Source organism: Embleya sp. NPDC005575 (assembly GCF_040605455.1).
Lineage (GTDB): Bacteria > Actinomycetota > Actinomycetes > Streptomycetales > Streptomycetaceae > Embleya.
Window position 1 is genome coordinate 57,672 of the sequence record NZ_JBEXCV010000008.1, and the last position, 55,713, is coordinate 113,384.

General features: G+C 69.6%; 55 protein-coding genes (1 of these 55 cut by a window edge). 38 read left to right on the plus strand and 17 right to left on the minus strand.

Features of this window, described 5'->3' with window-relative positions:
* Positions 1-366, minus strand: partial view of a tryptophan 2,3-dioxygenase family protein gene (locus tag ABZS54_RS04555; RefSeq protein ID WP_355530983.1) — the beginning only. Its footprint begins 510 nt before the window's first position; the window shows 366 of its 876 coding nt (coding positions 1-366); the start codon lies at positions 364-366; its stop codon lies off the left edge, out of view.
* Between the two features lie 180 nt (positions 367-546).
* Between ABZS54_RS04555 and ABZS54_RS04560 the strand changes: the two genes are divergently transcribed.
* From ABZS54_RS04560 to ABZS54_RS04580, 5 genes are all read left to right on the plus strand, one after another.
* Entirely contained in the window at positions 547-999 is a 453-nt protein-coding gene (locus tag ABZS54_RS04560) for an Lrp/AsnC family transcriptional regulator (RefSeq protein ID WP_020554915.1), read from the plus strand.
* A gap of 11 nt (positions 1,000-1,010) precedes the next feature.
* Positions 1,011-1,178, plus strand: coding sequence for a hypothetical protein (locus ABZS54_RS04565; RefSeq protein ID WP_355530985.1), 168 nt, complete (start codon positions 1,011-1,013; stop codon positions 1,176-1,178).
* The gene (locus tag ABZS54_RS04570; protein ID WP_020554917.1) at positions 1,175-1,642 is read left to right on the plus strand and encodes a RidA family protein; all 468 of its coding nucleotides are present in this window, start codon (positions 1,175-1,177) and stop codon (positions 1,640-1,642) included. The genes ABZS54_RS04565 and ABZS54_RS04570 overlap by 4 nt, the downstream gene beginning before the upstream one ends.
* Positions 1,643-1,765: 123 nt before the next feature.
* Positions 1,766-2,632: an NUDIX hydrolase gene (locus ABZS54_RS04575; RefSeq protein WP_355531084.1), complete on the plus strand. Its 867-nt coding sequence runs from the start codon at positions 1,766-1,768 to the stop codon at positions 2,630-2,632.
* Positions 2,633-2,724: 92 nt separating this feature from the next.
* Positions 2,725-3,549 (plus strand): MBL fold metallo-hydrolase, encoded by an 825-nt coding sequence (locus ABZS54_RS04580; RefSeq protein WP_355530987.1) that lies wholly within the window; start codon positions 2,725-2,727, stop codon positions 3,547-3,549.
* 65 nt (positions 3,550-3,614) lie between these two features.
* Here ABZS54_RS04580 and ABZS54_RS04585 read toward each other — a convergent pair whose 3' ends face one another.
* A complete protein-coding gene (locus tag ABZS54_RS04585; protein WP_355530989.1) occupies positions 3,615-4,289 on the minus strand; it encodes a Crp/Fnr family transcriptional regulator in 675 nt (224 codons plus the stop codon).
* 274 nt (positions 4,290-4,563) lie between these two features.
* Here ABZS54_RS04585 and nth point away from each other — a divergent pair, with 274 nt between their 5' ends.
* From nth to ABZS54_RS04605, 4 genes are all read left to right on the plus strand, one after another.
* Positions 4,564-5,379: an endonuclease III gene (nth, locus tag ABZS54_RS04590; RefSeq protein WP_355530991.1), complete on the plus strand. Its 816-nt coding sequence runs from the start codon at positions 4,564-4,566 to the stop codon at positions 5,377-5,379.
* Positions 5,376-6,110 carry a CoA pyrophosphatase gene (locus ABZS54_RS04595; protein ID WP_355530993.1) on the plus strand — a complete coding sequence of 245 codons (735 nt, stop codon included), beginning with the start codon at positions 5,376-5,378 and terminating at the stop codon, positions 6,108-6,110. Before nth ends, ABZS54_RS04595 begins: the two co-directional genes overlap by 4 nt.
* A 151-nt stretch (positions 6,111-6,261) precedes the next feature.
* Positions 6,262-7,446, plus strand: a complete 1,185-nt coding sequence (locus ABZS54_RS04600) for a MarP family serine protease (protein WP_355530995.1) — start codon at positions 6,262-6,264, stop codon at positions 7,444-7,446.
* Positions 7,447-7,522: 76 nt separating this feature from the next.
* Positions 7,523-8,209, plus strand: coding sequence for a metal-dependent hydrolase (locus ABZS54_RS04605; RefSeq protein WP_355530997.1), 687 nt, complete (start codon positions 7,523-7,525; stop codon positions 8,207-8,209).
* Positions 8,210-8,687: 478 nt separating this feature from the next.
* Here the strand turns inward: ABZS54_RS04605 and ABZS54_RS04610 are convergent, their stop codons facing one another.
* The 5 genes from ABZS54_RS04610 to ABZS54_RS04630 form a co-directional block, all read right to left on the minus strand.
* Positions 8,688-9,608: an alpha/beta hydrolase gene (locus ABZS54_RS04610; RefSeq protein ID WP_355530999.1), complete on the minus strand. Its 921-nt coding sequence runs from the start codon at positions 9,606-9,608 to the stop codon at positions 8,688-8,690.
* Positions 9,609-9,680: 72 nt separating this feature from the next.
* Positions 9,681-10,100, minus strand: a complete 420-nt coding sequence (locus ABZS54_RS04615) for a phage holin family protein (protein WP_355531001.1) — start codon at positions 10,098-10,100, stop codon at positions 9,681-9,683.
* 110 nt (positions 10,101-10,210) lie between these two features.
* Positions 10,211-11,533: a Na+/H+ antiporter NhaA gene (nhaA, locus tag ABZS54_RS04620; RefSeq protein WP_355531003.1), complete on the minus strand. Its 1,323-nt coding sequence runs from the start codon at positions 11,531-11,533 to the stop codon at positions 10,211-10,213.
* Between the two features lie 270 nt (positions 11,534-11,803).
* The gene (locus ABZS54_RS04625; protein WP_355531005.1) at positions 11,804-13,117 is read right to left on the minus strand and encodes a hypothetical protein; all 1,314 of its coding nucleotides are present in this window, start codon (positions 13,115-13,117) and stop codon (positions 11,804-11,806) included.
* Positions 13,118-13,349: 232 nt separating this feature from the next.
* Positions 13,350-14,336, minus strand: a complete 987-nt coding sequence (locus ABZS54_RS04630; RefSeq protein ID WP_355531007.1) for a sulfite exporter TauE/SafE family protein — start codon at positions 14,334-14,336, stop codon at positions 13,350-13,352.
* A gap of 250 nt (positions 14,337-14,586) precedes the next feature.
* On the opposite strand from ABZS54_RS04630, the gene ABZS54_RS04635 reads away from it, so the two are divergent.
* Both ABZS54_RS04635 and acs read left to right on the plus strand, forming a co-directional pair.
* Positions 14,587-16,935: a SulP family inorganic anion transporter gene (locus ABZS54_RS04635; protein WP_355531009.1), complete on the plus strand. Its 2,349-nt coding sequence runs from the start codon at positions 14,587-14,589 to the stop codon at positions 16,933-16,935.
* 147 nt (positions 16,936-17,082) lie between these two features.
* Positions 17,083-19,071, plus strand: a complete 1,989-nt coding sequence (gene acs, locus ABZS54_RS04640) for an acetate--CoA ligase (protein ID WP_355531011.1) — start codon at positions 17,083-17,085, stop codon at positions 19,069-19,071.
* A 59-nt stretch (positions 19,072-19,130) separates the two neighbouring features.
* Here the strand turns inward: acs and ABZS54_RS04645 are convergent, their stop codons facing one another.
* The gene (locus ABZS54_RS04645) at positions 19,131-20,111 is read right to left on the minus strand and encodes an ATP-binding protein (RefSeq protein WP_355531013.1); all 981 of its coding nucleotides are present in this window, start codon (positions 20,109-20,111) and stop codon (positions 19,131-19,133) included.
* A 271-nt stretch (positions 20,112-20,382) separates the two neighbouring features.
* Between ABZS54_RS04645 and ABZS54_RS04650 the strand changes: the two genes are divergently transcribed.
* Entirely contained in the window at positions 20,383-21,189 is an 807-nt protein-coding gene (locus ABZS54_RS04650; protein WP_355531014.1) for an oxidoreductase, read from the plus strand.
* 424 nt (positions 21,190-21,613) lie between these two features.
* Here the strand turns inward: ABZS54_RS04650 and ABZS54_RS04655 are convergent, their stop codons facing one another.
* Positions 21,614-22,420, minus strand: coding sequence for an HAD-IB family hydrolase (locus ABZS54_RS04655; RefSeq protein WP_355531016.1), 807 nt, complete (start codon positions 22,418-22,420; stop codon positions 21,614-21,616).
* 594 nt (positions 22,421-23,014) lie between these two features.
* Here ABZS54_RS04655 and ssd (ABZS54_RS04660) point away from each other — a divergent pair.
* The 13 genes from ssd (ABZS54_RS04660) to ABZS54_RS04720 all read left to right on the plus strand — a co-directional run bounded on the left by ssd (ABZS54_RS04660) (position 23,015) and on the right by ABZS54_RS04720 (position 35,230).
* A complete protein-coding gene (gene ssd, locus ABZS54_RS04660) occupies positions 23,015-23,671 on the plus strand; it encodes a septum site-determining protein Ssd (protein ID WP_355531018.1) in 657 nt (218 codons plus the stop codon).
* Complete coding sequence (locus tag ABZS54_RS04665) at positions 23,658-24,833, plus strand: site-specific integrase (protein ID WP_355531020.1); 1,176 nt, start codon at positions 23,658-23,660, stop codon at positions 24,831-24,833. The genes ssd (ABZS54_RS04660) and ABZS54_RS04665 overlap by 14 nt, the downstream gene beginning before the upstream one ends.
* A gap of 4 nt (positions 24,834-24,837) precedes the next feature.
* Positions 24,838-25,170, plus strand: a complete 333-nt coding sequence (locus ABZS54_RS04670) for a helix-turn-helix transcriptional regulator (protein ID WP_355531022.1) — start codon at positions 24,838-24,840, stop codon at positions 25,168-25,170.
* A gap of 179 nt (positions 25,171-25,349) precedes the next feature.
* Entirely contained in the window at positions 25,350-27,500 is a 2,151-nt protein-coding gene (locus ABZS54_RS04675; RefSeq protein WP_355531024.1) for a site-specific integrase, read from the plus strand.
* Positions 27,501-27,624: 124 nt separating this feature from the next.
* Positions 27,625-28,215: a septum site-determining protein Ssd gene (gene ssd / locus ABZS54_RS04680; protein WP_355531086.1), complete on the plus strand. Its 591-nt coding sequence runs from the start codon at positions 27,625-27,627 to the stop codon at positions 28,213-28,215.
* Positions 28,212-29,600 (plus strand): TadA family conjugal transfer-associated ATPase, encoded by a 1,389-nt coding sequence (locus tag ABZS54_RS04685; RefSeq protein WP_355531026.1) that lies wholly within the window; start codon positions 28,212-28,214, stop codon positions 29,598-29,600. The genes ssd (ABZS54_RS04680) and ABZS54_RS04685 overlap by 4 nt, the downstream gene beginning before the upstream one ends.
* Positions 29,601-29,832: 232 nt before the next feature.
* Positions 29,833-30,618, plus strand: a complete 786-nt coding sequence (locus ABZS54_RS04690; RefSeq protein ID WP_355531028.1) for a type II secretion system F family protein — start codon at positions 29,833-29,835, stop codon at positions 30,616-30,618.
* 229 nt (positions 30,619-30,847) lie between these two features.
* Entirely contained in the window at positions 30,848-31,432 is a 585-nt protein-coding gene (locus ABZS54_RS04695) for a type II secretion system F family protein (protein ID WP_355531030.1), read from the plus strand.
* A 46-nt stretch (positions 31,433-31,478) separates the two neighbouring features.
* Positions 31,479-31,646: a DUF4244 domain-containing protein gene (locus ABZS54_RS04700; RefSeq protein WP_355531032.1), complete on the plus strand. Its 168-nt coding sequence runs from the start codon at positions 31,479-31,481 to the stop codon at positions 31,644-31,646.
* 451 nt (positions 31,647-32,097) lie between these two features.
* Entirely contained in the window at positions 32,098-32,289 is a 192-nt protein-coding gene (locus ABZS54_RS04705; protein ID WP_355531034.1) for a hypothetical protein, read from the plus strand.
* 402 nt (positions 32,290-32,691) lie between these two features.
* Complete coding sequence (locus ABZS54_RS04710; RefSeq protein ID WP_355531036.1) at positions 32,692-32,880, plus strand: hypothetical protein; 189 nt, start codon at positions 32,692-32,694, stop codon at positions 32,878-32,880.
* 376 nt (positions 32,881-33,256) lie between these two features.
* Positions 33,257-34,042 (plus strand): hypothetical protein, encoded by a 786-nt coding sequence (locus tag ABZS54_RS04715; protein ID WP_355531038.1) that lies wholly within the window; start codon positions 33,257-33,259, stop codon positions 34,040-34,042.
* Between the two features lie 195 nt (positions 34,043-34,237).
* Positions 34,238-35,230, plus strand: coding sequence for a DUF4238 domain-containing protein (locus ABZS54_RS04720; RefSeq protein ID WP_355531040.1), 993 nt, complete (start codon positions 34,238-34,240; stop codon positions 35,228-35,230).
* 604 nt (positions 35,231-35,834) lie between these two features.
* Here ABZS54_RS04720 and ABZS54_RS04725 read toward each other — a convergent pair.
* Positions 35,835-36,161: a helix-turn-helix transcriptional regulator gene (locus tag ABZS54_RS04725; RefSeq protein WP_355531042.1), complete on the minus strand. Its 327-nt coding sequence runs from the start codon at positions 36,159-36,161 to the stop codon at positions 35,835-35,837.
* Between the two features lie 30 nt (positions 36,162-36,191).
* Here ABZS54_RS04725 and ABZS54_RS04730 point away from each other — a divergent pair, with 30 nt between their 5' ends.
* The 4 genes from ABZS54_RS04730 (at position 36,192) to ABZS54_RS04745 (ending at position 41,190) form a co-directional block, all read left to right on the plus strand.
* Positions 36,192-37,322 (plus strand): site-specific DNA-methyltransferase, encoded by a 1,131-nt coding sequence (locus ABZS54_RS04730; protein ID WP_355531044.1) that lies wholly within the window; start codon positions 36,192-36,194, stop codon positions 37,320-37,322.
* 123 nt (positions 37,323-37,445) lie between these two features.
* Complete coding sequence (locus tag ABZS54_RS04735) at positions 37,446-38,570, plus strand: hypothetical protein (RefSeq protein WP_355531046.1); 1,125 nt, start codon at positions 37,446-37,448, stop codon at positions 38,568-38,570.
* A 44-nt stretch (positions 38,571-38,614) separates the two neighbouring features.
* Positions 38,615-40,831, plus strand: a complete 2,217-nt coding sequence (locus ABZS54_RS04740; RefSeq protein WP_355531048.1) for an ATP-binding protein — start codon at positions 38,615-38,617, stop codon at positions 40,829-40,831.
* A gap of 26 nt (positions 40,832-40,857) precedes the next feature.
* Complete coding sequence (locus tag ABZS54_RS04745; protein ID WP_355531050.1) at positions 40,858-41,190, plus strand: helix-turn-helix domain-containing protein; 333 nt, start codon at positions 40,858-40,860, stop codon at positions 41,188-41,190.
* Between the two features lie 157 nt (positions 41,191-41,347).
* Here the strand turns inward: ABZS54_RS04745 and ABZS54_RS04750 are convergent, their stop codons facing one another.
* A complete protein-coding gene (locus tag ABZS54_RS04750; protein ID WP_355531052.1) occupies positions 41,348-41,731 on the minus strand; it encodes a transposase in 384 nt (127 codons plus the stop codon).
* 105 nt (positions 41,732-41,836) lie between these two features.
* Here ABZS54_RS04750 and ABZS54_RS04755 point away from each other — a divergent pair, with 105 nt between their 5' ends.
* Entirely contained in the window at positions 41,837-42,181 is a 345-nt protein-coding gene (locus tag ABZS54_RS04755; RefSeq protein WP_355531054.1) for a helix-turn-helix transcriptional regulator, read from the plus strand.
* Between the two features lie 232 nt (positions 42,182-42,413).
* Here ABZS54_RS04755 and ABZS54_RS04760 read toward each other — a convergent pair whose 3' ends face one another.
* Together ABZS54_RS04760 and ABZS54_RS04765 are read right to left on the minus strand one after the other, a co-directional pair.
* A complete protein-coding gene (locus tag ABZS54_RS04760; RefSeq protein WP_355531056.1) occupies positions 42,414-43,244 on the minus strand; it encodes an endonuclease domain-containing protein in 831 nt (276 codons plus the stop codon).
* A 363-nt stretch (positions 43,245-43,607) separates the two neighbouring features.
* Positions 43,608-44,957, minus strand: coding sequence for a transcriptional regulator (locus ABZS54_RS04765; protein WP_355531058.1), 1,350 nt, complete (start codon positions 44,955-44,957; stop codon positions 43,608-43,610).
* 244 nt (positions 44,958-45,201) lie between these two features.
* Between ABZS54_RS04765 and ABZS54_RS04770 the strand changes: the two genes are divergently transcribed.
* Entirely contained in the window at positions 45,202-45,903 is a 702-nt protein-coding gene (locus ABZS54_RS04770) for a hypothetical protein (protein WP_355531060.1), read from the plus strand.
* Positions 45,904-45,977: 74 nt separating this feature from the next.
* Complete coding sequence (locus tag ABZS54_RS04775) at positions 45,978-46,679, plus strand: class I SAM-dependent methyltransferase (RefSeq protein WP_355531062.1); 702 nt, start codon at positions 45,978-45,980, stop codon at positions 46,677-46,679.
* Here the strand turns inward: ABZS54_RS04775 and ABZS54_RS04780 are convergent.
* The gene (locus ABZS54_RS04780) at positions 46,578-47,852 is read right to left on the minus strand and encodes an MFS transporter (protein WP_355531064.1); all 1,275 of its coding nucleotides are present in this window, start codon (positions 47,850-47,852) and stop codon (positions 46,578-46,580) included. The genes ABZS54_RS04775 and ABZS54_RS04780 overlap by 102 nt on opposite strands.
* Before the next feature lie 329 nt (positions 47,853-48,181).
* Between ABZS54_RS04780 and ABZS54_RS04785 the strand changes: the two genes are divergently transcribed.
* The 3 genes from ABZS54_RS04785 to ABZS54_RS04795 are packed head-to-tail and all read left to right on the plus strand — an operon-like array spanning position 48,182 to position 50,597.
* Positions 48,182-49,039, plus strand: coding sequence for a hypothetical protein (locus tag ABZS54_RS04785; protein ID WP_355531066.1), 858 nt, complete (start codon positions 48,182-48,184; stop codon positions 49,037-49,039).
* Positions 49,036-50,010, plus strand: a complete 975-nt coding sequence (locus ABZS54_RS04790) for a hypothetical protein (protein ID WP_355531068.1) — start codon at positions 49,036-49,038, stop codon at positions 50,008-50,010. The genes ABZS54_RS04785 and ABZS54_RS04790 overlap by 4 nt, the downstream gene beginning before the upstream one ends.
* Positions 50,007-50,597 carry a hypothetical protein gene (locus ABZS54_RS04795; protein ID WP_355531070.1) on the plus strand — a complete coding sequence of 197 codons (591 nt, stop codon included), beginning with the start codon at positions 50,007-50,009 and terminating at the stop codon, positions 50,595-50,597. The genes ABZS54_RS04790 and ABZS54_RS04795 overlap by 4 nt, the downstream gene beginning before the upstream one ends.
* Here ABZS54_RS04795 and ABZS54_RS04800 read toward each other — a convergent pair.
* Genes ABZS54_RS04800 through ABZS54_RS04810 form a run of 3 tightly spaced genes read right to left on the minus strand, consistent with a single transcriptional unit; the run spans position 50,582 to position 54,833 of the window.
* A complete protein-coding gene (locus tag ABZS54_RS04800; protein WP_355531072.1) occupies positions 50,582-51,253 on the minus strand; it encodes a DUF6262 family protein in 672 nt (223 codons plus the stop codon). The two genes, ABZS54_RS04795 and ABZS54_RS04800, sit on opposite strands and share 16 nt — an antisense overlap.
* Positions 51,250-53,781: a tyrosine-type recombinase/integrase gene (locus ABZS54_RS04805; RefSeq protein ID WP_355531074.1), complete on the minus strand. Its 2,532-nt coding sequence runs from the start codon at positions 53,779-53,781 to the stop codon at positions 51,250-51,252. The genes ABZS54_RS04800 and ABZS54_RS04805 overlap by 4 nt, the downstream gene beginning before the upstream one ends.
* Positions 53,778-54,833 (minus strand): tyrosine-type recombinase/integrase, encoded by a 1,056-nt coding sequence (locus ABZS54_RS04810; RefSeq protein ID WP_355531088.1) that lies wholly within the window; start codon positions 54,831-54,833, stop codon positions 53,778-53,780. Before ABZS54_RS04810 ends, ABZS54_RS04805 begins: the two co-directional genes overlap by 4 nt.
* 194 nt (positions 54,834-55,027) lie before the next feature.
* On the opposite strand from ABZS54_RS04810, the gene ABZS54_RS04815 reads away from it, so the two are divergent.
* The 3 genes from ABZS54_RS04815 to ABZS54_RS04825 all read left to right on the plus strand — a co-directional run.
* The gene (locus ABZS54_RS04815; protein ID WP_355531076.1) at positions 55,028-55,156 is read left to right on the plus strand and encodes a DUF4244 domain-containing protein; all 129 of its coding nucleotides are present in this window, start codon (positions 55,028-55,030) and stop codon (positions 55,154-55,156) included.
* Between the two features lie 46 nt (positions 55,157-55,202).
* Positions 55,203-55,538: a TadE family type IV pilus minor pilin gene (locus ABZS54_RS04820; RefSeq protein ID WP_355531078.1), complete on the plus strand. Its 336-nt coding sequence runs from the start codon at positions 55,203-55,205 to the stop codon at positions 55,536-55,538.
* On the plus strand, positions 55,535-55,713 hold a 179-nt coding region (locus ABZS54_RS04825; protein WP_355531090.1), incomplete at its 3' end, for a pilus assembly protein TadG-related protein. The genes ABZS54_RS04820 and ABZS54_RS04825, both read left to right, overlap by 4 nt.

Sequence of the window (55,713 nt, forward strand, 5' to 3'; positions counted from 1 at the left end):
GCCGAACTCGCCGGGAGTGAGCGTGGCGAGCAGGTCCCACGTGGACACCAGCACGTCCAACTCGCGGATGCTGCGCCGCAGCGTGCCGATCGCGCCGGGCACGTCGTCCGCGTCCAGCCGGTCGCCCGCGATCGTCCACTCGTGCCGCAGCAGCGCGAACAGCAGTTCCATCACCTGGGAGGAGATCAGGAAGGACAACTCGGCGGGCACGTCGGTGCGGGTGCGCTGGAGGGCGAGTAGTCGGTCCAGTTGCACGTAGTCCGCGTAGGGCGGCGCGACCGTGTCGGCGAAGTCCTCGTGCGGGCCGCCCATCGCGCACACACCGCCCGCCGGATCGGCTCGGGGCGTTCGTTCGTCGACCGTCATCGCAGACCACCTCTCCGGCCCGTCCCGCCGGTGTGCCGGAAGGGCCGGTCGGGGAGTGCCCATATGGAATCGTGCGACCATTCGGTTGGGAATGGGCGTCGAGCATTGGAAGGGCCGGTTCGGTTTACGCTCGCAAGATATCGGAGGGCATGTGCTCACGATCGTCAACGGAGGGTGCGCATGGACGCGATAGACCGCAGATTGCTCGCCGAGTTGCAGCGCGACGCCCGCGTCTCGCTCAACGAGCTGTCCCGACGGATCAACCTCTCCGCGCCCGCGGTGGCCACCCGGGTGCGCCGGCTCGAACACGCCGGCGTGATCACCGGCTATCACGCGCACGTGGACCCGGCTGCGGCCGGCCGCGGCGTGGTGGCGCTCGTCCGGATGAATTGCTACGGCCCCGGCTGCCTGCTGCGCCGGGACGCGGACACCGTGCGGGAATGGCCCGAGGTGCTCCAAGTGCACCGGGTCACCGGTGACGCGTGCTGCCTGCTGATGGTCGCGGTCGCCACCATGGCGGATTTCCAGGTCCTGATCGACCGGCTCGCCGAGCACGGGAAACCGTCCAGCACGATGGTGTTGTCCTCGCCGGTGGCGTGGCGCCCCGTCGAACCGCCCGACGTGTCCGTCTAAAGTCTGCACACATGACGAAGTGGGAATACGTGACCGTCCCCCTGCTGGTGCACGCGACCAAGCAGATCCTGGACAACTGGGGCGACGACGGCTGGGAGCTGGTGCAGGTCGTGCCCGGCCCCAACCCGGAGAGCCTGGTGGCCTACATGAAGCGCGCGAAGCAGGTGACGGCCCAGTGAGCGAGGTACACCCCGAACAGCGGATCACCGAGCTGGGTCTGACCCTGCCCGGCGTGGTACCCCCGGTCGCCGCCTACGTGCCGGCGATCCGCACCGGCAACTACATCCACACCTCCGGCCAGTTGCCGATGATCGAGGGCAAGCTGCCCGCGACCGGCAAGGTCGGTGCCGAGGTCACCGCCGAGGAGGCCAAGCAGCTCGCCCGGCAGTGCGCGTTGAACGCGCTCGCCGCGGTCAAGGCCGAGCTCGGCGACCTGTCGTTGGTGCGCCGGGTGGTCAAGGTGGTCGGCTTCGTGGCCAGCGCCCCGGACTTCACCGGTCAGCCCGGTGTGATCAACGGTGCCAGCGAACTGCTGGGCGAGGTCTTCGGCGAGGCCGGGCGGCACGCCCGCAGCGCGGTCGGCGTGGCCGTGCTGCCGCTGGACGCCCCGGTCGAGGTGGAGATCCTCGTCGAGGTGGTCTGAGCGGACCGTTGATTCGGCCGGCGTGATGATCGGACCCGCCCCTTTCGGGTCGGGTCCGATCGTTTTCGGGGGCGAGAGATGGAACTTGACTCGGTCAGGCGTACGATCCGGCGCATGGCCGATATGGGGAGTACGCAAGCCGGAAAAGCCCAGTCGGGCATGCCCGCGTCCTGGGCCGAGCGGGCTCGCGCGATCATCGCGGGCGACGCGGAGCCGGTCGCCCCGCGCCGGGCGGCGACGGTGGTGCTGCTGCGCGACCGGCCCGAGGGCGCGGAGGCGTACCTGCTCCGCCGGCACACCACGATGAAGTTCGCCGCCGGGATGTACGCGTTCCCCGGCGGCGGCGTCGACCCGCGGGACGCGGACCACTCGGTGGCCTGGGCCGGACCCGAGCCCGACGCGTGGGCGAAGCGCCTGGGCACCGGCGTCGCCGAGGCCCGCGCGATCGTCTGCGCGGCCGTACGCGAGACCTTCGAGGAGTCCGGCGTACTGCTGGCCGGGCCCGACCCGACCACCGTCGTCTCCGACACCACCGGCGCGGACTGGGAGGCGGACCGCGCGGCGCTGGTGGCCCGCGAGCAGACGCTGACCGAGTTCCTGGAGCGCCGCGATCTGGTGCTGCGCTCCGACCTGCTGGGCGCGTGGGCGCGCTGGATCACCCCGGAGTTCGAGGACCGGCGCTACGACACGTGGTTCTTCGTCGCGGCCCTGCCCACCGGCCAGCGCACCCGGGACGTCTCCGGCGAGGCCGACCGGGTCACCTGGGCCCGGCCCGCCGACGCGCTGGAGCAACACCGGGCGCAGCACATGGCGATGTTGCCGCCCACCATCGACACGTTGCGCCACCTGGCGGAGCTCGCCGACCCCGCAGCGGCCCTGGCCGCCGCGGCGGACCGGGAGATCACCCCGATCATGGCGCAGGGCCGTTTCGAGGGAGACCGCCTCGTGCTCGAATGGCCCGGCATCGAGGACCCGTTCGGTCTGCGCTGAGGCTCGCCGACACCCCGGGGGCAGCCCGCGGGTATCCCCCGGATCGCTCCCGGGCAACGAGGTACAGGCACCTGAGGTACAGGATGGCGACCATGAACGCACAGCCCCTGCCCGGCAACCCCCGCGCGAGTATCGGTGGGCCCGCGAGCCCCCGCGTGACCTGTCTGCTCGCGCCGAACGCGAGCGCGATGTCGCTGGACGGCACCAACACGTGGATCGTGGCCGAACCCGGCGCGGACACCGCCGTGGTGATCGACCCGGGACCCGACGACGAGGGTCACCTGCGCGCGATCGTCGCCGCGGTCGAGGGCGAGGGCCGCCGGGTGGGCCGGATCCTGCTCACCCACGGCCACCCCGACCACTCGGCAGGCGTGGCCGGCCTCAAGGCGCTCACCAACGCCGTCGTGCACGCGGTCGACCCGCAGTGGCGCTACGGCGGCGAGGGCCTGGTGGACGGCCAGGTGATCGACGACGGCGGGCTGGATCTGCGGGTGCTGGCCACGCCCGGCCATTCGGGCGACTCGGTGTGCTTCGTGGTGGCCGCGGACCGCTTCGTGATCACCGGGGACACCGTGCTCGGCCGCGGCACCACCGTGGTCGCGCACCCCGACGGCCGACTCGGCGAATACCTGGACTCGCTGCGCCGGCTGCGCGCGTTCGCCGAATCCGGCGAGATCACCGCCGTACTGCCCGCGCACGGCCCGATCCTGGACGACGCTGCCGGCGTGCTCGACTTCTACCTGGCGCACCGGGCGGCCCGACTGGCCCAGGTACGGGACGCGGTCGCAGCCGGCGACAAGACCGCTCAGGACGTCGTCGAACGGGTCTACGCGGACGTGGACCGAGGACTGTGGTGGGCCGCCGAGATGTCGGTCCGGGCCCAGCTGGACTACCTGGCCGAGCACACGGACGCCTGAAGCGGACGGCACAACGACGCGGGGCCCGCCGTCGGCGGGCCCCGCGTCGTTGCGTTCGCGACGTGCTACCGGGAGCGGCGCGACAACCGCTCGACGTCCATCAGGACCACAGCGCGCGCCTCCAGCCGCAGCCAACCCCGGCTCGCGAAGTCGGCCAGCGCCTTGTTGACCGTCTCCCGCGAGGCGCCGACCAGCTGGGCCAGCTCCTCCTGGGTGAGGTCGTGCGCGACGTGGATGCCCTCGTCGGCGGGCACCCCGAAGCGGCGGGACAGGTCCAACAGGGCCTTGGCCACCCGGCCGGGGACGTCGGAGAAGACCAGGTCGCCCAGGCTCTCGTTGGTCCGCCGCAGCCGACGGGCTATCGCGCGAAGGAGTGCCGCGGCGACCTTGGGCCGACCGGTCAGCCAGGGCTGCAGGTCGGAGTGGCCCAAGCCGAGCAGCCGCACGTCGGTGAGCGCGGTAGCGGTCGCCGTACGCGGTCCGGGGTCGAACAGCGACAACTCGCCGAACATCTCGCCCGGGCCGAGCACCGCGAGCATGTTCTCGCGACCGTCGTTGGAGCTGCGGTGCAGCTTGATCTTGCCCTCGATCACCACGTACAGGCGGTCACCCGGGTCACCCTCGTGGAAGAGTGAGTCCCCGCGCTCGAGCGCGACCTCCGCCATGGAGGCCCGCAGCTCGGCGGCGTCCTCATCTTCGAGCGCCGCGAACAGCGGAGCCCGCTGCAAAACGTCGTCCACGAGGTTCCTCCTAGGCCGGCCTGGTCGACACCAATGAAGCCGAGCGGTCAAACAGTGCGATCGGTCACAGTCTGACGCACCGGTACCCGCAATCATCACGCGGGGTGTCCTGGATCACGAACGGGCGGATCCACAGTAACCGGACATGTCGCTCCTGTGATCAAGCGTGCGCGGACTGCTCGACCGTAGTCCCCGCCCATCTGCGTACTCTGGCCGGGTGTCGAGCAACGTGACGGAGCCCGCACCGCGCAGGTCGCGGGCTGCCGCTAAGGTCGTGAAGGCTACAAAAGCCGTGAAGGGCGAGTCCCATCTCGCTCTGGTGCGCCGTGCGCGCCGGATCAATCGCGAATTGGGCGAGATATACCCGGGTGCGCATTGCGAGCTCGACTACGGGGACGCGTTCCAGCTCCTGGTCGCCGTGGTGTTGTCCGCACAGACCACCGACCGACGGGTCAACACGGTCACCCCGGCGCTGTTCGCCCGCTTCCCCGACGCCGCCACGATCGCCGCCGCGGAGCCGGCCGAGCTGGAGGCGATCATTCAGCCGACCGGGTTCTTCCGGGCCAAGACGCGCTCGGTCCAGGGCTTGGCCCAGGCGCTCCTGGAGCGCTACGACGGCGAGGTGCCGGGAAAGCTCGCCGACCTGGTCACCCTGCCGGGAGTGGGACGCAAGACAGCCCACGTGGTGCTGGGTGAGGTCTTCGACGTCCCCGGCATCACCGTCGACACCCACTTCGGCCGGCTGGCCCGGCGCTTCGGCTGGACCAAGGACGAGGACCCGGTCAAGGTCGAGCAGGAGGTCGGGGCGCTGTTCCCGCGCAAGGACCTGACCCTGCTCTCGCATCGGGTGATCTTCCACGGTCGCCGGGTGTGTCACGCCCGCCGCCCGGCCTGCGGGGCGTGTGCGATCGCACCGCTGTGTCCGGCGTACGGCGAGGGCGAGACGGATCCGATCAAGGCCAAGGCGCTGCTCAAGTACGAGATGGCCGGGCAGCCCGGCCAACGGCTCAAGCCGCCGCCCGGGTCGGTGCTCGCCGTGCCGGTCGACGTGGCGAGGAACGCACCGAAAGACGAGGGGGACGCCGGGTGACTCAGACCGGGACCGGGATCCAGACCTGGGCGGAAGCCGATCTGCCGGAATGGCTGCGCCCGGTCGCGCGCGCCGCCGAGTCGATCAGCCCCGAGCAGCTGAGCCGCTTCCTGCCCCCGGCCGAGGGCGGTCGGCGCTCAGCGGTGCTGATGTTGTTCGGCGAGGGGCCCGACGGCCCGGACCTGCTGCTGCTCCAGCGCGCCGCGACGCTGCGCTCGCACGCGGGCCAGCCCGCGTTCCCCGGCGGCTCGGTGGACCCTGGCGACGACGGCCCGGAGGGGACCGCGTTGCGCGAGGCACAGGAGGAGGTCGGGCTCGACCCCGCCGGCGTGCGGATCTTCGGTCGGCTGCCCGATCTGTACATCCCGGTGAGCGACTTCGTGGTCACCCCCGTGCTCGCGTGGTGGCACCGCGAGAGCGAGGTGGCCCCCGGGGCGCCCGAGGAGGTCGCGCGCGTGCTGCGGGTGTCGATCGCGGATCTCGCCGACCCGGCCAACCGGGCCCGGCTGCGCCATCCCGGCGGCCACCTGGGTCCGGCGTTCCTGGTGCACGACCTGGTGGTCTGGGGCTTCACCGCGGGGCTGATCGACCGGGTGCTGCACTACACCGGCTGGGAACGGCCGTGGGACGACCGGCGCGAGGTGACCCTGTCCGAGACCGAGAGCCGGTTGGCCCGGCGCGGCTTCGACCGCTACGAGGAGACCGCCTCCGAGCCCGAGGCCCGGGACTGAACCGGGACGCGGCCGCCGGCCGGCCGCCGCATCCGGCGCCGCGGCTGGGCTGACGGAGCGTCAATATCGGCTCTGTACAGCTGTGTCACCGGTGTTCGACGAACCGGCACGGCGGCGGACAGCGCGGGCTCGCACATGAGAACGTGAGCGCGTGAATGTCCTGGACCTGTTGCTGCTCGCCGCCGCGGTGGCCTTCGCCATCTCCGGATACCGGCAAGGCTTCATCGTCGGTGTGCTCTCGTTCCTGGGCTTCATCGGCGGCGGCGTGTTCGGCATGTGGCTCGTGCCGTCGCTGCTCAACCGCTTCGAGCCGGGCCTGGGCCCCTCGATCGCGGCGATCTGTGTCGTGCTCGTGTTGGCCACCGCGCTCCAGGCGCTGACCACCGCGGCGGGCAACCGGCTGCGCCGACAACTCACCTGGCGGCCCGCGCGGCTGGTGGACGCGGCCGGCGGTTCGATCGTCAGCGTGTGTGCGCTGTTGATCGTGGTGTGGCTGATCGGCTCCTCGGTCGCGGGTGCCTCGATGCCCACCGTCTCGCGCGAGGTGCGCTCGTCCCAGGTGCTGGGCGGGGTGCAGAAGGTGTTGCCGCAGGGCGCCGACACCTGGTTCTCCTCGTTCGGCAACCTGCTCGACCGCAACGGCTTCCCGCAGGTCTTCAGCCCGTTCGTGCGCGAGGACATCCCGCAGGTCCCGCCGCCGGACCCCAAGCTGTTGTCGATGCCCGCCGTGCAGGACACCCGGGACAGCATCGTCAAGATCGTCGGCACCGCGAAGAGTTGCGGAAAGGTGATCGAGGGCTCCGGCTTCGTCTACGCCCCGCAGCGGGTGATGACGAACGCCCACGTCGTCGGCGGCGTCAAGAAGCCGACCGTGCAGATCGGCGGCGAGGGCCGCGAGTACCAGGCCGAGGTCGTGCTCTACGACTGGAAGCGCGACATCGCGGTGCTCAAGGTGCCCGGCCTCAAGGCCACCCCGTTGCAGTTCGAACCGAAGGTGGAGAGCGGCGCGGACGCGATCGTGGTCGGCTTCCCGGAGAACGGCGCCTTCCACGTCGAGCCCGCCCGGGTGCGGGCCCGGATCCAGGCCGGCGGACCGGACATCTACAAGCGCGGCACGGTCAGCCGCGATGTTTACTCGCTGTACGCCAAGGTCCGCCAGGGCAACTCCGGCGGACCGCTGATCTCTCCGGGCGGCAAGGTCGCCGGGGTGATCTTCGCCAAGTCGCTCGACGACGAGTCCACCGGATACGCGCTCACCGTCGAGGAGGTCCGCGCCGACGCCGAGGCCGGCGCGGTCGGCGAACGCCCGGTGGACACCCAGAGTTGCGCCATGTGACGCATGCTCGGCACCTGTTCGGGCAGACGTGCGAACAGCGCCGCGGCGTGCGGCGACGGCGGGGTGGGGTGGGGCAATGCTCGGGCATTCGCACGCGGTAAGCGGGGCACTGGTGTTCGCCGCGACGGCGCCGATTCTGCCGCAACACCTGTGGCACAACCATCTGTCCGGGGCCGAGATCGTGATCGGCACGTTCCTGACCGCAGGCGCGGCACTGCTGCCCGACCTCGATCACCACAACGGCACGATCGCCAATTTCCTCGGCCCGGTCTCGCGCGCGCTGTGCTCGGGTGTGGCCAAGCTGTCCGGCGGGCATCGGCAGGCGACCCACTCGATCGCCTTCGTGGTGCTGGCCGGGCTACTGACCTGGCAGGGCGTGGAGCACCTGGGCCGGCCGTTCACCCTCACGATGGTCTTCCTGCTGCTCGCGCTGGCGCTGCGGGCGCTGAACCTGTGCCCACCGGGCAAGGGCCTGGCGTCCTGGATCACCATCGTCGCGCTCGCCGGCGGCGGCACGGCGGTGGTCGACCACTGGATGCCGTCGGCTCCCGACTGGCTGCCCATGGTGATCGTGCTCGGCTGTATCGCGCACCTGCTCGGCGACTTTCTCACCAAAAAGGGGATACCGCTGCTTTGGCCGCTGGGCACCCGCTTCGAGGTGGCGATCGTCAGCCGGACCGGGAATCGCATGGAGACGCTCGTCCTGGTGCCGGTGATGATGATCGCCACGATCGGCCTTTTGTGGTTCGGCGCATTCGCCTGAGAACGAAAAGGCGGAATCGATCGGTGAATGTGAGGAACTCACCCACCGGAAAGCGGCGCTGCGACGCGGCCCGGTGTCGAGCCGCGTCGAGGCGTCAGCGCGGGAAGCGCAGTCGCAGCGTCAACCAACGTGCCCGTCGGCGCAATATCCCCATCAGCCCCGGGACATGATCCCCCCGGTCGGCAACCGCGCCGACCGGCGCCCCTCGTGTGTGTTCGAACCCGTGAGTGCCAGTGGTGCCGATCTCAACCATGAGGGTCTCTGCCGTCTCCGACCGGGTGTCCCCGGCCCCCGCCGCCATGCTCGGAGCGTTGTACATCCGGCTCATACGGGGGCGCCTACCCGGGTCGCCGACGGCGTAATCGCCCCGCTTTCGCGGGCCGGAAATGCTACCGGACACCAACGAGTCGATCTGTACGCAAGTGTCGGATATCCCCGGCAAAATTACACAAGAAAAGGGCGAAACCACTGTGGAACTTCAGCGCTCGGGTTCCGGATCCTTCAGCCAGCCCAGGAGTTCCTCGGTGAACGTCGCGGGTTGTTCCTCATGCGGGAAGTGGCCCACCCCGTCGAGCAGTCGCCAGCGGTAGGGCGCCTCCACGTAGCGCCCGGAACCGGCCGCGGTGCGGGGCAGGATCACCGGATCGAGGGCGCCGTGCAGATGCAGCGTGGGCACCTCGACGGGAGCCTTCATCCGGGCCGAGTACTGAATCCCGTCCGGGCGCGGGATCGAGCGGATCAGCCAGCGGTAGTGCTCCGCCGCGCAGTGCGCCGTGCCGGGCACGAGCATCGCCTGCCGGTAGCGCGCGATCGACTCGTCGGCCGGCCGGCCCGGCGCCGACCACCCGCGCAGCATGTCGCCGACCATCGCCGCGCCGTCGCGGACCAACTGCCGCTCGGGCACCCACGGCCGCTGAAAGCCGAAGATGTGCGAACTCGCCGCCATCTGGTGCCGATCGGTCAGCAGCGCGCCGCGCAGCCGCCGGGGGTGCGGCATCGACACCGCGACCAGTCGGCGCACCACCTTGGGCCGCAACACCGCGGCGGTCCAGCCCAGATAGGCGCCCAGGTCGTGACCGACCACGATCGCGTCCGGCTCGCCCAGCGAGCGGATCACCCCGGTCACGTCCAGGGCCAAGGTGATCGGATCGTAGCCTCGCGGGGTGCGGTCGCTGCCACCGTAACCGCGCAGATCCAGCGCGACCGCGCGGTAGCCCGCCCGGGCCAGCACCGGCATCTGATGCCGCCAGGCCCACCAGAACTGCGGGAAACCGTGCAGCAAGAGCACGACCGGGCCCTCGCCCATCTCGGCGATGTGGAACCGCGCGCCGTTGGCGGCGATGTCGCGGTGCGTCCAGGGCCCGGCCACGTTGACCACGGTGCTCTCGGGAACCGTCATGACGAGCAGCGTCGCACACTCGCCATCGCGCTCCTGTTTCCGGCGCCGGTTCGGGCAGGACGTGCCGTCGGGTCAGCCGACGTTCTTCAGCGTGGTGACGGTGTCCCGGGTCGTGGTGATCGTTCGCTCCGGGGCCCGAACCTTCTTGAACGACTTGACGCCGTAGAACGCGAGAGCCCCCGCGAGCAGGAGATAGAAGCCGCCGACGATCAGGAAACTCCACGCCACGCCGAGACCGAGGGCGTGGATTCCGTACACGACCGCGAAGCTCAGGAAGACGAACGCGAACACGCCCACGAAGGCCGCCGCGCCGAACGCGCCGCCACCCTTGGCGACGTTGACGACGCTGACCTTGACCTCGCTCTTGGCGAGCGCGATCTCACTGCGCACCAGCGTGGACATGTCGCGGCTGGCCGACGAGAACAGCTCGCCGAGGGATCGTTGTGCGTCGACGGGCACGTCCTGGGCCGGGGACCTGTCGGTGCCTGCCATGGTCACTCCTCGTACGGGTTTGGATAATCCGACCCCGATCATGCCCTGCTGCGGCGATACGTATCCACTGGGGCGCGTCGTACGAGTGTTTCGGATGGGAAACGAAGCGGTCAGGAGTGCCCGCGCTTCTCGTCGCGGAGTCGATCCGCGTCCGCTTGGTAGACGTCCGGAATGCCGTCGCCGTCGTCGTCGCGATTCTCCTCGGCGCATACCCGGGCGTACGTGTTGTTCCTTATCCGCAGCACGATCGAGGCCGCGCCGGCCGCCAGTACCGAGCCCACCAGCACCGCGGCCTTGGCCTGTTCGGTCAGTGTCGGGTCGTCGGTGAAGGCGAGTTCGCTGATCAGCAGGGATACCGTGAAGCCGATGCCGGCCAGCATCGACATGCCGAGCACGTCCCACCACGTGAGGTCGTCGCTGAGTTGGGCCCGGGTGAACCGGGCGACCAGCCAGGTGCCCACGAAGATGCCGACCACCTTGCCCGCGATCAGGCCGATCATGATGCCGAGCGTGGGTCGCTCGGTGAACACGTCGGCGAGCACCGGGCCGGAGACCGCGACGCCCGCGGACAACAGCGCGAAGATCGGCACCGCGAGCCCTGCGGAGACGGGGCGGACCAGGTGCTCGACGTGCTCGGCAGGCGAGGTCCGCTCGTTGCGGTCGGGAACCACGCGCATCAACAGGCCCATTGCCACGCCCGCGACCGTGGCGTGCACCCCGCTCTCGTGCATCAGCGCCCAGATCACCAGGGCGAGCGGTACGTAGCACCACCAGCCGCGCACCCGGAAGCGCTGGAGCAGGGCGAAGACCACGAGCAGGGCGAAGGACGCGGCCAGGGCGAGGAAGTTCACCGAATCGGTGAAGAAGATCGCGATGATCAAGATCGCGCCGAGGTCGTCGACCACCGCGAGGGTCAGCAGGAACGAACGCAGCGCCGAGGGCAGGTTGGTGCCGATCACCGCGAGAACGGCCAGTGCGAAGGCGATGTCGGTCGCGGTGGGGATCGCCCAGCCGTCGGGCGAGCCGCCGCCCGCGTTCACCGCGAAGTAGAACAGCGCGGGTGTGAGCATCCCGCACGCGGCGGCCGCCACCGGCAGTACCGCCTGGGCGGGATTGCGCAGGTCGCCGACCACGAGTTCGCGCTTGAGTTCGATGCCGGCCACGAAGAAGAACACCGCGAGCAGCCCGTCCGCGGCCCAAGTGCCCAGCGACAGACGCAGGTTGAGTGCCTCGGGGCCGATTCGGAAGTCGCGCAGGTCGTGGTACGCGTCGCTCCACGCCGTATTCGCCCAGATCACCGCGACCACCGCCGCGATCAGCAACAGCGCGCCGCCGACCGTTTCGGTGCGCAGTGCGTCGGCGATGAAATTCCGCTCGGCCAGGGTGGACGGACGCCGAAAGAATTTGTTGCGCGGTGCGGACTGGGCACCCACGGGACCTCCAGGTCGGCTGCGGCTCGCAGGCATATACCGCCCCGCGAAAACGACAAAACAGCGCCGACCAGACTTCCCGGCATGCCTCCTGCGGGAGACCCATGAGATGGGGTGGTGAAATCCGACCCCGATCGCCGTAAGTATATCGATGACAAGTGCGATCCGGTGGAACCGATCGGTACGGCCACCGCCGGCGCATCGGCAACGCAAAGGCCCCGTACCGAAGGTGACTTCGGTACGGGGCCGGCGGAGGTCGGGCCCGGCGGTCGCTCAGTCCTGGCGGCGCGGCAGCACCGCGTTGTCCGGGGCGGAGAGGGAGCGAGACGCGGCGGGCTTGTTCGGGGACTGCGCGGAGGCGGTGATGATCGCGTTCCAGTCGGGCACGTTCTGGTTCACGCCCAAGCCTTGCAGCTTGGTGATCACCGCGGGGTCTTGGCCCTCGAGCCAGTCGGTGAGCTGACGGAAGGTCACACAGCGCACGTCGGCCTTCGTGCAGACCGAGGTCACCGTGTCCCGGACGGCATTCATGTAGATGCCGCCGTTCCAGTCCTCGAAGTGGTTACCGATGAACAACGGCGCGCGGTTGGTGGTATAGGCGCGCTGGAATCCGTTCAGGTAGAAATCGCGGGCCTCTTTCTCCCACGCGTCCTTCTTGGACGGATCGTACTTGCCGTGCAGCGCTTCCTGCTCGTACATGATGTTGTAGTCCATGGAAAGCTGAGACTTGTTCGGGTTTCCCGGCCACGGCAGCGACTGGAGCGGGAAGTCCCAAATACCGGACTCCTTGCCGCGCTTGGGCCATACCTGGAGACCGCCGGCGGAACTCGCGTCGTAGCGGAAGCCCATTTCCTTGCCGGCCCGCATCAGATTCGACTGGCCCTCCAGGCACGGAGCCCGGCCGCCGATGAGTTCCTTGCCCGGCGCGTAGTCGAACGGCAGCGGCGGAAGGTCGGCGTACCCGGTGTTGGTCTTCCAGTTCTGGACGAACTTGACCGCCTGTTCGGTCTCGTTCTTCCAGTCCGCAGGGCTCCAGCTCTTGCCGCTGGTGGCGCTGTTGCAGAAGTGCCCGTTGAAGTGGGTGCCGATCTCGTTGCCCTTGAGCCAGACCTCACGCATCTGGATGATCGTGTTGCGCACCGTTTCGTCCGACATGAAGTTGATGTCGGAAGCGCCGGCCGCGTGCTTCGGGCCGGTGTACATGGCCTTTTTCGTCTTCGGGAGCACATAGATGCCGCTCAGGAAGTACGTCATCTGGGCCTTGTTTGCCTCGGACAGCTTCGAGAATTCCGAGACCAGCTTGTTGCCGTCCTCGGCCGCGCCATCCCAGGAGAACACGACGAACTGCGGCGGCTTCTCGCCCGGCTTGAGCTTCTCCACCTTGGGCTGGTTCGGCTGCGGGCCGGTGTCGGCGGTCGAGCCGTCGCCGATCGGCTTGACCGGACCTCTCGGTTTGTCCGATTCCTTGCCCGGAGCGCTCGGATTTCCGTTGCCGGAGGTCTTTGCAGAGGAGTTGCCGGAATCTTTCCCGTCCTTTGCGAAAACCACGAAACCGATAGCGGCCAGGACTGCGACAACGACGAGCACCGCAGCGCCGCGGACAGTTCGCACAGTTCACCTCTTCCCATGGACATGCCGGACCGGGCTGTATTCCCTATCGATACATACGCACGCCGGGGTCACCCGGTTGCGTGCGTGCCCGGACCGCTTCCCCACGTACCCGAGTCGGGACGCATCGGATCACCCGGGGAGCGTGAGCGCGGACACACCACCGTACGGGGAGTGAGGCCCCGGAAGCGATCCGAGCCGCGCGCGGCCGTCAGGGGTCGACCCGGAACTCGATTCGTCCGCTGTACATGCCCATCGCACAGGTCCAGGTGAGGGTGCCGGCGCGCGGTATGCCCAGGTCGATCCTGGTCTCCCCGGTCGCCGGCAGGACCCGCTGCACGTCCCGGGCGGGCAGCACGAAGCCCCGGGTGCAGCCGGTGGTGTGGTCGGTACGCAACACCAGGACGGTGCGCACGCCGGCCCGGGCCGGCGCGCGGGCCGGGTGGTAGCCCTCGTTCTCGACCCGGACGGTGACCCGCTGGACGCCGTCGGCGCCGGTACTCGCCGCCGCGTGGTCCACGGCGCCCACCGCGGCCGGTGTCCACCAGCCGCCCAGGCGCAGTCCGGAGGCGATCGTCCACGCGGCCACCGCGAGCACCAACAGGCCCAGCAGTGCGGTCGGTCGGCCACGCAGGACCCGCCCGGAGGCGCCGACCAGCAGGCCGAGCGCGGCGAACAGCGGGAGGGTTCCGAGCACGAAGCCGGTCAGTACGGCGGCTCCGCCGAACGCGTTTCCCGAGGTCACCGCGACCAGTTCGACGCCCAGGGTGACCCCGCACGGCACCAGCACGGTGGCGGCGCCCAACAGCAGCGGGCCGCGGCCGGTGCCGCGGGACGAGGCGCGCGGCAGCAGTCTGCCGACCCCGGGCACCCCGAGCATCGACAGGCCGAAGAGCACCATCAGCGCGCCCGCCAGGAGCAGCAGGATCGCGCGGGTGCCGGGCGTCGGTTGGATGGCGGCGCCGAGCAGTCCGAGCAGGGCGCCCAGGACGGCGTGTGCGGCGAGCTTGGCGCCCAGGAATGCGGCCAGCGCGCGGGGGAGCAGGCCGCGCGGTGGTGCGGTCGCGCAGTCGCCGGCCGGGGTCGGGCACGGGCGGACCGCGCCGGCGAGCAGGCCGCCCTGGACCGCCGCGCAGGACGCGCCGCCCGCGACGAACCCTGCGCCGAGCCCGGTCGCGAACAGAGTGAGCACCTGCACGGAACCACCCCCACTCCGGGGAGGTTACGGGCCATCACACACGGTGTGGAAGGTTCTCGGCCTGAAACACCTGTTTCACCCATGCGGGTGCATATTTTACGTTCCGAAGAGGATAGCCTTACCGTGACGAGATAAATACTTAGAGTGAACTTGGCTTATCCGGCCCGACACTCTCGTTCGACTCGCGCGCGCCGCCATCCCTGCGGCAGCCATGCCCGCCATGACATGACTGACCCCGGAGGACACGGACATGCCCGTTGCCCCTGACATCACGCCCGCGCCGGCCTCCCGGGCCGCCACGCTGCGCGCGGATTTCGGCGCCTCACTCGTGGTTTTCCTGGTCGCCGTGCCGCTTTCACTCGGCATCGCGCTCGCGGCCGGGGCCCCGCTCGGCGCCGGCATCATCTCGGCCGTGGTCGGCGGCATCGTCGTCGGCCTGCTCGGTGGCGCCCCACTCCAGGTGAGCGGTCCCACCGCAGGTCTGACGGTGATCGTGGCCGGCCTCGTGCAGACCTACGGCTGGCGGGTGACCTGCCTGGTCACCATCGGCGCCGGCCTGCTGCAGGTCCTGCTCGGCCTGCTCCGGGTGGCCCGGGCCACCCTCGCCCTGTCGCCGGCCGTCGTGCACGGCGTCGTCGCGGGCATCGGCGTGGTGATCGCGCTGGCCCAGTGCCACGTGGTCCTGGGCGGTGCGCCGCAGCGCTCGGCCTGGGAGAACCTGCGCGAACTGCCCACCCAGGTCGGCAATCTGCGTGCTCCCACGGTCGCGGTCGGGGTGATCACCGTGGTCCTGCTGCTCGGTTGGCCGATGCTCGGCCGGCTGCCCGGGCGGTGGGCGCGGCTCGCCAGGGTGCCCGCGCCGCTGATCGCGGTCTCGCTCGCGACGGTGACCGCGGGCACGCTGCACTTGAACGTGGCCCGGGTGGACCTGTCCTCGATCACCCTCACCACCCCCGTGCTGCCGCCGGCGGGCGCGTGGAGCGCGATCGCGGTCGGTGTGGTCAGTGTGGCCCTGGTCTCCGGCATGGAGTCGCTGCTCTCGGCCGCCGCGGCCGACCGACTGCACCACGGGCCGCGGGCCCGGCTCGATCGCGAACTGATCGGCCAGGGCGTGGGCAACGTGGTCTCCGGCGCGATCGGCGGCTACCCGGTCACCGGTGTGGCGATCCGCTCGGTGACCAACGTGCGGGCCGGTGCCCTCACCCGGGCCGCGACGATCCTGCACGGCGTGTGGGTGATGCTGTTCGTGGGTCTGCTCGGTGCGTTGGTCGAGCGCATCCCGCTTGCGGTGCTGGCCGCGCTGGTGATGGTGGTCGGCATCCAGATGGTCAGCCTCGCGCACATTCGACACGTGCACCGGCACCGCGAGTTCCCCGCCTACGCGGCCACGATCGCCGGGGTGATCCTGGCGGGCGTGCTCCAAGGCGTCCTGCTCGGCGTGGTGGTCGCGGTGCTCACCGCGCTGTACCGGCTCAGCCGCAGCACCGTGCGGGTCCATCCCGGCGACGGCGTGCTGCACGTGGAGGTGCACGGGTCGCTGACCTTCCTGTCGGTGCCGCGACTGTCCCGGGTGCTGGGCAAGTTGCCGCCGGGCGAGCACGTCGTGGTGGACATGACGGTGGACTACCTTGACCAAGCCGCGTTCGAGGCGGTGCACTCGTGGCGGGCGGGCTACCTCGCGCGCGGTGGGCGGGTGGACATCGAGGAGATCCACGACGGTTGCTACGAGCGGGCCGCGGGCGGTTCGCCAGGCCCCAAGCGCTCCCGACTGACCCCCTCGCCGCGCTGGTTCGCGCCGTGGTGGCACTGGCAGCGCGCCTGCCCGCGCGAGGACGGCACCGCGTCCCAGGCGCTGGTGGCCGGCGCGCGCGAGTTCCAGCAGCGCACCGCGCCGCTGGTTCAGCCGTTCCTGGAGCGGCTCGCGTTGGAGGGGCAGAAGCCCGCCCAACTGTTCATCACGTGTGCCGATTCGCGGATCGTGCCGAACCTGATCACCGCGAGCGGCCCCGGCGACCTGTTCACTGTGCGCAACGTCGGCAACCTGGTGCCGCGCGGCGAGGCGGGGCACGTCGACCCGAACACGGCCGACGCATCGGTGGGCGCGGCGATCGAGTACGCCGTGGCCGTGCTCGGGGTGCGCAGCATCACGGTGTGCGGTCACTCCGGCTGCGGCGCGATGGGTGCGCTGCTCGGCAAGGTCGGCGAGGCGCCCGAGGCCGGGTCGGGGCCCGGCACCACGCCGCACCTCGATCGCTGGTTGCGCAACGGCGACGCGTCGCTGGCCCGCTTCACGGCCGGCCCCGCGCCGACCCTGACCGGGTATCAGATGCCGCCGGTGGAACAACTGTGCCTGACCAACGTGGTCCAGCAGTTGCACAACCTGCTCGACCACGCGGTGGTCGCCCAGGCGGTGGCCGAGGGCCGACTCCGGCTGTTCGGCCTGTACTTCGACCTCGCCTCCGCGCAGATGTACCTCTACGACGGCGTGCGCGGCGATTTCGGGCCGGTGGACGCGGAACGGGCCGAGTCCGGGGTGCTGCCGGACGCAGTCGCGGCGGGCGCCGAAGATCACACTTTTCCGGCACTCCACGCGGGGTAGCCACCCCGTACGATCGCGCCGTCGGCCACGATGCCCGCAGCCCGATAAGTGGTCTAAACCAATCGCGGTCCTCCTCTTGCCGGCTCGGGCCGGTCCCTGATGAGCTACGGCGGAAGGAACCGACCGCAGCAGCACGGAGGAGTACGCGTGAGCAACGCAGACCGGAACACCGGGGACAAGGCCGGAGAGGCACTGTCGAACCTGCTGCGCGAGGAGCGACGCTTCGAGCCCCCGCCGGCGCTCGCGGCCGCCGCCAACGTCAAGGCCGAGGCGTACGAGCGCGCGTCGGCCGACCGGCTCGGCTTCTGGGCCGAACAGGCTCGGCGGCTGGACTGGGCGGTGGAGCCCCAGGAGACGCTGGACTGGTCGACGCCGCCCTTCGCGAAGTGGTTCGCCGACGGCAAGCTCAACGTGGCCTACAACTGCGTCGACCGGCACGTCGAGGCGGGCAACGGCGACCGGGTGGCGATCCACTTCGAGGGCGAGCCGGGTGACACCCGCACGCTGACCTATGCCGACCTCAAGCGTGAGGTGTCCAAGGCGGCCAACGCGCTGACCTCGCTGGGTGTCGAGGCGGGTGACCGGGTCGCGATTTACCTGCCGATGATTCCCGAGGCGGTGATCTCGATGCTCGCGTGTGCACGCATCGGTGCCCCGCACTCGGTCGTCTTCGGCGGCTTCTCGGCGGACGCGGTGTCCTCACGTGTCAACGACAACGACGCGCGGATCGTGATCACCGCCGACGGCGGCTACCGGCGCGGCAAGCCCTCCGCGCTCAAGCCGGCCATCGACGAGGCGCTTGAGTCCTGCCCGGACGTGCGCAACGTGCTGGTGGTGCGCCGCACCGGCGGCGACGTCGCGTGGACCGAGGGCCGCGACATCTGGTGGCACGACCTGGTCGACGCGCAGTCCGAGGAGCACGAGCCGCAGGCGTTCGACGCCGAGCACCCGCTGTTCATCCTGTACACGTCGGGCACCACGGGGAAGCCGAAGGGCATCCTGCACACCTCCGGCGGATACCTGACCCAGGCGAGCTACACCCACCACGCGGTGTTCGACCTCAAGCCCGAGACCGACGTGTACTGGTGCACGGCCGACATCGGCTGGGTCACCGGGCACTCGTACATCACCTACGGCCCGCTCTCCAACGGCGCCACCCAGGTCATGTACGAAGGCACGCCGGACTCGCCGCACCAGGGCCGCTGGTGGGAGATCGTGGCGAAGTACGGCGTCACCATCCTGTACACCGCGCCCACCGCGATCCGCACGTGCATGAAGTGGGGCGACGACATCCCCGCGAAGTTCGACCTGTCCTCGCTGCGCGTCCTGGGCAGCGTCGGCGAGCCGATCAACCCCGAGGCGTGGATCTGGTACCGCGAGCACATCGGCGCCGGGAAGACCCCGATCGTCGACACGTGGTGGCAGACCGAGACCGGCGCGATCATGATCAGCCCGCTCCCGGGCGTCACCTCGACCAAGCCGGGTTCCGCGCAGCGCGCGCTGCCGGGCATCTCGGCCAAGGTCGTCGACGACACCGCGACCGAGGTGCCCGACGGTGGAGGCGGCTACCTGGTGCTCGACGAGCCGTGGCCAGCGATGCTGCGCACCATCTGGGGTGACGACCAGCGGTTCAAGGACACCTACTGGTCCCGCTTCGATGGGCTGTACTTCGCCGGCGACGGTGCCAAGAAGGACGAGGACGGCGACGTCTGGCTGCTCGGCCGGGTGGACGACGTGATGCTCGTGTCCGGCCACAACATCTCCACCACCGAGGTCGAGTCGGCGCTTGTCTCGCACGCCAAGGTCGCCGAGTCGGCCGTGGTGGGCGCGACCGACGCGACCACGGGCCAGGCCATCGTGGCGTTCGTGATCCTGCGCGGCTCGGCCGGCGACTCCTCCGACGAACTCGTCGCCGAGTTGCGCGAGCACGTCGGCAGGGTGCTCGGCCCGATCGCCAAGCCCAAGCGCATCCAGGTCGTCACCGAACTGCCCAAGACGCGCTCCGGGAAGATCATGCGCCGCCTGCTTCGGGACATGGCCGAGGGCCGCACGCTGGGCGACGTCACGACGCTGACCGACTCCTCGGTGATGGACCAGATCTCCGCGCAGCAGTCGTCGGCGGCGGCCGAGGACTGAGGCGGGTCGATCGTTCGCGTCGGGCGGCCCGTCCCTTCGGGGCGGGCCGCCCGACGCGTTCAGACCGGGGTGGAGATCGCGTGCGGGCCGAGTACGAACGCCGAGTCGACCTGTTCGGCGAGGTCGACACCGGTCTTCGCGTTGGCCCAGCCGCGCGCGTTCCTGAGGTGGAACTCGACCATCTGCGTGGTGTATCGCTCCCAGTCGCGGCGCTCGAAGCGGGCGTCGCAGGCCCGCAGCAATTCGTCCAGCGCGGAGCGGTTGGCCGGCTCCAGGGTCTCGAAGCCGGGTGCGCGGCCCTTCTCCAGGGCGCGGACGAAGTCGGACTGCACGGTCCAGGTGAGCAGGTCCGCGCCGACGTGCTCACGCAGGAATTCGACGTCCTCGGGGCCTTGGACCTTGTTGCCGACGACCGCGAGCGACACGCCCCAGTCGCGCGCGTAGTCGCGGTATTGCCGGTAGACGCCGACGCCCCTGCGGGTCGGCTCGGCGACCAGGAAGGTGATGTCGAAGCGGGTGAACAGCCCGGAGGCGAACGAGTCCGACCCGGCGGTCATGTCCACCACCAGGTATTCGCCGGCGCCGTCGACGAGATGGTTGAGGTAGAGCTCCACCGCGCCGACCTTCGAGTGGTAGCACGCCACGCCCAGGTCGGACTCCTCGAACGGCCCGGTCGCCATCAGCCGCAGACCGGGCAGGCCGGGCACCTCGCGCGCGCACGCCGCGTGGATCGGGTTGTCCTCGGCGAGTCGGATCAGCCGCGAACCCCGGCCGGGCGGCGTGGTCTTGACCATCTCGGCGACCGAGCCGATCCGCGGGTTGTCGCCGCGCAGCCACTCCTTGATCGCGGGCAGCTCGGCGCCCATCGCGGGCAGTGCCGCGGCGGCGCGTTCGTCCAGACCGAGGGCCACGCCCAGATGCTGGTTGATGTCCGCGTCCACGGCGACCACCGGCCGGCCGGTGGTCGCGAGATGCCGGATGAACAGGGACGACAACGTGGTCTTGCCGCTGCCGCCCTTGCCGACGAAAGCGATCTTCACGGATGGGCCCTCCGATGACGGGTTCGACGATCCGGATTCGAACAGCCCGGGTTCGAACCGGCGGGTCCGAACCGGCGGGTCAGACGTCCGGGGTTCGAACGTCCGGGTTCGACGATCCGGGTTTGACAATCGTTTTCGAATAGGATCATCCGTCGCTCACCGTGTCCACGTCAAGTCGTTCGGTAACCGCGCGTCGATGGGCGCGCCGACCGCTGGGGCGCGCGCGGGCCGGTGTCGCGGGCGGATTCCCGTGCGGCGTAGGGTCGCCCGGGTGAGCACCGCAACCGATCCCCTCGCCGCCCTCGCCGCGCTGCCCGGCGTGCCGGAGGCCGTCGAGGACACCCGCAAGGCCGTCGACCGGCTGCTCGGCCACCGCACGATGCGTCGCCGCAGCATGGACATCAGTGCCGAGTCCGCGCTTCGAGGCGCGCGGGCGAGTGCCGCGCTCGAAGGGGTCGACTGGTCGCTGGAGGAGATCCGCCGCCGGACCGACTTCTCCTCCTCGGGCGAGGACGGCGGCGCGGTGATCGCGGGTGCGCTGCGGTTGTCCGCCGAGATCGGCTCGCTGCTGGGCACCTGGGGGCACAGCCCGCTCCAGGTGCTGGCCCGGCTGCATGTGGTCGCCGCCGCCGACGCGGTGCCCGCGGAGGCGCTCGGCCGACCGCGTCGCGACGGCGAGCTGCCCGGTCCGCTGCCGTCGGCGGAGGAGGTGGCCGCCCGCTTGGACGGGCTGTCCCGACTGCTGCTCGCGCCGTCCTCGGCACCCGCGATCGTGGTCGCCGCCGTCACCCACGCGGAGATCCTCACGCTCGCCCCGTTCGGCTGGGGCAACGGCCTGATCGCCCGGGCCGCGCAGCGGATCGTCCTGGTCACCCGCGGTCTGGATCCCAAGGGCGCGGCCGTGCCCGAGGTCGGTCACCTGGAACTGGGCGTGGACGCCTATGCGGCGGCGCTGCGCGCGTACGAGAGCGGCACCGCGGAGGGTGTGGCGACCTGGATCCGGCACTGCGCCGAGGCGATGACGCTGGGCGCGCGCGAGAGCGTCGCGGTCTGCGAAGCGGTGATGCGCGGGATCTGATCGGGTCCCGCGGACGGGACCGGACACACGAGACGGCGGCGCCCTCGAGGACGCCGCCGTTTGGTCACTCCCACCGGGGTACCAAGCGTGTACCTGTTATGACGATCGGCGCCCGCATGCGCATCCACGGGGGGAAGAACATGCGGGTCGTCCGACGCGTTCGGCCCCTACGAGGGTCGGTCGCACGTGGGTTCCCGGCAGTCGTGTCCGGTCCGCCCGAGCCGACCGCCGAAGCGAGGCCGTACGGGCCGTTGGTCCCTTTTCTAGTGGGTTGCCGGGAGGAGGGGAACCCCTGGCCCAAGATCTTTACTTTTGGCCTTTGTCGGATTTGCTCCCGATCCGCCGGGCCTTCGGCCCGCTCGTGTTTCGCGCCCGCCCTGCCCGGCCCGGCGGGCGATCCGCATCCCGGTGGGGTGCCGGGGGGTCAGCGGCGCTTCTTGGCGAGGTACCAGACGAAGCCGGCCGCGGTGGCGCCCGCGCCGATCGCGGTCGCGGCGAGCACGGGGCGCGAGGGGACCGACAGGGACGGCACCCGCTGGCGCAGCGCGACCGGCCGGCTGAACACCAGCACGGGCCAGCCTCGCCCGGTCGCCTCGCGGCGCAGTCCGCGATCGGGGTTGACCGCGTACGGGTGGCCGACCTCCAGGAGCATCGGCAGGTCGGTGATCGAGTCGCTGTACGCGTAGCAGGAGGTGAGGTCGTAGCCCTCGGTTCGGGCCAACTCCTTGACCGCCGCGGCCTTGTTGGGACCATACGCGTAGAAGTCGATCTCGCCGGAGTAGCGGCCGTCCTCGACGACCATCCGAGTGGCCACCACCCGGTCCGCGCCGAGCATGTCGCCGATCGGCTCGACCACCTCGGCTCCGGATGAGCTGACGATGACCACGTCGCGGCCCGCAGCGTGGTGTTCCTCGATCAGCGAAGCGGCCTCGTCGTAGATGATCGGGTCGATCATGTCGTGCAGGGTTTCCGCGACGATCTCGCGCACCTGCTGGACGTCCCAGCCGCGGCACAGTGCGGAGAGATATTCACGCATGCGCTCCATCTGGTCGTGATCCGCGCCACCGACGAGGAACACGAACTGCGCGTAGGCACTCTTGAGGACGGAGCGGCGATTGATGAGACCGCCGTGGTAGAAGGATCTGCTGAACGCCAGCGCACTGGACCTGGCGATGATGGTCTTGTCGAGGTCGAAGAAGGCTGCTGTCCGCTTCGGCGCCTGGGTTTCCACAGTTCACGAGGATAAGGGCAGCCATTCGGCGTAAACTCCACGTCGTGGGTTTGCTAGAGAACCCCCTCGGGTACATCCTGGAAGTCACGGATCGTTCGCGACCGTGCTAACCCGGTCCGACTCCTCCCCCCCCGAGTCGGCCGTGGAGACGACCCCCGCTCTCCCCCCCGGCGGGGGTCGTCGCTTGTCCGGGGGACTTTTTTGCGCCCGTACGAGTGCGTAGGTCGGCCTTTGTCCGACTAGCCGCCGGGGTGCGTGATTGTCGGTGCGGTGTCCGGGTCGGCCCGGCTCGGATTGAATCCGCGATTCCGCGTCGAGCGATGCGGGTGAGGCCGGCGACTTTTCCGGATCTGTCGTTCTCCGCTGTTTCGGGTGGATTCCCGGGCGATTTTCGGCGTTCTACGCGCGCCGACGCCAAAGGCATGCCCGCAACCGCTCGGCTGTCCCTCGTACGAGTGAATCCGCTATCCACAACCACGGCCTTGTCCACAGGCACGAACCACCCGCTCGGCCGAGCGCGCGCCGGCGGCGACGGTGGGGTCAGTTCTCGGGAGGACCGGTTCGGACGGACCTCCCCGACCCCCTGGAGGTTCCGTGGCAGCGCTCTCCCCACCCCGGCCGGCCCGCCCGCTCCTGGTGACCGGCGATCCCGCCCTGCTCGACGATCTCTTGCGGTTGTGTGCCGCGGCCGGGATCGAGCCGGAGGTGCAGCCGGATGCGGGCGCGGCGCGGACCGCGTGGCCGGCGGCGCCGCTGGTGATCGTCGGCGACGACGTGACGCCGGGCCTGGCCCGGTGCGGGCTGCCTCGCCGGGAGGACGTGGTGCTGATCGGCGCCGACCTGGACGACGGCGACGTGTGGCGACGGGCCCTGGACGTGGGGGCGGATCATGTGGTGTTCCTGCCCGACGCCGAGGCGTGGATCGTCGACCGGCTGGGCGATGTCGCGGAGGGCACCGGGCCGGACGCGCACACGATCGCGGTGCTCGGCGGTTGCGGTGGCAGCGGGGCCAGCACGTTGGCCTGCGCGCTCGCGGTGACTGCGGGGCGCCGGGGGCTGAGCACCGCGCTGGTGGACGTGGATCCAAGTGGAGTACGTACGGGTTCCCTGGCGGGTGTGTACCGGGTGAACGCGCATCTCAGCAGGTGGGGGAGGGTGCTTCGGGCCGTCTGGATCATTGTGAGATTCCTGGGGCTACTGGCAGATTTTGCGAGTGATCCGTGTAATCTGCCGGTCCATGGGGGATTCTAGAAGTCGCGGGTTGTCCTTGATCATTTCGCCGGGGGCCGGCGGGACGGTCGTCGAGGACGCGCCGGCCATCGAGGACGGGCTGGCCGATGTTGCGGTGTTGCATCGGCGGGTCGCGGCCGGGGTGGACTCGCGGGACGAGCAGGAGTTCTTCCAGGACACGTTGGTCGAGTACCTGTGGGCCCGGGACGTGGCCGGCCTGGCGGCGTCGACGCTGAGCGGGCTCGCGAAGCCGGTCGAGGAGTTGTGCTCCTTCTACGATCTGGCACCGTGGCACCTGACCCCGCGTCACCTGGACCGATACTTCGCGGGTGTCGGCAAGCGGGCACCGTCGACGAACCGGGGAAAACTCACCAAGATCGACAGCTACTTCGCGTTCCTCGAACAGCGATACGCCGGCGAGATCGCGAGGCGGTTCGGGGCGGTCGTCGAGTCGCCGATCGATCCGTTCAACCGGCCGCACCACCGCGGCGACTTCGGACTGCGGCTGCCGCCCTCGAAGCGGGCGATGACCGAGTTCTTCGCGGGCTGGCGGGCGGGTCTGCCCGGTGCCCGCAAGTTCCCGGTCGCCGTCCGGGACTACGTGATGGCGAAGCTGACCTACATCTCCGGAGTGCGCGCGACGGAGTTGTGCGGGGTCCGGCTCGGCGACGTCCACTGGGAACTCGGGCAGTGGGGACGCTTCCTCGTCCAGGGCAAGGGCGCCCGGGGATCGGGTCCGCGCGAGCGCCAGGCATACCTGTTCCAGGAGGGCCGCGAACTTCTGTGGTGGTATGTCGAGGAAGTCCGCGGCGACTTCCGCGACGATCCCTCCGATCCGTGCGCGCCGCTGTTCCCCTCGGAGCGGCTGCCGAAGGCGATCGCCGCGCTGAACGTCGGGGTGGCCCCCGCGGTGGGCCCCAACGCGTTCCGCACGGCCCTGAAGGCCGCAGCCAAGCTTCACCTGCCGGGGCCGGTGACGAACCTGTTCCCGCACCTGCTGCGGCACGCCTGCGCGACACATCTCTACGAGGGCGGCATGGCGTTGTGGGACGTTCAGAAAGTGCTCGGCCACGAATGGGCGAGCACCACGGTCGGCTACCTTTCCTCGGTCCAGGCCGACCCCGAGAAGGCCAGTCTGGAAGCGTCGCGCCGCGCGGTTCGGCGTCTGAGCATGGAGGTCTGAACCGGTGAAGTGGAACTTGAGGATGGTCGCCGCCCAGCGCGACATCTGGCGGCCGACGCAGTTGCTCGCCGCCTTCGAACAGGTCGGGTTCACGCCCTCGTTGAGCAAGGTCGCGGCTTTGTGGAGCGGGAAACCGGTCACGGTCCGCCTGGAGGACCTCGACAAGATCTGCGCGGCCCTGGACTGCACGGTCGCCGACCTCATGCACGCCGAGCCGCAGGCGCACGTCGTCGCCCGGACCGAGGGCGAGCGACGGGTCGTGGGCGCCGAGGGCGCGGTTCGTCCGGTCCCCGGCCGCGGCAGCGGCCGGGGACCGCGAGGACTGCCGCCGAACTGAGGACGGGACGAAGTGGCATGAGCAACGACGTTCGGACCGTTCGAGTCGACGCCTGCGTCGACTGCGGCGGTTGGGGACGGGTCCAGGCGAACGGGCTCTGCCCGGCCTGCGGGCAGTGGAACCGCGGCAGCCGTGACCGAACGACGGGTCCGTGCCGGCGGTGCGGGCACGAGACCCGCGTGAACGGCGACCGGGTCTGCCGGCCGTGCGCGGTCGAGATCCGCATCGGCGACGAGGAGTTCGGGCCGATGCTGCGGGGACTGCGGCCACTGGTCGTCCGGCCGCTGCAGCTGGCCCTCACCCTGGAGGATGTTCCCGGGGTCGTCCCGCAGGCACAGCCGGTCCGCAAGAGCTCGCGGCCGCTTTTGCGGGCGCGCGAGCGCAGGCGACTGCGTGACCGCGACCCGACACCCGCCGACGACCCCGGGGTCTGCACTCCGCAGATCTTCGGGCAGTTGGCGTGTTTCCGGGCCCCGGCGCGAACACTGACGTTCGCACACGCCCAACGGATTCGCGATCGCGAGATTCCCGAGATGGCGGTGGTCCGGGAGGCGATCGAGCGGCGCGTCTCGCAGCGCGGGATGAGCCAGGCGTGGCGGCTCATGGCCATCCAGATGGCCAGGCTCGCCCTGGCGAGCCGCGAGGCCGACCAGGTCCTGGTCGAGGACCGGGACCTCGCGCATCTGCCCGAGCTTCGGCGGCCGATCGCCGACATGCTCGGGGACCTCGGCATGCTGCGAATCCGGCTCGGCCGCGGGAAGCCCACGAAGAACCAGCACCTGCCGAAGGTCAGCTGCGAGCAGTGCCTGACATGGTGGGGCAACAGTCGGCCCGTCTGCAATCCGTGTTCGAGGTGGGCTCGCAAGCGGACCTCGGGCACCTGCGATCGATGCGCGCGGACGATGCTGCCCTTGGACGAGGGGAAGTGCCGGCTCTGCCTGTTGGTCCTGCTCGAACACAGCCTGACCGGCGGCCCGGTGGTCGACCAGCTGGCTCTGGGAAGCCCGGGCTTCCCGGGCCTGACCTCGCGCGGGACCGGCCGCGACATCGAGGACGTCCGACGGCGCAATGCCCACCTGGCCCGACAGGCCGAGCGCGTGGTTTCCGAGCACACGGTCGACCCCGCGCAGCCGGGTCTGTTCCCGACGCCCGATCGGGACTGGCGGGCCATTTCCGCCCCGGACCTGCTCGAACTCGGCCCCGAGGCGCGTCGACTCGTCGGCGAGCTGGACCGGCTCGCCCGCGAGCAGTCCTGGAACAAGCAGACCCGCAAGACGAACATGCGGTCGTTGCGCATCCTCGTCGGATGGCTCGGCGCCGACGCGCCGATCCTCGCGCGCGACGTCGCGGAGGTCGGGCGCCTGAGCACGCATCACTCGGGCCTGCGGGTCTCCTGGTTCCTGCGCGAGCGGCAACTCCTGATCCCCGCCCCCGACATCGACGCGCAGGAGGCCGCGGTCGAGCGGTTGGCCGGGTCGGTGCCGGACAAGTTCCGCCCGGGGGTCGACGCCTGGGTCGCCGTCCTGCGAGGCGAGGGCCGACTGCCCTCGCCGACGATGCCGTGGCGAACCATCCGAAACTACGTGAACTACGTCGTTCCGGTTCTCCAAGGCTGGTCCGAACGGGTGGAATCCCTGCGAGAGGTCACCACCGAGGACATCGAGAAGGCCATCGACGCGCGCGGCCGTGACAACTCCACGATCCACGTCGCCATTCGCTCGTTCTTTCGCGCGCTGCGGCGGGAACGGCTGATCTTCGGCAACCCGGCCCGCGACATACAACGACCTTCGCGCCGGAGCATCCCACGACCGATTCCCTCGGATCGACTCAAGGGACTCCTCGACCGGGCACCCTCGACGAAGGACAGGATCGCCCTGCTGCTGATGGCCGTATACGGCATTCGTCCCATGGCGATCTGCAACCTCCTGACGCGCGACGTCGATCGAAACGCAGGGCGAATAACCGTGCGCGGAACGGGAGTTCCCCGCATCGTCCACATCGACGAGTTCGCTCTCGACCTGATCGGACAGTGGTTCCGAGAACGTCACGAGCGCTGGCCGCTGAGCACCAATCCACACTTGCTCGTCACGGCCGTGAGCGCCATGCACGCCGACCATCCGCCGATGACCTACATCGCCTTCCGACGCCTCTTCAAGACGATCGGCCTGAACGCCACCCAGCTGCGGCGCGACCGGATCCTGGACGAAGCGGTCCACTCCGCAGACCCGGTCCACCTCATGCGGGTCTTCGGCATCGGCGCCGAAAGCGCCCTGCAATACGTCAGGGCGGCCCACCCCGAACACTTCTCCATCGACCCCACCCAGGCCTGACCTCAGCCCTCCGAAAACCCGCGAACCCGATGCCCTCCACCACTGAAAAGCCGAACCCGCACTCGGGTTCCCGGCAAAACCCCGTCGAGAATCTGCGAACCCGTTGCATTGACTCGGCGGGGGACTGGACGTGCTGCTCGGCGGCGAGGACGAGAGCGGCCTGCGCTGGCCGGACCTGGCGAGCGCGCGTGGCCGGATCGACGGTGGCGCGCTGTCGGACGCGCTGGTGCGTCTGCACGGGCTGACCGTGCTCTCGTGGGATCGCGAGCGACCACCGGGGATCCCGCCGGACACGATCCGCTCGGTGGTGCGGGCGGTGCGCAGACGGCACGACGTCGCGGTGCTCGACGTGCCGCGGCACACCGACTCGGCGGGGGCGGAGGCACTGCGGCAGTGCGACACCGGGTTGTTGGTGGTGCCGGCCGAGGTGCGGGCGCTGGCCGCGGCGGCGCAGGTGTCGGCCCGGATCGGGCCGATGTTGCGCGACCTGCGGGCGGTGGTGCGGCAGCCGAGTTCCTCGGGGCTGACGTCGGAGGCGGCCGCACGCGGGCTCGGCCTGCCGCTTGCGGGCGAGTTGCGACCGGAGGCGGGATTGTCGGCCGCCGCCGAGCGGGGCGATCCGCCGGGCCTGCGCTCGCGAGGACCGTTGGCCCGGTTCTGTCGTGAATACCTGGCGGGCAATCCGGCCGCCACGGTGCGTAGGGAGGCCGCGTGAGTGCGCGCGAGGTGCCGCCGATGCCGCCGTTCCCGCCGCCGACGCCCGTGCCGGGCGGGTCGCCGCCACGGGGTGGGCGGGAGGTGCGGCCGACGGGGGTGCCTCAACCGCCGCCGTGGCCGGTGCCGACGCCGGCGAGCGGGGGCACCGGGGTCTTCTCGGCACCGCAACTGCGGACGGTGCCGGCGGCCGGCGCATCCGTTCCCGCGCCGAGCGTGCCGTCGCCGCCGGATCCGGATCTGGTCGATGCGGTGCGCTCACGGTTGGCGGCGGGCGGCCACGAGCCGACGCCCGGCGCGGTGGCCGCCGCGCTGCGTGCCGAGGGGCGGGTGCTCGGCGAGGCGGCGTTGCCGGATCTGGTCCGGGCGTTGCGGTCGGAGATCGCCGGGGCCGGGCCGCTGGACGCCCTGTTGCGCGATCCCGAGGTCACCGACGTGCTGGTCAACGCGCCCGACGAGGTGTGGATCGACCGGGGCGCGGGGCCGCAGCGCACGGCGGTGACGTTCGCCGACGACGCGGCGGTTCGGCGGCTCGCCCAGCGGCTGGCGAGCGGTGCCGGGCGGCGGTTGGACGATGCCTCGCCGTATGTGGACGCGACGCTCGCCGACGGGATCCGACTGCACGCGGTGCTGCGTCCGGTCGCGGTGCGCGGGACGTGCCTGTCGTTGCGGGTGCCCCGGCGCACCTCGCTGGGCCTGGCCGATCTGGTCCGGGCAGGTTCGTTGTCGCCGGTCGCGGCCGAGCTGCTGTGTGCGGTCGTCTCGGCACGCGCCGCGTTCCTGGTCTCCGGCGGCACCGGCTCGGGCAAGACCACGCTGCTCGGGGCGCTGCTCGGATGTGCGCATCCGGCCGAACGGCTGTTGCTGGCCGAGGATTCGGCCGAGCTGACGCCGCGTCATCCGCACGTGGTGCGGCTCGAGTCGCGCCCGGCCAACGTCGAGGGCGCGGGCGAGGTGACGCTGCGGGACCTGGTCCGACAGGCCCTGCGGATGCGGCCGGACCGACTCGTGGTCGGGGAAGTGCGCGGTGCCGAGGTGGTCGAGTTGCTCGCCGCGCTCAATACCGGCCACGAGGGCGGTTGCGGCACCGTGCACGCGAACTCGGCGGCGGATGTGCCGGCGCGGCTCGAGGCACTCGGCGCACTGGCGGGCCTCGGCCGGGACGCACTGCACAGCCAGCTGGCCGCCGCGCTCGATCTGGTCGTGCATGTGGTGCGCGAGCGGGACGGCCTGCGTCGAGTGGCCGAGATTCATGTGCTCGAACGGGATATGGCGGGTTGGGTGCGCCCGGTGTCCGCCATGAGCTTCGAGCGCGGCGGCGCCTCTCGACCCGGACCGGGCCATCAGCGGCTGACCGCGCTGCTGGCGGGCTGGTGGCGGGGGTGAGGGCTTGTTGAGCGGCTTTGGGTGGGGGTGGGTCGGGGGCGCTGACGCGCCGGGGGTGGGTGGCGGGTGTGGGGCGGGGGCTTCGGGCGGGGCCGGCTGTGTTGGGGTCGGGGCTGGGTGCGGGGGTGGAGGTTCGGGTGTCTGAGTGGGTGTGTTGTCGGTTGGGGGGTTGGGGCGGGTGACGGCGGCGGGGTTTGCGGCTGTCGGGGCCGCGGGGCTGGTGTGGCTGTCGATGACTCGGGTCGGCCCGGCTCGGCTGCGGGCGGTGTTGGGGGCGCTCGATGTCGAGCGGGTGGGTCGATCGGTGCTCGGTGCGGTGGTGCGGCGGCATCGCATGCCGCTTGCGCTGCTCGCGGCCGGGAGCGGCGCCGCGCTGCTGCTGGGGTCGCCGGTGCCCGTGCTCGTGGCCCTGCCGGGGGCGTGGGTGTTGCGTCGCCGGCGGGCGCGGGCCGCGGCCGGTCGGGAGGCCGCCGCGGTGCGGGGCGGAGTCGTCGGGTTGTGCGCCGCGCTCGCGGGGGAACTGCGGGCGGGCCGGTCGCCGGAGGAGGCGTTGGCGGCGGCCGCGCACGCGGTGCGGGGGCCGGTTCTGGCGGTGGTCGGCGAGGCGATCGGGACGGCCCGGGTCGGCGGTGATGTGCCGGATGCGCTGGATCGGGCAGCGGCCCGTCCCGGGGCGGCCGGACTTCGACGGCTCGCCGCGTGCTGGCGGATCGCGACCGGTCGGGGCGCCGGGTTCGCGTCGGCGCTGGAACGGATCGCGGCCACGCTCCGGGCCGAGGAGGACGCGCACGAGGAATTGCTCGCCGAACTCGCCGGGGCCCGCTCGACCGCGCACGTACTGGCCGCGCTGCCGGTCTTCGGCCTGTTGCTGGGCAGCGGCCTCGGCGCCCGACCCTTGGACGTACTGCTGCGCGCACCGGCCGGGATCGCCTGTCTGTGCGCCGGCCTGACCCTGGTGGCCATCGGTCTGGAATGGACGGACCGCCTGACCACCCGCGCCGCCCCGGGGTCGGCGTGAGGGCCGCGGCGACGGGTGCCGCCGGTGGGTTTGGGGTCCGGGACGGGCGGTGGTGCCCGTGGTAGCGGGCGTGGTCGGTCTCGAGGGTGGGGCGGGGGTGGTGAGCACGGTGGCGGCGTGGGTGGCGGTCGTCGCGGCGGCGGGGGGTGCCGGGGGTGCCGTGCGGGGGAGGGGGGTGCGGGGCCGGCGGGCGTCGGGGCGGGGGCGCGATCCGGTGTGGCGGCGGCGGGTGGCGGCGTTGCTGGGCGGGGCGGCCGTGTTCGTCCTGTTCGGCGGGTGGGTCGGAGGTGGGGCGGGAGTCGTGGTGGCGGTCGTGCTCGATCGGCGGCTGGGCCGGCTGGAATCGCGTTCCGGGCAGGCGCTTCGGGAGCGGTTGCGAGCCGATTTGCCATCCGCAGCCGACCTGTTCGCGGCGTGTCTGGTGGCGGGCTGTTCGCCGGTGGAGGCCGCCGAGGCGGTCGCGCACGCGGTCGGTGGGCCGCTGGCGAGCCGGCTGCGGCCGATCGTGGCCTCGCTGCGGTTGGGCGGCGATCCGGGGCGGTGCTGGCTCGGGCTGACCGACGATCCGGTGCTCGCGCCGCTGGGCCGAGCCCTGGCCCGGGCCGCGACCGGCGGCGCGCCGGCGGCGGCTCTGGTGGCCCGGATGGCCGACGAGCAACGCGCCGAGCATCGGCGGGCCGCGAGTGCGGCCGCGCGCCGGGTGGGGGTGCGCGCGACGGTTCCGCTCGGGTTGTGCTTCCTGCCGGCCTTTCTGCTGATCGGGGTGGTCCCGATCGTGATCGGGCTGACGACGGCGCTGTTGCAGCCGTTCTGATTCATTCACTCGCGTAAGCACAAATGCACAAAAAAGGGGGATCTTCATGCGCTTTCTTCTGCCGGTTCTTGCTCCGGTCGCGCGGCGGGTGTGGCTGCGGCTACGCGACGACACCGGGATGACCACGGCCGAGTACGCGGTGGGCACGGTCCTTATCTATAGGTGTCAAGCAGAACTGCTGGTCATACCCCTGTTGTGTGTTGAGGCAAGTTAGTCATGTTGCTGAACGGCCGTCGCCGACCTTGAGATGGCGGCCGCGGCAGGCAGCGTGGCGGGGGCGGGTGCTGCGGCGGCCTGGGTATCGGTGGTGGCGTTGCTCAGCTCCGTGTCGATGACGGTGCATGCGGACGTGGGTCGAACGCGGCGGGCCGGGACGGGACGATCCGACCGCGCACCGCGGCCCGGGACGTGGTGGCGCTGCCGAAAGCGGTCTGCTGAAGCCAACGGCGTCTCGGCGACCGCCGGTTCGAACTCCGCCGGGCGGGACCTCTTCAACCCGGTGGCAATCCTTGCCCGGTATGCGCTGCCCGCCGAGGCGTGTGCACCGGTCCCGGACCGCGGCAACGCGTGGTGTGTCAAGCATTCCCCAGGCAGGCCTGTTCGTCGGCCGTCAAGGTGAACTGGAGAGGCTGGACGCGGCGTTTGCGCGTACTGAGGAGGTGGTCGTGCATGCAGTGCACGGGCTGGGCGGGGTCGGCAAGTCCCCGCTCGCCGCGAAGCGGGGTAAGGCGGTGCGGTGGTGGATTACCGCCGACACTGCGGCCTGCGGTCGACACCGGGGTGGTCACGCTGACGCGGCCCTGCAACCGGGACTGACGGAGTTGCCCGCCGAGTTGCAAACCGAACGCGCCGTGTAGTGCCTCGTCGACCACAACTTGATTTCGACGCCGCACGGGCCGCGAATCGGCAGCTCATCCCGAGCCCCAGCACCATGCCGAAAGAGATCGCGTACCAGGGGAAGTAGACCGGCTGCGTCGTGAACGACTCAGGCCACCAGTGACACACTCTCATCAAATGATTGTGATGTAGGTCACATCTGATTCGGCACATAGAGGCCTCTTCCGACGTACTTAGCAGAAAGAAGACCTTCGCGATGTGACTTGCGTCTCAGAAGAAGTGTGATCTCGAACACATATTTGCCGGGTGTTCAAGTTTGTGAGGTTGGACGGTCTAGCGTCGAACCACCAACGAGGGCCGCCCGCAAGCATCTTGGCGGAGGCAGCGGGCTGGCCCTCTCAGTGACAACTCCTAGGAGCTTCATGCCCAAACGTACTCGCCTTGCTGAAGAAACGGCTCCCCGAACGCCGGAATTACCCCGGACGCGCTGGCGTCGGTGGCTCGGACAGGCCGGTCGCTTCTCGCGCGAGGTGGCCGTCCAGGTGACCGCAGCCTTGATCATCGTGGCGCTCGTGGCGCTCTGGGCGATCCTCAAGCACCACCTCGGCTGACTCTTCCGGCAGTCGGATTCGGCGCCACCCGCATTGCAGTGGACTTCCCGCTTGATGCGTCCGGCCTCGTTGAGGCCGGGCGCGTGGGCAAGCGAGCGTCGCAATCGCCTGGCGTCTCGAAGAGATGCGGATCGGATCTTCACGGACATCTCGCCATGGAGCGCGATCTGGGCAGCCCGCAGCCCCGGACACAAGGACATCGGCAGCGAGTCACCGACTCAACAGCGCAAGTCGCGAAACCCACAAAAGAGTTGGACAAAGCGTCGGACGAACCGCGACGCCATGTGCGGTCGAGATCTCAAACACATGCACCCGCGCACGCCGAGTACCCCATCGAAGCGAACGAAGTGTCGGTCGTTGCGCTTATCGTGACAACGTGACTCGTGAATCCAGTGATGCGGCGGTTCGGCAAGTCCCCGAAACCCAGTCGGTCCTAGATCGAATTCTGGCTCAGACCGCGTTCTTCCTGCATGAGCAAGGCGACGTTCAGGCAGCTGCCCTGCTGCTCGACGTCGAGAGCATGGAGCTCGTTCCGGGCAACAGGTTCGGTGACTGGTACATGGCCCGCCTGCACGTTCCCGGATGGCTCGAAGAACGCTTCGCCGAGGAGATCGTTGCTCGCATCTCTACTGTTTTGTGCCAAGTCGCCGAACGCAACGGCGAAGAAGTGCAGTCAGTCATCGTCGGTACTGCGCTGCCGGACGTGGACGCGAACTGGCGGCAGACTCTTCAGGGCCTCCTTTCGACCGACATCGTCACGAACCACGCGGTGCGGGTCAGCAGTCCCAACCCGGACCTCCGGCGTGACGGCTTCGTCTTCGAGTCGCTTGAGGAAGTCAAGGTCTATTCGGCGCTCAAGCGTGCTCAATCGGTCCTTCCCTCGGACGCGACCATCTCCATCTTCCCGCTGCCTCTGGGCCGAGTCGGAGCCGGAAACAGTTGGACCCCGGACTTTCTGATCGCCCGATGCGGCAAGCTGGGACTGCTGGAGGTCGATGGCCCCCACCACCGCGGGCGATTCGGTGCCGACGCGACGCGTGACCGTCACTGGCGCAACAGCGGGATCATCCACATCGAACGCATCCTCGTCGAGGAAACGACCGACGACAAAGACCTGGACGATCTCGTTCGGGCTTTCCTGAAGCGCATGCGAACTCAGTAGTAGCGCTTGGTGAACAGCAGTAACCCTTGATGGGGCAGCCCGTCAGGTAGAACGACCGTCCCCGTGGCTGGCGACTCATCCCCCGATGGGAGTGGTCGGGACCATGCGTTGCTGCCTCGTGATTGCGGCCGTTCGTTCCCGCAGGGGTAGTCGTCATCACCGGGCTTCGGGAGCCCGGCGATCTATCCTGATGACGTGTCCTATCCGAAACGCCACCACTACGTGCCGCGGAAGTACCTGGAGCGGTTCGGCCGAGGCGAGCAGGTCAGGGTGAGGCGCAGGCGCCCCGCAAAGACCCATATCGTCAACGTCAAAAACATCGCCGCCGAGACCGGTCTATACACCGTCACCACGGACAACGGCACCCCCTCCACGGCTGTCGAACAGCACCTAGCTGCGTTGGAGGGCAACGGCATACGCGTCCTGCGTCAGATCGACCAAACAGGACAGCCTCCTGCCCCGGGCAGTGAGGATCGAGAGACCCTCGCCCTCTACTTGGCCGTGCAAATGGCCAGGACGCCGGGGAAGCGAGTCATGGTGCTCTTTGCCCGCGATGTCACCACGTATGCGGGCGACCGCGAAGTCGATCAAGCACTGATCACGGAGTACGAACACCGGCGTCTCGGCCGTGCCCCGAAGGCGGCAGAGGCCCGAGCAGCTTGGACTTACTACCACGGTGTGCGCGCGGAAACCGGCGGCGACCCCACCCACGACGACGCGGTCATCGTGACGCTCGGCTCGGTCAAGGAGTACCTCCCCTTCATCCACGCCCGGCACTGGCGGCTGGAGCTCAGCCGCAAGCCCTGCTTTCTCACCTCGGACGCTCCCCTGGTGCTGTGGCGACCCCCCTCGCCGCAGGACGCCTATCAAGGCTTCGGCTTGATGGATGCCGAGGAGATCAGATTCCCGCTTGGCCCCCACGCGCAACTCGTTCTCACCCGGGGCGAGGGATCGTCGGTGGACGAGGTCAAGCTCGGTCGGGTGGCGGCCTGCAACCAAGACCTCGCGGACACCTGCGAGCGGGTCGTCGTCGGACACCCGGACCGACATGCCTGGCTGGACAGGGTCGAGCTGTGCGAGCGCGGCCCCGAACTCCGCTTCAACCTCGCACCGGGTTTCCGGGAACGCTCTGACGGTAGTCGCGAGGAGATGGGCGAGGTCTTGCACTTCTGGACGACCCGTCGCTGACCGCCGGACCGCGTAGGGCTTGCCCGCGGGACCCGTCGAGATGGGCAATGCGCCGGCCAGGTTCGGGGATGTGCGAACTTGGGTGGTCATGGAACTCGGGCCGACCTGCCCTCGTAAGCGGCGGCATGCGCGCCGGGGACGCGATCGCGCACGTGCGCGCAGGGCCGGGCAGGGTTGCCCCCCTGCGCCACTCGGCGACCAACGCCCCATCCATAACCCAACGGGTGACAGTTATGGGCGGGCGGACTGTCTTGTCGAGCTTCTTCGCGCCCGCCGTGCTCGACTACACCCTTCGGGATGAGCGGGGATGTGTGCCCGATGTCTTAGCGTGGCAGTTCGCGGGCGAAGTACGGGGCGGCGCGGCGGAGTAGGTCGCGTTCGCGTTCCAGAGTGCTGACCTGGTTCCGCAGCCGATCGAGTTTCCGCTCGGTCAACGGTCGCTATCTAGTGTTGTCAACCCGACATCCGAGGTGACATGCCGTGTGATGGTTGCTGGCAAGTAGGGCACGTGGGGACAGGCGTGCAGAGCACGGCCAGCTCGGCGGGCGAACCGAAGATGAGTACAGAGCGGGACTGGCGGAATCCCCTTGATTGGTGGGAGGTTTCAGGCGCCAGGGGGTAGATCTGCTGGGCTGGAGGCGTCGGCGCTACGGTCCCGGTACGCATGATGATCGCTTCGGGTGGATTGACGGACGACGGCGTACAACTCGTCGAGCGACAGTCCCAGCTCCACGGCCAGGGCAGCGACGGTGAAGAATTCCGGCGTGAACGTGCGGCCCTTTTCGATGCTGCGCACGGTCTCGACGGAGATCCCCGCGCTGCGGGCGACGGCCTCGGCTGAGCGCCCGGAGGTGCGGCGGGCCTGCGTAAGGCGGGAGGCGAGCTCCTGCCCGCGAAGTTGGGTGGCGGGATCGAGCCTCCTTCGTGGCATGGGTGTAACTATACCTGTATAGTTACACCCATGACGGTGACCGCTGCGGCCCCTTCCCCCAGTCGACCCGAAGATGTGCTCCGACTGAATGCCGTCTGCCCGTACTACACGATGTTTCCGCTGGACTTCCCGCTCCAGCAGCTTGCCGCCCGCCCCGATGCCACTCGCGTGCTGGACCCGTTCTGCGGGCGGGGAACAACCCTCTATGCCGCGCGTCTGGCGGGGCTGCCGTCGGTGGGCATCGACATCAACCCGGTGGCCGCTGCCATCGCCCAGGCCAAGCTCGTCCAGGTCACACCTGGTGCTGTGGTTCGTCTCGCGCGGCATATCCTCGACGACAGCATGCGAGGAGAGGTGCCCGAGGGCGAGTTCTGGCAGTGGTGCTTCGAGCGCGAGACGCTCCGCGAACTGGTGGCGCTGCGTGAGGCCCTACTGGGGATGACCACACCGACGGCTGCCATGCTGCGGGCGGTTCTGCTGGGCATCCTGCATGGCCCGCGTAACAAGAACCTTCCGTCGTACCTGTCGAACCAGATGCCGCGCACCTACGCCTCCAAGCCCGCCTACGCGGTGAAGTTCTGGAAGAAGCACGCCATGGAACCGGTGCGCATTCCGGCTCTGGAGGTCATCGAGCGGCGGGCCAAGCGACTGTTGGACGCGGCACCGCTCACCCACGGCGGCCGGGTCTACCTCGGCGACTCCGTCGAGACCCTCGGCGGCCTGCGGCAGAAGTTCGACCTGGTTGTCACCTCGCCCCCGTACTACGGCATGCGCACCTATGTGGCCGACCAGTGGTTGCGCTCTTGGTTTCTCGGAGGGCCCGCCGAGGTCCTCTACGGAACGCACGGCCAGATCGCCCGCCAGCCGAACCAGGAGGCCTTCATCCAGGCCCTGGCCAAGGTGTGGGCCGCAACCGCCCTCCGCTGCCGTCAGGGCGCCCGGCTTGCGATCCGCTTCGGTGCTCTGCCCTCGGCCCGCACCGACCCGGAGCAAATGCTGATGGCCTCCGTGCGGGAGGCGAAGGCCGGGTGGGTTGTCAAGGAAGTCCGGCAGGCTGGCACACCCCCGAAGCGCAACCGGCAGGCCGAGCAGTTCGGCAAGGCGGGCTCCGCCATCGAAGAGATCGATCTCATCGCCGAGTTGATCGGGCTGCCCCACTAATCGGGTAACCCGGTTACTTCCCACAACTTCATAACGGAATGTCTACTCCCCGTGGCATGCTGTGTAGACCAGGCGAGTGAATCACTCGCCTGTGGCAACACACGTGCGGTGCAGGGGAGATGCATGTTCGACGGGGACCAGATCAAGCAGCTCAAACAGTTGATCGGCGATCAAGTCGAAGCCGGTCGCGCCGAGCTGGACAAGCTGGTCGAGCAGGCTCAGGCCATCCGCTCTGAGGTCAAGGTGATCAGGCCGCGGTCAGCGACATCGGTCGCGCTGATGGCCTCCGATGGCGGCAACAACAAGGTCGCCTTCAACCCCTTCTACCTGCAGGTCGTCCGAGTCGTGGACTCCAACGGCAAGGAGCTGTGCATGGAGGTGGTCTCCCCGATCGCCGACATCGACGGCCTGAGCCGCCGCCAGTTCCATGAAGACGGCAGCCCGCGCACCGCGCTGGGCAGGATGATGCGCGGACTGGACGTCGAAAGACTCCAGGACCTGTCGCCGATGATGTCCGGCAAGTCGCCCAGTTGGGTGCAGGTTTTCCGAGACCTGTGCGAATGGGCAACGTTGTATGACCTGATCTGCCACCGTGACTACGCAGTCGACACCCTGATCGTCCGCGACGGCCTGCTGCGCAGCAAGATCTTCCAGGGCGAGCTGTTCGTGAAGATGGGCGAGCAGATCTACGAGGCCATCGAGCGGATCTGGCGTCAGGACCGACGCAAGGTGTGGCTGGTGGGACTGGCGAAGAAGACCCAAGTCCTGGAGTACTACCGGCTTGCGATCTCGCTGTCGGGCGTGTTCGACAACGGCGCCGCCTGTTTCGCCAAGGTCCCTGCCGAGATGTTGGAGAAGGCATACCTATGGGACGAGTACACCCGCGACGTCAGGGACGACTCTCCCGGTGAGAAGCCAAAGTTCAACATCGGCTCGATGTACTTCGTGCGCTTCGGCCCGTACTCCGGCGACCCCATCTGGACCGTGGACATCATGTCCCGCCAGGACAGGGAAGCCCAGGCGATCTTCGGCTACCTGCAGGCCGACGCGGTGGCCGGCTTCCCCATCCCGCTCTATCCCAACTGCATTCAGCAGGCCGACAGTTACTCCCGCGTCGCCGACCTGGACATGGACATCATTGAAGACCAGCTCGTCGACGCAGTTCGCGATCAGGTCGGTGATGACAAGGCCCACATCATCGATGCCCTGCGATTGGCCTCCGATGTGGCCGCCAACCGCTACGAGTAACACTCCTCACCGTCCGAGCCGCATCCTGTGGAGCAAGTACCGTCATGAGCCTGTTCGAGCGTGACAAAGTCATCGGCACCTTCCGCGGTTTCTCCGAGGGTGGAATGGAGTTCCACGCCGACCTCGTGCTGCCGCACCACGACGACTTCCAGACCATGGCCATGCACGGCCAGTTCGTCCTCGTTCAGCTCGAACACGAACGGGAGGCAATCCTCGGGCGGATCACCACCATTGCCTCCCAGGGGCGCCTGGTGTCTCCCATCGGCGAGGACTACGCCACTCGCGCGGTGCGCGACCAGCGGCCCATTCCCGATGAGCTGCGCGAACGCTACCTGAAGTACAAGGTCGACATCCGCATCCTCGGTGTCCTTCGCATGGAGGGCGACAAGCACATCTTCGTCCCCAGCCACCGGCGCCTCCCGCATGTCGGCGCCCAGGTCGCACTCTTGGGTGACGACCTGCTCGCCGAGGTCGTGAACGCGAAGGACACCGACGACGGCGCGGTGCCCATCGGCTACCTCGCTTTTGGTGAATTTGTCTATGCCGGAAACGACAAGCGCGTGGGCGACACCTCCTGGATGCAGGTTCAGCAGCCCGCGATCATGCCGACCTTCCAGATTGACAAGCTCGTGGCTCGCCGCAGCTTCGTCTTCGCCCGCGCCGGCTTCGGTAAGTCGAATCTGGTCAAGCTGCTCTTCTCCGCCCTGTACGAAGGACAGCCCACTGTCCCGCGCCGGTCCGGCGAAGCCCCGGTCGGAACAATCATTTTCGACCCGGACGGCGAGTACTTCTGGCCCGACTTCAAGGGCCGCCCCGCCCTTTGCGACGTACCGCACCTGCGCGACAAGCTGGTCGTCTTCACCAACCGCAAGGGCCCCAGCGAGTTCTACCAGTCCTTCGTCGTCAACGGCGTCAAGCTGAACATCAAGGAACTGCAAGCATCGCGAGTACTGGGTATCGCGCTGCCACCGGAGAAGCAGGACCAGCAGAACGTCGTCAAGCTCAAATCCCTCGACGGACCCAGGTGGAACCGGCTTGTCGACCTGATCCACCGGGACAAGTACGGCGCCGACCGCTCACAGGTCCAGCAGATCCTGAACCTCGATGCCGGCCAAGAAGCTGAGACTAACGCTGCGGTCAGCAACATGACCCGCGTCGTCAACGCACTGCATGACCCCGACAGTCAGCTCCTCAGCAGCCTGAAGGACTGCCTTTCCCAAGGCAAGCTCTGTGTGGTGGACATCTCGCAAATGCGCGGCTCCCAGGGGCTTCAGCTCGCTGGCGTGATCCTCGGCGACATCTTCGAGCACAACCAGAATCAGTTCACCGAGGCTGACCCGAAGTCCATTCCCACCATTGCTGTCATCGAAGAGGCACAGTCCGTCCTCGGTGGCTCCAATCAGAGGGAGGACGGCCCCTTCATCTCGTGGGTGAAGGAGGGCCGCAAATACGATCTCGGTGCCCTGCTGATCACCCAACAGCCAGGCAGCCTGCCGCAGGAACTCCTCAGCCAGGGCGACAACTTCTTCGTCTTCCACCTGCTCTCCCAAGGCGACCTTTTGTCCCTGAAGAAGGCAAACGCCCACTTCTCCGAAGACCTGCTGGCCACCCTGCTCAACGAGCCACTCGTCGGCAATGGCATTTACTGGTCCAGCGCACCCGGCACCGACCGCCACGCCCGCCCCTACCCCATCTCTGTGCGCGTCCTCAGCTTCGAGGACTCCTACAAGATGGCCGACCCCGACTACTCTCTCCCAACCCCTGACAACTTCGCCACCAAGTCCCGGGCCGTCGTCGAGGAACGACGTACCGAAGCCCGGGTTGCTTCCGCCAGCCTCGCGGCTAACAATCCCCACGGTGCCGCCACCGCGCCTGACGGAGAAGACGTCTCGGTGGACGACAGTGCGATCGCGATCGTCCACCTGCGGGACAACAAGCCCGAGTTCCACAAGATGATCAACAGCAGCCGCGGCATCAAGTGGGGACACATCGCTCACATGCTGGGTGAGAGGGCCCCCGAGTACGCGAAGCGCTCCGACTCCACCTTTGACTGGGGCCGAGCTCTGGTCAAGCAGGCACTTGACGAGCTGTATCCGGGGAAGTGGATCGCCCAGGCCCGCGAGGACGACAAGAGTCCGGGCAAGTTCCCCAAGTACGTCATGCTCAAGGAGCACGCCTCAAAGGAGGAGCCGGACACCGGCAACAACCTGGACGGCGCGTTGTTCGACCCGGCACAGACCGATGAGAAGCCTCCTTTCTAGAACCGCTTCCTCGAGGAAGGAGTGCTATGACGGTTGGGGGCAGCAGTTCAGCGTTGACCCGAGCTGAAAGGGATCTCGTTGAGACCCTCTCGGCCCGCTGGACGATTCACATCCTTCTGATTCTTCGTACCTCTGAGGACATGTGGCGATTCGGTGAGATCCAGGAAGCCGTCTCCGGGATCTCCAACCGCGTGCTCTCCGGCCGCCTTGCCGGGCTGGAGAACAGCGGTCTCGTGTCCCGGAACGTCGATGCGACCCGACCGGTGACTATCACATACCGGCTCACCGCCCAGGGGCGTCGAGTTGCAGGCGTCCTCACTTGTCTGCGCGAGGCAGCTGAGAGCCGCCTCGACAGGTGATGTGTCACATCTGGGCTACACCGCTGTGTTCGCCGCGCAGGTTCACCACAGCGGGCACCAAGTCCCGCTTGGCGATCCGAACCGTCGACTGGATCTTCTTCGCGCCCGCCGTGCTCGGCTACATCGTTCGGATGTGTAGGAGTCTGCGCTCGATGCCTCAGCTGGGGAGCTCGCGGGCGAAGTACTGGGCGGCGCGGCGGAGTAGGTCGCGTTCACGTTCCAGAAGGCTGACCTGGTGCCGCAGTCGATCAAGTTCCGCGCGATCAACCGGGGACCCGGCCGGATCGTCGTGGCCGTCTGTAGCCTCGGCCAAACGAACCCACCCTCGCAGGGTCTCGTGGTTGATGCCGAGTTCAGCGGCGACCGACGCGAAGGTGCGAACGCCGATCGTGGCGTGAAACCTGGCGACTGCCTCTCGCTTGAATTCATCCGTGTACTTGGACGCGCTCCTCATGGAGGCCTCGCTTTCCGCCTCACCGGCAGGATCCACGTAGACACCGGCGACGCCGCGTTCGCCTGTCACAGCCGATGCGGACAGCACGCGACACCTCGGGCACATGCATCCCGTGTTCTTCCGACCCGCGAAAAACGATAGTGCATCATCATGCACTGCTAGTTGTCGGCGCGGCGCGTTGTGTCACTATCTGTGTCCGACCAGCCGACGTCCCCATCCCCGAATCTCGACCCGGATCCCTCTGGGCGGGACCCGGTCGTCCACGCCTTTGGCATCGAGGTGCGACGTACTCGACATGCACGGGAGTGGTCGCTCGACGACTTGGCCGAGGAGTCCGGGATCAGTCGACGCATGGTGCTCGATGTGGAGCATGGTCGGCGTAACCCCTCGTTGCTCGTGATCCTCACGTTGGCCCGGGCTCTGGACGTGACTGTGAGTCGGCTCGTTGGACCTGCGGAAGACCTGTTTGCGCGCACCCGCACACTCCCGGGAGCCGCACGCCGCAGAGGTGATGGACCTCCGGAGCAGAGCGAATAGATCCGCCAGGCACAGACACACTGGTGTTGTGCGCGCAGGAGATGGCCGAGCGTGGTGTGCTTTCTGCGGGACTTCGGGCCCGACAGAGCGCACAGTGCGCAGTGCGCAGTGCGCTCTGTCTGTGCGGATCGGGCGCTTTCGAGCAAGTGTGAGGGCCGATGCAGCAGAAGTGCGCTCAACGCCACAGCCTGCCTGGTCTCGTCTTCCATGGTCGAGCCTGTTCAGCACCGTGTCAGGCGAGTCCCCTTGCGTAGAGGATCTGGGCTGGCGGGGCCTGCAAGTACCTTTCGAACAGCTCGATTTCCCCAAGCATCGACCGGATTTCCTCGTACCAGGCCAGGCCCCGCGCGTTGCAGTTCCCGCAGAGCAGGCCGCGAACGCACTTACCGCAGGGCGCCCCATCGCCGATGCACCGGCGGTGGTCGTGGTCCAAGTGCAGCCAGTCGCTGTCCTCGCCCTTGTTCGGGTCGCCGTGCCGTCGGTTACAGATCGCACAGGCATGATTTTGGAGCTCGAACAGCTCGCGAACGAATTCGAGGCTGACGTTGAACGTGCGAGCCTTCTTGTGCATCGATCGGCAGAGCTTGCAGCCGGACTGAGGTTTGCCGATCTTCCTGTTCCAGACGAATCGTTCGAGTGGGAGGATCTGTTCGCAGTGCAGGCACCAATAGAGATTCTGGGCCCGAAGTTCGGCTGACCGGGCTGCACTCAGTTTGAACCTCAGTGGGCGGAGCTGTTCACCGTGTCTATCCTGCTGGGCGTGGGTGTGACAGAGGGTTCGGCCGGAGGCGATGTTGATGCACCCGCAGAATGAACAGGGTTGGGCGCCCACGACGGCAATACGGAGAGGCTTCAACGGTTTGCCGTTGTATTGCTGCATGTAGTGCCCCTGGCAGAGCTGCTTGGCGTGCTCGGGCTTCCCGCAGTCAGGGAACGCGCAGGTGGCGCCCTGAGGTATCCGTTGCCTCCTGATGGGTTCGATGAGCGACTTCCCCTCGCGCTGTCGCTCGTAGTGCGTCTTGCAGACGCCCTTTCGATCGATGCGCTTGCCGCAGTCGGGCACCCCACAGATGCCGCCGTTCGCCGTCGTAGAGAAGTTCGGCCGGATCCGACTGAGCGGTTTTCCGTTTAAGTGCTGGCGATAGTGGGTCTGGCAGAGCGCTTCCGTCTGGTTTGCGACTCGTCGCCCACAGCCTTCGAATCGGCAAACGTCGTGGATGGATATGTTCTCGACTCCTTGCGAAGGATGATCGGGTTACCGCAACGCTAGGATTCGATCAGCGGCGGCGGGCAGCCGGGTCCTGGCTGGCGACGTGACGGGCGACGGCTCGACGCTGGGGCGGGCGTATCGCTCCAGCGAGCGGACGGTGGCATGCCTGGATCGGGCGAGCAGACGCCTCCTCCTGGGGCGCTCCATGAGCATCTTTCAGCCGGTGCGGTCGAGGAAATCGCACACGGCGGTTGCGTTGCGATGCGCGCCCAGGGTGTCACGCAGGTCGGTGAGGGTGGCGCATCCGCGGGCGGAGTCGACACCGCCCATCATGTCGACCACTTGGTGGGCGATGCCAGCGGCGGTGTCCAGGTCGCCGAGCGCGATGTGCGCCTCGGCCCGGCGTGCGAGGTAGATCGCGGCTCCGCGTGCCTCGCCGGTGGTGTCGTAGGGGTCGTGGTGGGCCAGGGCGGCATCGAAGTGCTCCAGCGCCCGCCCGGGCTTGCCCAAGGTCAGGGCGGAACTGGCCGCGACCTGGTGGAGTTCGCCGTGTGTGAGCCAGTACATGCCAGGCAAATCCTCGCCCGCAGGTCCGGCGCGGTCGTAAGCGGCGAACGCCGCGTCGAGCGCGCGGTAGGTGTCGCTTGCGTCGCCAGCGGTGGAGTGGGCACGGGCCTTGCGCGCGTGCAGCATCGCGACCACTCGGGGCGAGATGATTCTGCGACGGGTGTCGAGGGCGCCGTCGACCATGTCGACGGCACCGCGCGGGTCGTGGTTGCTGTAGCGGACGTTGGCCCAGAATGCGAGGGCGGTGGCGCCGGTCGTGGCGTCGCCGCCGGATGCCGCAGCCCGCAACGAGGCAGCGAAGTGCCTCTCGGCACTGGCCGTGTGACCGCTGTCGTACGCGCACCACCCGGCCAGGCGGGACGCCTCCGCGGCCGATCCGAACAAGCGCCGACCCGTCACCTCCGTATACGAGGCATCGCGTAACAGTCGTGTGATCAAGCGGAGTTCCGCGCTCGCCGCGTCGTAGACCTGGGAGGATCCGACCTCGTCGTCCAGGTGTCGCAGGGCGTCGAGGCGGGTGTCGAACAGGTCGGCGACGTGCGCGCCCACGTGCCGCCCGCCAGTGACGGCGCCGTTGGCGGCGTCGGCGTTCGCCCAGCGGGCGAGGCTCGCCGACAGAGTGCTCGTCGAGGCGATGAGGAATCCGCGTCGGTCCACCGGCCCTCCCACGTCGTCCAGTGCCTTGACGGTACCCACCGTGGACCAAGGGGAGTCCAAAACGGTGTCGTCGTCGTGGAAGGCGAGCAACAACCACCAGGGCCAACCCCGGCGACGGATCTCCTCGGGGTCGATGCCCAGCAGGTCGGCCATGGCCAGTTGCGCGGTGGGGGCGGGCTCGGCGACGCCCATCCAGCGGGAAACCTTCTCCTTGCGGGTGGCCATCGACCCGAACCCCAAAGCCCGATGCCGGTCGGCGACCTTGCGCAGGTAGCCGGTCGCGGTCCACCGGTTGCGGGTCAGCAGCGTGGTGAGCGGGTGCCGTTCGATGGTGTCCGTCACGGTCGACCTCCCCCAAGGCGTGCCGCCCAGTGTGCCCCTTGCCCCGGCCCGCCTGGAATGGTCCGGGATGTGCGAGGCAACCCGAGGCAACCGATCGGCAACCCAAAGCAACGGCACGGGACTTCACGATCCGTGCCCGTCGGCGTTGTTCTGAAGTGCAGGAGGACCCGGCAGGGGTCCGCCGAGCCAGGGGAGGAACGCCATGACCACGGCTACACCAACCACGGGAACCATCGCCGTCGAGATGCCCGAACCTTTCACGCCCGAGTGGGGCCGCATCGACGGCGTCACCGTCACCGGCCGCACCGTTGAGATCGACCCGGCCGTGTACTTCTTCCGCTACCAGGACCCCACCTGGCTGGTCGTCGACTGGGACCTGCTCGCCCGCGACCTGCTGCCGCTGCGCGACACCGACTCCCGCACCGTCGAACAGGCCGCGCTGGAGTTCGTGAAAGAGCACGGTCGCATCACCGACGACCCGGCCGAGGTCCTGCGGATCGGCCACAAGGTCGCCGCGCACGTGTTCTCCGACAAGCACCTGACCGACCCGGGCCTGTCGCACGTGGACGCCGGCCACATGCGGATGCTGCGCGAGGCCACCACGCTGATGGCCCTGAACAAGGTCCGCATCGACGGGAGCATCGCCAACGTCGGTCCGTGCTGGTTCTTCCCGGTCGCCACCTCCGTGGTCTTCGGCCTGGACGACGAGCAGGGCATGGCACTCGACGAGCTGTACCACGGCGGGTTCTTCAACGAGTACCGCCGGATCGACTCCATCCTCGCCCACGCGGCGTTGGGTGGGCGGCTGGTGCACGGCTGCTCGGCGGCGGCCGACATGAAGGGCGGCGCGGTCGTGCCCTACGGCGCCGACATGGACCGCTTCCGCGCCGACCTCGAAGGCATGAGCGACACCTGGATGAACCGCATCCGCGCCCACGCCGCCTGATCCACACCACCTCGACACCGCGGGGACCGACCGACCCGGTCGGTCCCCGCGGCCATGCGCATCGGGAGGATGCCGTGACCGCTCGTCGACACGACCGGACGGTGGACACGCGCGTGAACGCCGCCGCGTGGAACGCCATCGCCCGTCAGGACCGAACCTCCACCGATCGGGCGGAGGTGGTCCCCGCGCGCATGGAGTGGACCCATCGTCCGGGCACGGGCCCCGGCGCCGAACTCCTGGGCGACGTACGAGGTGCCCGGGTGATCGAGCTGGGCTGCAACCGCGGCGACAACCTCGCCCACGTCGCGACCCTGGGCCCGGCCCGCACGGTCGGCCTGGACGTCGCCGAGGACTGCGTCGCCCAAGCCCGCGCGCGGTGGGCGCACGTGCCCGGCATCGCCTGGACCACGGGCGAGGCGGGCGACTTCCTCGCCGCATCGCGGGAGACATACGACGTCGTGTACTCGATCTTCGGCGCACTCTGGTACACCGACCCCGAACGGCTCCTGCCGCGTGTCCGCGAACGCCTCGCCCCCGGCGGCCTGTTGGCGTTCACCGTCAGTGCAGCCCGCCCCGGTGCACTCCACGGGGCACGGGTGGACAACCTGACCCTGGGCACCGGCGTCCGCATGCCGGTGGTGCACTACGCGTACGACGCGGCCGGTTGGCACGACCTACTCGCGCGTCACCGCTTCATCGTCGAGCGGAGCATCGACGTCCCCACCCGCGACGGCGCCGGACATCGCGCGCTCGTCTTCACCGCGCGCGCTGCCTGAGGCCGTCCACGTCACCGCGGCCGCCAGTACCGTGACGGCCCCGGCCCACCCGAACGCCGCCCGGGGCGCCCGCTCCACCAGGGCAGGCAGCACGAGCATGCCGCCCATCCCCGCGACATGCAGGGCCGTGAGTTCCACGGTGAACAACCGCAGCCGCTCGGGGCCGGGCAGGCGCCCGATCTCCGACCCCAGCGTCACCGACCCCAGCGGGGTCAGGAGACCCAGGAGCGCGGTCACCGCGATCACCGAGTTCAGGCCCGACGTGAACGCGTACCCGCCGAGCAACGCACCCCGAGCCAGCCACACCGCGCAGTACGAGCCGGGGAACACCCCGACGGACTTCGCGTTGCCCGCCATCAGGTTGCCCACCACGCTGCCGACGCCCATCGCCGAGAGCACCAGTCCGTATGCGCCCGGGCCCGCCTCCAACCGGGCCGTCAGCCAGATCGGAATACCGATCGAGGCCACCACTGCGCACGCCTCGCCCACCGTCTCCAATCCCAGCACCCAGCCCAGCACGGGCCGGCGCCCCAACACCGCCCGAGCGGTGGGCGCCTCCCGGTCGGCGTCGAGCACGGTCGTGCCCGATGCCGAGGGCGCCGGCTGCCCGCGGTCGAGGTAGGCAAACGCGGCCCCGGAAACCGCGAACGTGGCCGCGTCGACCCAGAACAGCGCGTGCACGGGCATCACCAGCAACAGTCCGGCGGCGCCGGCCGGGCCCAGGATCCACGCCATGCGGCCGGTCAGTTGCATCAACCCGGTCACCGCCCGGACCTCTCCGGGTTCGACCAGGTCGGGGATCAGCGATCCCAGGGCGGGGCCGGTTACCGCGTCGGCGGTGCCCAGCAGTGCGATCACCGCCAGGATCCCGACGAGACCGAGTCGGTCCCACAACCACGGCAACGACGCCACCACCGCGATCTGCACGAACTCGACCACCGCCAACCGGCGAAGCACCGCGCACCGCGCGATCACCTTGCGCCCGAACGATCCCAGCACGATGTGCGGGACGCTCTCCACCACCACGACCAGGCCCATTGCGACAGCGCCGGAGCGCTGCCACGCCAGCCACGTCAGGGCCAGGGTGAACAGACGGTCGCCGAACACGCTGAACGCCTCGGCCGACCACAACACCAGGATCCGACGCCGGCGAAGCAAAGAGAGGTAGTCCACGGGCGGCCACCCTACGAAGACACGAGCATCCGCGAAGGACGAACGCCCGACATCGACCCACACGGATCACGTCCCGGGCGACGCCCTCCGACGACGGCGAGCACAGGGTCTCAGCGGCGGCTCCACGCAATCGGGTCGAGCCCGCCCACAGGCCACGCGTCCCGTCACCCACACGGGTGTTGTCGTTCCGAGGCCCAGTCCACGACGGCGCTGATCAGCGCCATGACGCAACAATCCGGGACTCCCCGAAGGAGAGTCGACGATCTTCCGGAACGCATTCATTTGATTACACTGCGTGCCCATCGTGTCGGTTCCGATGGGGATGTCGTATGAACTTTGCAGATCACGAAGTGCGTGAGGGCCGTCGTCTGATGGATGCCGGACGGGACAACCGGCTGGCGATCGGCGATCTCCTCCTGGCCGTTGCCTCCCCCGCCGGGGGCGACGGGGCGCTGGAGGCGTTCTGCGGCGAGGTGGGGCTGAACCCGCGCACCGCACGCCAGTACCGCCAGACCGCCCGCGCGTGCACCGCTCCGATGCGGCAACGGGTGTCCGACAGTGGCATCCACGTGAGCTACAGCGTGCTGCGCGAAGGATCGCGCACCGGGCCCGGCGGGACTCCCTACGACGAGGACTACCGCACCCTGCGCGAGCTACTGCGGGAGGCGCGCGACTCCGGCGCGGGCCGCGTTTGCGTCGCGACGTATCGGCAGGCCCTGGGCATCGGGCCGTCCCTGCGGGACCTGCTGAACGCCTCCGGGCCGGGCGAGGCCACGATCGCCGAGTACGTCGACGCCCTGAACCGCAACGGCCCGGAGCGCGAGAAGATCATCCGCGCGCTGGTCGAGGAGGACGCCGAGCTGAGCGAGGCGGTGCGCACGGCCGTCGACGCCAAGCGCCGCAGGGACCAGGAACGCGAGAAGGGCGGCCGGGGAACCGCCGGTGGCGAGCGGTCCGACAAGGGTACGGCTCTGGCCCGGGACCTGGTTCGGCTGCGCGACCAGGCGGTGGCCTGCATGAACCGCTACCCGCGTGCCGTGGACCTGTCCGCCGAGCAGGTGCTCGCCTGCAAGGAGGCGATCGGGACGTTTGAGGTCCTCACGGTCTGGGCGACGGACAGGGTCGGCACCCACACCGCGGCCGTGCGCCGCATCCCAGCGCCGTCGCGGGAGTCGGTGAGCGCGTGAGGCCGCCGACTGGCACGGACGGCGACGAGCAGTTGACCGCCGACGTGGAGGAGTTCGCCGTCCACGACCGCAAGGGTGGCTGGGCCCTCGCATACCTGGTCGCCCGACGCGTGCGACCTGACGAGGGCCATGGCGTCGGGATCGAACAGGAGTCCACGAAACGATTCGACCGAAACGTTTTCCGGCGGGTCAGCGCGCGGGAGTTCGCCCACCGAGCGGGCACCGGCACCAAACGCATCCTGGCGTTCTACGACGCGTGGAACCGTGCCGCCGCCGACAAGCACGTCGAACCGGCCCACGAGCTGAGCCCCGGCGTCCACGTCGAGCTTCCCGACGAGGACAAGGTCCCGTTCTTCGGCAAGCACGGGTACTACCGCAGCTACGAGGCCCGGATGAACGCGGGTGAGCGCCGCAGCTCGATCGAGCAGGAGGCGGAGCGCGCCGGGGTCAAACCAGCGGCCTCGATCTACATGGCCCAGCACCCGGGGGCACTCAAGACGGCGGTGCTGGCGGACCCGGGCACCCGCGTCGCGGCCCGGGAGGCCATCGAGGAGTACGACCGCCGGGAGGCCGAGCGCGAGCGGGCCGACCGCGACGCCGCCCGCAGCGTGACCGCCGAGCGCGAGAAGGAACACGACCTCGCGCGCGACGACGACGAGGAGGCGGCGGCCGAGAAGGCGGCGGTGGCGCAGGCGGTCCGCAGCGCATCGCGGGCCAAGTCCCCGACCGATGCCGCCCTGGAGGTCTTCACAGAGCTGACCGCGGTGCGGCTGGGCACGCTGCGGGCCCTGACCCTTCTGCAACAGCACACGATCACCTTCTCCGACGAACGCAGCGCGGCCATCGCGGACCTGTGCAACGGCGCGCAGGCGGCCATCTCGTTCATCCGCGACCTGGCCGCCAGCCATCACGGCGCGCTCGGCGACGCCGCGCTGCGGGCGTTCCTGGACGAGAGCGAGAAGCTGGGGTGACCGCATCCGGCGGGCGCGGGTTCGACGAGGGCAGGAAGCCGAGCCGACTGGAGGAGGACACCGTCGGGGTGTTGCTGTGGCTGCGGCACAACGCGGGCCGGGAACTCACCTACGAACAAATCGGCAAAGGGGTGGGCCTGCCGGTCGGCAACCGTCTCAAGTGCGCGGTGCGCCAAGCCCGCAAGGCTGCCGAGCACTTGGACCACCGACTGGAGCGGTTCCTGCCCTCACGTGACCCGCTCATGCGCGGCGCGCGGGTGACCCGGTTCAACCTGTCCGGCCGCGGCGACGAGTTCGGCGCCCGCGACGCGCTGAACGCCTCCCGGGTCGCCGTCTCCGCCATGGACGACATGCGCCGCGCATGCGCGTACGAGGCCAAGAACACCCACGGGGTCGCCCCGAAGGCGTTCCAGGAGATGGCGTCGGCCGTCGACGGGTGCATCCAGACCGTCAGCGGCGTCGAGGAACTCGGCCAGGAGGTCTGCCGCCTCCAGTTCGTGAACAACGAACTCGCCGAGCGCGTCGCCACCCTGGAGGCCCGCCTCGCCCGGGCAGCCACCGGCGAGGACCCCTACGTCACCGCGTGACCGGACACTTCCGGGGACGTCTGCCCCTCGCCGAGTTGGAAGGCGTCCCCGGGAGCGCGGTTGACCTGCTTCAGCAGCCGCCTGCCCGCCTCGCGGGCCGCGAGAAGATCCTCCTCGGCCTCCGCGAGCCGGCCCTTCAACGCGTCGCGCTCCGCGCATGCCCAGTCGCGTTCGACGGCCAGCTTCTCGACGGCGCCCAGCAACTCGTTCACGCGCTCGGTCAACTCCCCGGTGCCCACCGCGTCCAGTCGATCGCCCAGCGATCGCCGCACGGCCTCCTTGAGGCGGTCGCGCTCCGCCCGCAGAGCCTTGTTCTCCGCGCGCACCAGTTCGAGGTCGGTGGCCAGACTCGCCGCCGACGGGCTCGCCCCGGCCCCGCGGGCGCGACGTTCGGCCTTTGCCTGTCCCCGCATGGCGGCCTCGATGTGCTCACGCACGCCCTCCGCGTACACCAGCCACGAGGAGACCCCGGCGGCATGGCGCACGGCGGCGAAGGTGATCGGCTCGCCGGACGCCTTCATCGCGTCCAGCGCCGCCAAGACCCCGGCCCGCTTGGTGACGCTGTCCCGCCGCCGAGACTCGCGCAGCACGTCCCCGGGCGTACGACCCGCCCCCGGCTGCCCTTCGACCCGTCGCGCGGCCTGCCGGCCGCTCACGCGCCGGTCCCCTCGCGCCGAGCGGGGAAGCCGGGCATCGGCAGCGGCACCGCGCCGCCCGCGGCGGCCCGCACCTTCCGCAGCAGCACCGCGGCCTCCTCGACCCGGCCACGCTCGTCCTCGCCCATCGCCTCGACCAGTTCCCGCATGGTGTCGCCGACCTTCCTGAACGCGCCGATCTGGTCGTCGAGGTTGCGCACCACGAACGCGTCCGCCTCCATCATCTCGGCGTACTCCCGGTCGGTCTTCAGGGAACGGACGTGGTCCTCGATGGCGGGCAGGAAGGACGGGTCGGGCCGGTACGAGGGGCAGGCCGCGCACTGGAAGCGGATCGGGCACGCCTTCCCGCCCGCCTTCACGTTCGAGGGCTCGGTACAGTTCCCGAACGGCACCGTCACCGACCTGGCCTCGTAGGCGGTCGCCGACGCCATCGGCGCCGGCCGCCCGGCACGGTCGACGGTGTGCAGACGCATCACGTCCACCGCCTCCCGCTTCCGCTTCAACGTGACCTTGTAGTACCTGGCCGTCGTGTCACTGGACCGATGGTCCATCAAATCGCGCAGCACGTCGATCGGCACTCCCGCGTCGGCGTACCGCTGCGCGAACGAGTGCCGGAACGCGTACGGGAAGATCAACGACCGCTCGAACGCCACCCGTTCCCCATCCGGCCCGAACTCCTCGCCCAGCAACACCGGGACCGCGTCGGCCCACGAGCGGATGATCGCCCACACTTGGTCGGACCCCAGATGCCGCACGACCCCCCGCTCGCTCGCCGGCGGAAACAGGAACGGCGCGCTGCCGCTCGGCAGGTCGACCGTCTCCCGCACCGCCAGCCACGCCCCTACCGACGACACCGTCTCGCTCGTCACCGGCAACCGGCGCCCGCCGCGGCGACCCTTGTTGTTGTCCCAGACCAGCGACCAGTCGCCGCCGTCGTGTTCGAGGCACCCCACCCGAAGTTGGGCGATCTCGTACGGGCGGCGTCCGGTGTCGCGCAGCAGCTCGTACACGGCCCGCGCCATCGCCGACACCTGGAGGCCAGTCATCCTGCCGTGGGTGATGCCCGCGCCCAACAGGTGCGTGTAGTCGTCGAGTTGGGTGATGACCGACTCGGGTACCGCCTTGCCCGCCTCGTCCTCAGGTACGTCGTCACGCTTGACGGTGTGGCTGCTGTGCCGGGCGAAGCTCGCGGACATGCCGTCCAGATGCCCGGCCGCGCGACTGTAGTCCAAGACCTTGAAGAAGAACGACAGCAGTGCCCCGCGGGCCGTGGACGACATCGGGTCGCCGTCGAGCTTGTGCAACTGGCGGAACGTGTCGACCACCGCGTTCATATCGGCGAACCCGAGCGCGGCCATGTCCGCGCCCCCGCCGGGTCGCAGTTCCAGGGCCCGCGAGGCGGCCAGGACGGCACGGCCGGCCCGCCGCACCTCGGCGGTGGTCGGCTTGGTCTCGGTGATCCAGCCCACCAGGATCGCCCGCAGCCACGGCTGTCCGATCTCCGACACGTCCAAGTCACCGGGCCGATGGGTGGGGCCGCCGCTCACCCCGCGCACGCCCAGTTCGGCCAGGTCCAGCACCGGCCGCGTCGTCGGGTCCACGCCCCTGAACCGGTCCAGTGCCCCGGCCACGACGCGGTGGGTCTCGCGGACCAGGGCATCCACGTTCGCCTGGGACCGGCGCGCGAACCAACCGGCCGGCGCTGCGGCGACGCTCTCCGCCGCCGCCAGGTGAACCACCACCTGACGCACCGCCAGCGGTTCGATCTTCTGGCCGCGCGCGTCACGCCGCTGGAGCGCGTAGAGCACCTCCAAGCGCGCGACCGAGTGCAGCGGCGCCAGCGAGAACTGGTGGATGTTGAGGAACGGCGCCTGCCGCTCCAACCATCCCGGCGTCGGCAGATCCTCCGGCGCGTACCGGCGGGACTGGGCCAGGTGCTGGCGCCAGCGCCGCGCGTGCAGCGCGCACAGGCCGAACGTCGCACGCCCGTCATAGCGGCAGCCCGGCACCGTGCACACCGCCGACGGCCCGTACGGCGTCTGCCGGGCCAGCCACGCCTCCAGCTCGGATCCCGGCTCGCGCATCAGGTCCTCGCGCCGCAGCGACGAGTGCGCGAGACACAGCCCCCACAGGACCGCCTCGCGCGGACACCCGCCCACGCGGCAACACGGCAGCCGTCCCGCGATCCTCCGGTTGCGCTCCGGAATGTGCGTCGCCTTGAACTCCTTGGCTCCCACCCCGCCCGCCCGCAATGCCTTCCTGCACGCCGAGCACAACCCGCGGGTCGCGGTCAGCGCATCGCACGCGGCGGTCCCGCACCGGTAGACCGCCGTCCCAGGATGGTCCACGTCACCGGTGAACAACCCGATGCCCGGCTCCCATTCACCCGGCCGCCAGGCCGGGTCGATGTGCTCCACGAGCCACGCCGTCCACCCCGACGCCTCCTCGGGCGACATCCCCTCCGGAACGGCGTCGCCCGCATCCCGCGCCGGCCAACGCAGCGGCACCACGTTCCCCGATGCGCTCACCCGCGCGCCTCCTTTCGCCGGGCGGCGACCCGTTCCACGGCATCGCGTTTGTCCTGGTCGGTGGCGTGCGTATACGGGTCCATCGACGACGACGCCGCGTGTCCCGCCATGTTCTGTGCCACGTCGCGCGGCACCCCGCCCCGCACCCAGCGCGTGATCGCCGAGTGCCGCAGCATGTGCGGGCGTGCCGCGAACCCGGCCCGTCCCGCGAGCCGCCGGAACAGGTCGTACGTGTTCTGGTACTTCATCGCCTCGCCCAACGGCGCGCGGAACAGGTTCACGAACACCATGTCGCAGTCGTCCACACCGCCGGACCCGACGATCTCGTCGCGCTCCCAGCGGTACCTGGTGTACAGGTCGACGGTCTCGTCCTCCACCGGAATCCACCGTGGGTGCCGGGACTTGGCGTAGGCGCCGTTGCCGTTGCGGCGCCGCCGCACATGCACGTGGGGCCCCGCGACCTTGCAGCCCAGCGTGGTCGAGTCGGGCAGGAAGTGCATGTCCTCGCGCCGCAGCCCCAAAGCCTCGCCGATCCGCATCCCGCTCACCGCCAGCAACAACACCAGGAACCGATCCCGGGCACGAGTGGTGACGTCGGCCAGGCACCGGATCTGGTCGTCCGAGAGCCACTCGTAACCCGGCACGGCCACGCGGTACTTGAGCAGTCTGGCCCGCACGTTCCGCCGCTGGCCGTCCTCGCCGGCATCGAAGCCGGGCGGGACGTACCGCAGGAACTTCGGCCGCACCAGTTGGCTGATCACGCTCGGCGGAACCCAACCCTGCAACGAGCACCACGTCAGGAACTCGCCGATCGTCCCCATGGTCGCGTTCGCGGTGCCCTCGCCGCGGAACCGCGGCTCACGGCCCGGCCGCCGGCTTCGGGGGGGCAACGGCTCGTCGACCAACCAACGCATCATCGCGACCAGTTGCGCGAACGACGGCCGTGTCCAGTCGACACCCTTGTCGATGCAGTACGACAGGTACAGGGCGATGCGGCCCGCGTACGTCCGCTGGGTGTTGTACGCGCGGTCGGCACCGCGAAGGCCGACCAGATACGCACACGCTTCGGTGTGCAGCTCGAAGGACTCGTCGACGACGACCCAGTACGTGGCGCCGTCGGCGGAGATGGCACGTTCGGCGCGATAGCACCGGTCCAGCAAAGCAGAGATGACCAACGTGCCTTAAACCCCTTGGATACCAGTGAGGCAAGTAGGAACTACTCTACTTGCCTTACATAACAGGCGAGTTGCCTGCACCCAAGATAACGGTCGCCGCGGTGGCGTTCGGGGCCGTGCTGTTCAAGATCGTGACCAGCCCGGGGGTCGCGGCTGCGCTCACCGGGGTGATCACCAAGGCACTCGATGTTTCGTTCTGAGCCTCGCGCCGATACCGCTCACCGCGGGCGTGCGGCGAACGGCTTCGTGACCGCGGAGACCGCGGTCGTCATGCCGGTGCTGATCCTGTTGACCGCCGTGTCGGTGTCCGGGATCGGTGCCGCCGCCGCGCAGATCCGCTGCGTGGACGCGGCGCAGGCGGGAGCGCGGGCCCTGGCCCGGGGCGAGCCGGCGGAGGTTGCGAGGGAGCGGGCTCGGGCCGCCGGGCCGGTCGGGGCGCGCACCGAGGTGTCCCGCGCGGACGGTCTGGTCCGCTTCCGGGTCGCCGGCGAGGTCGGCGTGCCGGGAGCGGCGTGGGCCGGGGTGCGGTTCCACGTGGAACATGTGGCGGTGGCGGCGATGGAGGACGAGGTACCGCCGTGAGCCCGCGCACCTCGGCGCAGGAGGGCTCGGCAACGTTGTGGGTGCTCGCACTCGCGCTGGTGCCGATGTGCGTGGCGGCGGTCGTGTTCGCCTTCGCCGCAGCGGTCACGGCCCGACACCGCGCGGGCGCCGCGGCCGACCAGGCCGCGCTGGCGGCGGGGAGTCGGGCCGCCGC

Excerpts from the sequence above, each read along its gene's own strand:
- ABZS54_RS04560 (WP_020554915.1), top strand. The coding sequence starts at position 547 with ATGGACGCGATAGACCGCAGATTGCTCGCCGAGTTGCAGCGCGACGCC.
- ABZS54_RS04575 (WP_355531084.1), top strand. The coding sequence starts at position 1,766 with ATGGGGAGTACGCAAGCCGGAAAAGCCCAGTCGGGCATGCCCGCGTCC.
- ABZS54_RS04690 (WP_355531028.1), top strand. The coding sequence starts at position 29,833 with ATGACTCGGGTCGGCCCGGCTCGGCTGCGGGCGGTGTTGGGGGCGCTC.
- ABZS54_RS04745 (WP_355531050.1), top strand. The coding sequence starts at position 40,858 with ATGACGGTTGGGGGCAGCAGTTCAGCGTTGACCCGAGCTGAAAGGGAT.
- ABZS54_RS04700 (WP_355531032.1), top strand. The coding sequence starts at position 31,479 with ATGCGCTTTCTTCTGCCGGTTCTTGCTCCGGTCGCGCGGCGGGTGTGG.
- ABZS54_RS04740 (WP_355531048.1), top strand. The coding sequence starts at position 38,615 with ATGAGCCTGTTCGAGCGTGACAAAGTCATCGGCACCTTCCGCGGTTTC.
- ABZS54_RS04635 (WP_355531009.1), top strand. The coding sequence starts at position 14,587 with ATGCCCGTTGCCCCTGACATCACGCCCGCGCCGGCCTCCCGGGCCGCC.
- ABZS54_RS04580 (WP_355530987.1), top strand. The coding sequence starts at position 2,725 with ATGAACGCACAGCCCCTGCCCGGCAACCCCCGCGCGAGTATCGGTGGG.
- ABZS54_RS04565 (WP_355530985.1), top strand. The coding sequence starts at position 1,011 with ATGACGAAGTGGGAATACGTGACCGTCCCCCTGCTGGTGCACGCGACC.
- ABZS54_RS04665 (WP_355531020.1), top strand. The coding sequence starts at position 23,658 with ATGGGGGATTCTAGAAGTCGCGGGTTGTCCTTGATCATTTCGCCGGGG.
- ABZS54_RS04710 (WP_355531036.1), top strand. The coding sequence starts at position 32,692 with ATGCCCAAACGTACTCGCCTTGCTGAAGAAACGGCTCCCCGAACGCCG.
- ABZS54_RS04615 (WP_355531001.1), bottom strand. The coding sequence starts at position 10,100 with ATGGCAGGCACCGACAGGTCCCCGGCCCAGGACGTGCCCGTCGACGCA.
- ABZS54_RS04610 (WP_355530999.1), bottom strand. The coding sequence starts at position 9,608 with ATGACGGTTCCCGAGAGCACCGTGGTCAACGTGGCCGGGCCCTGGACG.
- ABZS54_RS04770 (WP_355531060.1), top strand. The coding sequence starts at position 45,202 with ATGCCCGAACCTTTCACGCCCGAGTGGGGCCGCATCGACGGCGTCACC.
- ABZS54_RS04785 (WP_355531066.1), top strand. The coding sequence starts at position 48,182 with ATGAACTTTGCAGATCACGAAGTGCGTGAGGGCCGTCGTCTGATGGAT.
- ABZS54_RS04725 (WP_355531042.1), bottom strand. The coding sequence starts at position 36,161 with ATGCCACGAAGGAGGCTCGATCCCGCCACCCAACTTCGCGGGCAGGAG.
- ABZS54_RS04735 (WP_355531046.1), top strand. The coding sequence starts at position 37,446 with ATGTTCGACGGGGACCAGATCAAGCAGCTCAAACAGTTGATCGGCGAT.
- ABZS54_RS04730 (WP_355531044.1), top strand. The coding sequence starts at position 36,192 with ATGACGGTGACCGCTGCGGCCCCTTCCCCCAGTCGACCCGAAGATGTG.
- ABZS54_RS04605 (WP_355530997.1), top strand. The coding sequence starts at position 7,523 with ATGCTCGGGCATTCGCACGCGGTAAGCGGGGCACTGGTGTTCGCCGCG.